This is a genomic window from Hymenobacter busanensis, from assembly GCF_008727865.1.
GTDB classification, from domain to species: domain Bacteria; phylum Bacteroidota; class Bacteroidia; order Cytophagales; family Hymenobacteraceae; genus Solirubrum; species Solirubrum busanense.
On the sequence record NZ_VTWU01000004.1, the window covers coordinates 57,175 to 114,845 of the forward strand.

The window sequence follows — 57,671 nt, forward strand, 5'->3', positions numbered from 1 at the left end:
CGGTTTCGTGGTGGGCGCCCCCGGCGAAGTAGCCACCTTCCGCTACGACCCCGCCCGCAAGCAGATGCGCCTCCGCGTGCTGCCCATGCAGTAAAGTTTCGTGCCTTAGACCGTCATGCTGAGCTTGTCGAAGCATTTCTACCGCTTTGCTAGAACGTCATGCAGAGCGCAGCGAAGCATCTCGCGTGTTTACCAGGATAGTAAAATCACTCTCTGGAGTCAGCACGCGAGATGCTTCGCTGCGCTCTGCATGACGTTCTAGCGGCATGACGGTCTGATTGTTTTTGCGCGAAGCATCAGTCACCAATGTGCTTTAAGTTCTGAAGCCTCGCCAGTAGCGTCTTGCTAGCGGCGGGGCTTCAACTTGTAGCAGCGTTTCCAGTTATGCTCCCATGACTCCTGCCCCTGCTTCCTCTTCTGACAAGCACCTGAACGCCCCGCTGCCCGAAGTATGGCTGCGCGGCCCCCTCCCCGAGGTGCCGCCGCTGCTGCAACCCGTAGCCCACGCCCTGCTGCAGGCCCGCGAAGAGCTCGGCGCCGCCCTCCACGACTTCCCCGCCGACCTGCTCTGGCAGCGCCCCGCCGGTGTGGCATCAGTGGGGTTTCACCTGCAGCACCTCACCGGCGTGCTCGACCGCCTGCTGACCTACGCCCGCGCCGAAACCCTGACGCCCGCGCAGCTAGCCTACCTGGCCGCCGAAGGAAAACCCACCGCGCCGCCCACCAGCACCGCCGCCCTCGTGCGGGCTTTCGAGACGCAGGTGGAGCAGGCCCTGGCGCAGCTACGCGCTACCGACGAAGCCACGCTACCCAACTGGCGCGGCGTGGGCCGGGCGCAGCTGCCCTCCACCGTGCTGGGCCTGCTCACGCACGCCGCCGAGCACACCATGCGGCACCTGGGACAGCTGCTGGTAACGGCGCGGGTGGTGCAGACTGCGCCGCCAATGCCCTGAAATACCCGGAAGTAGGTATTGACACCTGTCGGTTTAGTGCGTCACTTTGCATTATCCTTGGCCGGTGCGCAATGGCGCCGCTGGCCGGGGAATTGACCTCTTCCACCGGCAGCCTGCCCCGCTGCTTTGCCTCCTCCACTCATGAAACACGCGTACTCCTTTGGCTTGGCCTTTCTCGGCCTGGCTTTGTCCGTCAGTCTGACCTCCTGCCTCACCGACGGCAAAGAAGACGACCCCACGCCCACCGACAACGGCGTAACCGAAAGCCTGCACTTCGCCTTCAAAACGCCTGACTGGCAGCGCCAGATCGACTGCACGCACCTCGACTTGAACGCCTACGGCGGCTTCGGCACAACCACCTACTATACCTCGGCTACCTCGGCGTCTACCAATTCCACCTTCTACCTGTCGTACCCCAAGGACAGCTCGGCCATTGTGGCGGCCACCAACCTGAAAAAGTACCCCATTGCCGATTACGGCCAGAGCACCGAGCTGCCCTTCCGCTTTTCGCTGAAGCTGCCCACCACCGAGGGCAGCACAGGCCGCCTGGTTAGCAAGGCCGGCGAATCGGCCGATGTGTTCAACGAGATTGTGGCCGTGAAATACGCCGGCCGCGACGGCAGCGAAGCCAAGTTCGACGTGAAAGGCCGCTACCAGATGCAGGTGAGCGAGTTGAACACGACCAACGTGAAAACGGTAACCGGCACCTACCATTTCCGCATCCGGACGACCCGTCGCTAGGGCCGGGTTGCGTTTGCTGGGAAATGCAGCAGGGCACCCGTGGTGGGTGCCCTGTTTTTGTGTTAGGGTGACTATGGTTTCGTGCAGTCGCTCGGCTGTGCCGAGTGACGCCTACGCTCCAGCAGCTGTGCTGCGCGCGTTTGCGCTGGTGGCGTGGGTGTGCGCGGTACCGGGCTCGGCACAGCCGAGCGACTGCGGCAGGATGGGACCTGATGCTTTACAGTGGCAAGGTTTGCAAGGGGCCTGAGGGGCAAGCGCTGCTCCATGAATAGTGCTCGGGGGCGGTAACTAGGCCTGCTTCTACTGGATTTAGGTGAATGTAGCGCAGCTTTTGATGCAGTACAGCGGGCGTGAACAGGGCAATGGGGTGCGTGGTTTTCTGCCAAAACATGTACTGCTCGTTTTGGCGGTGGGGACGTGCATAGTAGGCAAACAGGCGCATCATCCACTCACGGCGGCTTTCGTGCTCGTTTTCGGCCACGCTTTTCAGGAGCTGGCGGGCGGTGTAGGCTTTCAGGTCGCGCAGTACGTCGCTGAGGTTGCCTTCGGTGCGGGCCGCTATCAGGTGTACGTGGCTGCTCATGATGACGTAGGCGTACAGTTCCAGGCCTTTGTGCTGCTGGCAGTAGAGAAGGCTGTCGGTCAGGATGTCGACGTAGCGCGGGCGGTTGAATACGTCGACCCAGCCGACGACGGTGAGGAAGAAGAGGCCACCGGGATAGGTTTTGCGCAGCTCGGACATGGTAGTGGATACTGTTGGGTAATTGGGCCGAGCAGGCGGGCGTGGGGTTGTGCTAGCGGTACGGACGCGCGCAGCAGAGCTGCTTGGGCGTAGGCGTCACTCGGCACAGCCGAGCGACTGCGACGAGTTGACTTTCACTGGTTGTATGCCACACTCATCACACTATCTCGCTTAACAACTACGCGCAGAGCGTCAGGTGCTGCAAAACCCATGTCGTAATGCATTATTAAAATAGAATCATTACCCGATTCCCATTTGTAAATAAAATTAGGGTTCGGGATAAAGCGGAAAGGGCCTAGGAAAAGAGAGTCGCTTGTGTACAATAGGTCAGGTGGTGAAAGAATTCTTACTACTTCTTGCTGGGTCATACCCACCTTGACTTGGTCAATTTTGGAGTATACTTGGCTGGACTTAGAGAAAAAGGCTGAATAAATAGCGGCAAGAGCGACTAAGCAACCCAACACAAGAATAGAGTAAAGGGTGGGCTTCATGGCATCAACTTCTTTATTGTCAAATAAAAACCCCGCGCCGGCTGATGCCAACGCGGGGTTTTTTGGGCCTGAGCCAAGGTATTACATGTTCTTCACAATCTCCTCGCCGAACTCGGAGGTTTTGAGGAGGGTAGCGCCGTCCATGAGGCGTTCGAAGTCGTAGGTGACGCGCTTGTTGGCAATGGCGGCTTCGAGGCCTTTGTAGATGAGGTCGGCGGCTTCCTGCCAGCCCATGTACTCCAGCATGAGGGCGCCGGAGAGGATGACGGAGCCGGGGTTCACCTTGTCTTGGCCGGCGTACTTGGGCGCGGTGCCGTGGGTGGCCTCGAAGATGGCGTGGCCGGTGAGGTAGTTGATGTTGGCGCCCGGCGCAATGCCGATGCCGCCCACGATGGCAGCCAGGGCGTCGGAGATGTAGTCACCGTTGAGGTTGAGGGTGGCTACCACGTCGTAGTCGGCGGGGCGGAGCAGTATCTGCTGCAGGAAGGCGTCGGCGATGCTGTCCTTGATGAGGATTTTGCCCGAGGCCAGCTCGTTCTTCATGTGGGCGTTGGCGGCATCCTGCCCGTGCTTGGCGGCCAGCTTATCGAACTGGGCCCAGGTGAACACCTTGTCGCCAAATTCCTTCTCGGCCAACTCGTAGCCCCAGGTTTTGAAGGCGCCCTCGGTGAACTTCATGATGTTGCCCTTGTGCACGATGGTCACCGACTCGCGCTTGTTTTCCAGGGCGTAGTTGATGGCGGCACGCACGAGGCGCTCGGTGCCTTCTTTCGAAACGGGCTTGATGCCGAAGGAGGAGGTTTCGGGGAAGCGGATTTTCTTCACGCCCATCTCGTCCTGCAGGAATTCCAGCATTTTCTGGGCCTGCGGGGTGCCGTTCATGTACTCGATGCCGGCGTAGATGTCTTCGGTGTTTTCGCGGAAGATGACCATGTCGGTCAGCTCGGGCTGCTTCACCGGGGAGGGCACACCCTCGAACCAGCGCACGGGGCGCACGCAGGCGTAGAGGTCCAGCTCCTGGCGCAGGGCCACGTTGAGCGAGCGGATGCCGCCGCCCACGGGCGTGGTGAGCGGACCTTTGATGCCCACGAGGTATTCGCGGAAGGCCTCGAGGGTTTCGTTGGGCAACCAGTTGTTGACCTGCTTGAACGACTTCTCGCCGGCCAGCACTTCCTTCCATACCAACTGACGCTGACCACCATAGGCCTTCTCGACAGCCGCATTGAAGACGCGCACGGAAGCGGCCCAAATGTCGGGACCGGTACCGTCGCCTTCGATAAAAGGAATGGTGGGACGGTCGGGAACGTTGAGCTTGCCGTTCTTAATGGTAATCTTCTGGTCTGCCATATGAAACTGTGTCGGTTAAGACGGAGGGTTATGGGAGGGTTGGGAATTAGGGGATGAGCAAGAGGGCAAAGCAGAGCCTACGCCGGGTAGGGCGGGGGCAGTTCTCGGCAGGTCGCTCAAAACAGAGTGCAAAGCACCGACTAAAATTGGGGGGAAACAAGTGTTTGGGAAAAATGTCGTATGGGAAGCCTCGGCCCCGGCCCGTCTCATCGGGGCGAAAAGAAGCCACGGCGGCCCTTGAAAAAGCAAGAGCGGCCCGCACCTCAGGTGCGGGCCGCTCTTGCTGGGCGTTGAACGTCATTCCGAGCGAAGTCGAGGAATGACGTTCGATTGGTGGTGCTAGTACCCGAAGATTTCCTTGAGCGTGAGCTGCTGCACCTGGCCGTATTTGGCCAGCTCCTTGAAGTTCAGGCGGTCTTTGGAGCCGATGACGAGGATGGTCTGGGGCTGGCCTTTGACTTTGGCCTGCTGGAACTTGCGCAGGTCGTCGAGGCTCATGCTGGCGGTTTTCTCGTACACGTCGCGGCGCAGGTCGTAGTCGAGGCCGAGGCGTTTGGCGCGCTCGTAGGCGAAGAGGATGTCCGACTTGGTGATGCGCTCGGTGGCAATGCTGTTGCGGATGCTCTGGCGGGCAATGTCGAGGTTGGCCTCGGCGGCGGGCATGTCGGTGAGCAGGGCTTCCATGCCGGCCATGGCCTCGGGGAGCTTGTCGGCCTGGGTGCCGATGTAGGAGAGTTGGTAGTTGGAGCGGCCGGCTTTGTCGGCGTTGGCGTAGCGTGAGGTGGCGGAGTAGGCCAGGGCCTTTGATTCGCGCAGCTCCTGGAACACGATGCTGCCCATGCTGCCGCCGAAGTACTCGTTGTAGAGGCTCACGGTGGGCACAATGTCTTTGTTGTAGACCTCGCCCTTGGTCAGGAACAGGATTTCGGCCTGCACCATGTTGTAGTCGACCCAGTAGACTTTGCGGTCCTTGAGGGGGAGTTCGGCGAAGTCTTTAGCGGGCGGGGTGGGAGTGAGCTTGGCGGGTGTCTTGTGAAACTTGCTGAGTGTCTCTTTTACGCCCGTAGATTCGACAACAGCTCCACCTGCACTTGGAGGGAGAAATTTATCTGAAAGCATCGGGCTCGGCCCGTAATACAGCACGCGGTGCTCGTAAGTGGGCAGCTTTTTGATAAGGGCCGTAAGGTCGGCAGGCTTCAGGGCCTTTAGCTCTTTCTCACTCAGTTGGCTGGTGAAGGGGTTTTTGGGGCCATACTTCACGTAGTTGACCATGCCTTGCTGCAGAATCACGCTCTTGTTCAGCTTGGCATCCTGGCGCGACTTGAGCACGCCGGCCACCATGTCTTTCAGGGCCTGGGCGTCGGGCGTGGGGTTGTTGAGGAGCTGCTCGAAGAGGTTGAGGGCGGGCTCCAGGTTTTTGTCGAGGCCGGAGAGGCTCACGAACACGCGGTCGGTGCCGCTTTGCACGCCGAACGAGCAGCCGAGCTTGTAGAACTCCTGCTGGAGCTGGGCGGCCGAGAGCTTGCCGGTGCCCAGGTATTGGAGGTAGTTGGCCGCGAGGCCCAGCTTGGGGTCGTTGTTGGTGCCGATGTCGAGCACGTAGTAGAGGTCGAACAGGCCGTTTTCCTTATTCTGCGTGTAGTAGAGCGGCAGGCCGGGCTTCAGCTGCACCTGCTGAATGTCCTTCTGGTAGTCCACAAACACGGGCTGCAGCTCGGGCGCTTTCAGGGCCACCACTTGCTTGTAGTAGTCGGAGGCCACCTCGCGGTTGACGGGCACGGGCGTAATGGCGGGCTTGATGACCTTGGGCGTGCTGGTGTCTTTGCCGGTGCGCTTGTATACGAGGGCGTAGCCGGGGCCATAATACTGGCCTGCCACGCGCATCACGTCCTGCTTGGTGAGCTTGCCGAAGTCGTCGAACTGCTGGAGGTAGTCTTTCCAGTCTTGCTGGGCCACAAATGCGGCCACGAAGGCCCCAGCGCGGGCCTCGTTGCTCTCGTAGCTCTTGGTGCGCTGCAGCTGCTCGTTGTTGATGATGGCCGGAATGAGCCAGTCGGGGAAGTCGCCCTTCTTCACCTTATCGAGCTGGGCCAGCAGCAAGTCGCGCACCTGCTCCAGCGTCTGGCCCTGGCGCGGCGTGCCGTAGAGCACGTGGGTGCTGTAGTCGTTGTTGATTTCGGTGAACGAGGCGGCTTCCAACACAGCCTGCTTCTGGTTCAGGTTCAGGTCGATGAGGCCGGCCTGGCCATTGGTCAGGATCTTGTCGATCAGGCGCAGCGCCAAGGCATCCTTGGACGTAGTGCCAGGGAAACGGAAGCCCAGCATTACGTTTTCGGCGTTCGGGCCTTTCACTTCCGACACGCGCGGGGCCTGAATGGGCTCTTCCTGGGCCGGTGTGTAGCCGGGAACGTCTTTGCGCCGAAGCTTGCCGAAGTACTGGTCGATGGTGCGGATGGTCTGGTCGTAGTCCAGGTCGCCGCTCATGGCCACGGCCATGTTGTTGGGCACGTAGTAGCGGTCGAAATACCGCTTGATTTCGGTAATCGAGGGATTTTGCAGGTGCTCAATGGTGCCGATGGTGGTTTGAGTGCCGTACTCGTGCTTCTGAAACAACGAACGGTTCAGGGCCTCAAATTCCTTGTTGAAGTCGTTGTCGAGGCCGCGGTTTTTCTCCTCGTACACTGCCTCCAGCTCGGTGTGAAACAAGCGCGGCACCAACTCGCCAAACCGTTCGGCCTGCACCGAGGCCCATTGCTCAATGCGGTTCGACGGAATGTCTTCCTGGTACACCGTCTGCTCGTTGGAGGTGTAGGCATTCGAGCCCTTCGCTCCAATAGAGCCCATCAGCTTGTCGTACTCGTTGGCCACGGCGTACTTGGCCGCCACGCCCGAAACGGAGTCGATTTGGTGGTAGAGCTTCTTGCGCACCGCGGCGTCGCGGGTGGCGCGGTACTGCTCGTACAGCCCCTCGATTTTAGCCAGCTCGGGCTGCTCGGCGGCGAAATTCTGCGTGCCCAGGTGCGAGGTACCCTTGAACACCATGTGCTCCAGGTAGTGCGCCAAGCCGGTGGCGTCGTGTGGGTCGTTTTTGGAGCCGGCGCGCACCGCCACGTACGTCTGAATGCGCGGGGCGTCGTCGTAGTCGGAGAGGTATACCGTCAAGCCGTTGTCGAGGGTGTAGATGCGCGTTTTCAGCGGGTCGCCCTCCACGGTAGTGTACTTGTATTCCTTGGGCTTGGGGGCTTCGGCGGTCGGCGCCTGGGCCGTTGGCGCGGTAGCGGTAGCAGCGGTTTTGCTCGACTGGCACTCGGTGAGGGCCAACGCCGCCACGGCTGGCAGCAGGAGCAGGAAGGGTTTTTTCACGGGAATCAGCGTTTCAGCGGGAATGCACCAAAGGTAGCAGAGCAGCCAGAACAGCAGGACGCAGCCAAAAGCTCCCCTGCTTTGCCAAGGAGGGGACGCGGCAGTTTACTGCCGCTGGGGTGGTTCCGTCGTTGCCGACATTGAACGACTAACGACAGGCCCTCATGCTTCGACAAGCTCAGCATGAAGGCCTTATACACAACGACCGAACCATTCCCTCCTTGGATAAGAAGGGGATAGTTCTTATGCCAGCAGGCTCGTGACTTCGCCTAAAAATCCGTGTCGAGGCCCAGGCGTTGCTTCATTTCCATGAGCACCGGGTACTTATCGGCCAGGAAGGCAAACTTGTCGGTGGAGGTGTAGAGGCGCTTCACCGTGGGCGCCGATTCCACCACATCGGCGGCCAAGCGCAGAGTGCGGTAGCCGGTGCGGCGCTTCAGCTCCAGCAGCAGCTCGGGGCGGAAGGCGTTGAACTGGTCCATCTGCACGCCGTTGTCGAGGTGCAGCTGAATGGTGTGCTGCTCGTCGGCGTGCACGGGGCGGTTGAGCACGAGGTACTCGCTCATGCTGTTGACCTTCCGCTCCTCGGCAATTTCGGCCCACACCCGCTGTAGCACGGCATTGTCGATGTGCCCGGTTACGGGGCCATCGGCTTCTTCCTCCACCACTACCGCCGCTGCTTCCTGCTTCTGCGTGGCCTGTGCTTTCACGGCCTGCAGGTTCATCTTCGGAATGGCAATGGGCTTGGGCGCAGGCCGCGCCGCACCGGGAATCGGGCTGTGAGCTTCGGCTACCAGGGTCGGGGCACCGGGCTCGTGGCCGGCCACGCTGGGCCGACCGGCGGCCACGTGCGGCAGCGTGTCCACCAGCTGCGCTTTGGTCGAGGGCCGTTCCTCCTGCTCGGTTTCGATGCTGGGCGTGGGGTGCATTTCCGCCACGCCGCTTTGCACGGGCACAATGGGCTCGGGCGCGGCCGGCGCGTGGGCCTGGGTGCCGTTGCCGTTCGGCTGCGGATAGGCCGAGGCCGAATCGTGGGCTACGGCTCCATTTAAGCCAGTTCCGTTAGCGGGATAGGCTGCCGAGCCGTTGGCCTGGCGAGGGCCCGCCGAAGCCGGCGCGGCCAGTGGCGCAACGGCTGCCGGGGCAGCGTGCGCTACGCCGTTAGTTTTTTTTTTAGCCTCGCCGTTGTCCGACGAGGCGACGAGGCTGCCGGCCGAGGCTACCAGGTCCTGGGTCAGCTGCACGGCGTTGCGCAGGTAGGCCAGCTTCATGAGCACCAGCTCCACATGCAGGCGCTGGTTTTTGGCCGCTTTGAAGTCCCGGTCGCACTGGCTGAGCAGGTTCAGGCCGGTAACGAGGAAACTCAGCGGTGCCTGCCGGGCCTGGTCGACGTAGCGCTGGCGCAGGCCCTCCGACACTTCCAGCAGCTGCACCGTTTGCGGGTCTTTGCTCACCAGCAGGCCGCGCAGGTGCTCGGCGGCGCCCACCACAAACTGGTGCAAATCGAAGCCGTTCTGCACCACTTCGTCCAGCAGCAGCAGCGTGGCGGTGAGGTTTTGTGTGAGGCAGGCTTCGGTGAGGCGGAAATAGTACTCGTAGTCGAGCACGTGCAGGTTCTGCACTACCGCCCGGTAGCTCAGCTGATGGCCCGAGAAGGTCACCATCTGGTCGAAAATACTGAGCGCGTCGCGCAGGCCGCCGTCGGCTTTCTGCGCAATCAGGTGCAGCGCGTCTTCCTCGGCCGTCACCTCTTCCTTGGCCGAAACATAGGCCAAGTGCCCCACGATGTCGTCGAGCTTGATGCGGTTGAAGTCGAAAATCTGGCATCGCGACAGAATCGTGGGAATGATCTTGTGGCGCTCCGTGGTGGCCAGAATGAAAATGGCGTAGCCCGGCGGCTCTTCCAGCGTCTTCAGAAAGGCGTTGAAGGCCGCGTTCGAGAGCATGTGCACCTCGTCGATGATGTACACCTTGTAGCGGCCGGCCTGCGGGGCGTAGCGCACCTGCTCCACCAAGCTGCGGATGTCTTCGACGCTGTTGTTGGAGGCCGCGTCCAGCTCGTGCACGTTGAACGAGGCGCTCTGGTTGAAGGCCCGGCAGGAGTCGCACTGGTCGCAGGCCTCGGCCTCGGGCGTGAGGTTGGTGCAGTTGATGGTTTTGGCCAGAATGCGGGCGCAGGTGGTTTTGCCCACCCCGCGCGGGCCGCAAAACAGGAACGCCTGGGCCAAATGGCCGGTCACGATGGCGTTTTGCAGCGTGGTGGTCACGTGCTGCTGCCCTACCACGCTGCGGAACGTGGCGGGACGGTACTTACGGGCCGAAACGACGAAATTTTCCATGCTCACTCCCTGCAAAGATACCCTGAAAAGGTCGGGTTTGGAAGGAAAGTTCGGCGCCCGGCAGCCTTGTTTACCCCGCGAACCGCGCCTGCGCCCAGCCTGGGTCCGACTTGGGGTGCGGCTGGCCCGGCCGCTTATTCGAGCCCATGTAAACCGATTTCTTGATCAAATGCTATTGCCATTAATTATTGACAATCACATTATTGTGTGATTGTGCCGTCGAGGTTGTTTGGCTTCCTTGGGTGCTTTCCAGTTCTCATTCCACAACCACCAACCTGTTGCCGTACCTTATGAAATCAGCCGTACTTCTTCTTGCCTTGTGCGCGCCCGTCGCCGCGCTGGCGCAAGCCGGGCCGCCCGCCGCGCCCTCGGTAACTGCCACCGATACCTACTTCGGCGCGACGGTAACCGACCCCTACCGCAACCTGGAAAACCTGGCCGACCCGGCCGTGGCCGCCTGGATGAAAACGCAGAGCGAATACGCCCGCCGCACGCTCGACGCCATTCCCGGTCGGCAGCAGCTAATCAAGCAGATGCTGGACTTTGATGCGCGCAAAAGCGCCCAGGTCACGAAACCGCACATTGCCCACAACGACCGGTACTTCTACCTCAAAACCCGGCCGCAGGACCAGCAGCCCAAACTCTACTGCCGCGACGGCTACAAGGGCACGGAGGTGCTGCTCTTCGATCCGGAGAATTTCGAGCAGGGCAAAGTATACACCATCAACTCCTTTTCGCCGTCCTTCGATGGCTCGAAGGTGGCTTTTGCGCTGAGTGAGAAGGGCGCCGAGGTAGGCCAAGGGCTGATAATGGACGTGAAGACCCGGAAAATCTACCCCGAACGCCTGCGGCCGCTGTCGATGGGCGGGGCCGGCGAATGGCTGCCCGACAACGCCAGTTTTACCTACACGCCGCTCAACAGCGCCGACGTGAAAGACAACAACGCCCGCCTCAACACGCAGTCGTTTGTGCACCGCGTGGGCACGCCGCAAAGCCAGGACCGCGCGGTTTTCTCTGCCCAAACCTACCCCGCACTGGGCATCAAGCCCGAGGAATACCCCTACGCTTTCTACGAGCAAGACAGCAAAATGCTGTTCGGCCTGCTCTACACCGTAGACCGTTACCTGAAGGCCTATTATGCCCCCGCAACCGACCTGAGCAAGCCCAAGATTAACTGGCAGCCGCTGTTTCGTTCGGAGCAGGAGGTGACCAACGTGGCCGGCGACGGGGAGTACCTGTACTTCGTAACGTCGAAGAACACGCCGCGCCAGAAGATCATGCGCATGCCTGCCGCCAAGCCTGAGGTGGCCACGGCCGAGGTGCTGGTGCCGGAAAGCACCGACGAAGCCATCAACGATGACCACTTCAAGGTAACCAAAGACGGCCTGTACTTTGTACGCACCCGCAATGGCGTGGAAGCCAAGCTCTACTTCGTGGCCAAAGGCAGCAAAACCGCGCAGCTCATCAAACTACCGCGGCCCGCTGGTTCCATTGAACTGCACACCAAAAACGCCCAGTCGCCGGACCTGTGGGTGACGACGGTGGGCTGGACCGCCGACCGCACCCGCTACCATTACGCGGCCGCTACCGGGCAGTTTCGCCCCGAGCCGCTGTCGTCGGAAGCGCAGTACCCCGAATTCAAAGACTTGGTGGTGGAAGAGCTGATGGTGCCCTCGCACGACGGTGTGCAGGTGCCCCTTTCGCTGATTTACAAGAAAGGCACCCCGCGCAACGGCTCGGCTCCTACTCTGATGGTGGGCTACGGCGCCTATTCCAAGTCGACGGGGCCGTTTTTCTACCCGCCGTATTTGCTCTGGGCGCAGCAGGGCGGCGTGCTGGCCGTGCCCCACGTGCGCGGCGGCGGCGAACTGGGCGAAGAATGGCACAAAGCCGGGCAGAAAACCACCAAGCCCAATACCTGGAAAGACCTCATTGCCTCGGCCGAGTACATGGTGAAAAACCAGTACACCGCACCGGGTAAAATTGCCATGAACGGCGGCAGCGCGGGCGGCATCCTCATCGGGCGGGCCATGACGGAGCGCCCCGACCTGTTTGCCGTGGCCATGCCGGAAGTAGGCTGCCTGAACGCGGTGCGCATGGAAAACTCGCCCAACGGCCCCGTCAACGTGCCCGAGTTCGGCACGGTGCAGAAGGAAGACGAGTGCAAGGCCCTGCTGGAAATGGATGCCTACCTGCACCTGAAAAAAGGCGTCAAATACCCCGCAACGCTGGTCACGGCCGGGTTCAACGACCCGCGCGTTATTGCCTGGCAGCCCGCCAAGTTTGCCGCCCGCCTGCAGGCCAGCAACGCCTCGGGCAAGCCCATACTCTTCTTCACCGATTACGAAGCCGGCCACGGCATTGGCGACTCCAAGCAAAAGCAGTTTGAAACGATGGCCGATCTGCTGAGCTTCGGGCTGTGGCAAACAGGCGTGGCTGCATTCCAGCCGGCCGCCACCGCTTCAAAATAACACAGCTGTCAAAAGGCACCAGAACCGCAGCCTTTGGACGGCCCCGCTACCCCCTGGCGAGGCTTTCCGAAGGCTGCGGTTCCGGGGCGCCCGGCGGAACAATTTCGGCCTTGGCAAACGTTTTACCCTCGATGTGCGTACCTTCGCACCCCGCCTTTCGAGGCGGTACGTTCTTTTACAATTGGGGCTGACCGGAATTGACAGCTCGTGCAAGTCGCGAGTAAGCGTGTCGAGAGTTGAATGAATCTCTCGCCAACAAATCATTCGACCAACAACTGGCGACTACTCGTACGCCATGGCTGCCTAGTCTAGGTACTAAGCACTAGCCATCATCCCGCATCCGTCTTCCTTTTCACGGGTGAGTTCGGGGTGTCGAAAGCATTAGGATAGTTTGGGTGGCGCTGCGACGCCCAAGCGAAACTCAAGCAGATAAGGGTAACCTATAGGCCTGATGTGCGCCTCGGTTGCTTCGAACAAAGCAAGCATAGCTACACACGTAGAAAGCTCGTCGTCTTCCTTGTCTGGACCAGGGTTCGACTCCCTGCAGCTCCACTTTAAACCCTCTTCACAATGCGTGGGGAGGGTTTTTTGTTGTATGGGGTACAGATAGGGGTACAAGCAGGACGTTTCAAATTACTTCATCTAATCCCTGCCTTACCAAAATCAAGCTAACCTTTCTATCCAATAAGGAGCGAAGGCTGGTAAGAGAGGGTGCGGACTTAAAGACACGGGCAACCGGAATCAACGAAGCCGTAATCGAGGAAGATGTAATAGGACTTGTGAGGACAGAACAGGCGCAATGGTGTTATGAATCACGTAGCGCATTTTGAATCCAGGGGTAGGTGATGCTCTATGCCTGTCTCATTCCGCTCTTCTACGATGTGACATGTACCAAAGGGGCATGTAATGCATCATAAAATACCCGTGTTCTTCAATTACAAAAGGCTGATATTCTAGCAGAAGAGCGCAAATTAACAAGTTTTGTGAAATGGGGTACCCGGTCAGATAAACTCGTTTCAATCTTGACTTACCCCCCCCGCTGCCACATGGCTTACCCCGTATACCGATGTGAGCCATAATTTTTCGTTGTCAGAGGCGTGCTAATGATGATGATGCTGACATTTATCAACAGGGCCAATATTTGTATTTTTTTAAGTTTGGTTACTTCAATACGCCTTGCCTCGATATGCCTGTAAGAACCCTATTGACTGTTAGTAGGTAAAGTGAGAGCCAGTAATCATATTGCCTACCTTTGCACTTCATGCGATTACTCGTTCTGTTTTTTGCTTTCTACTTTGCCTGCCTCTCCTGCCTGAGCTGCGCGGACGAGGCAGACGTGTGCAAATACCAGACGCAAACCACCGTGGCAGCCACTGCCCACTCTGACTGCAGCAACGGGGCACTAGGTGACTGGTGCTCCCCTTTCTGCCAATGCCATTGCTGTGGTGGGGCAGTAGTACCACAAGCGCCGCTGCCTGAACTAGCGGCTGCGGCTCCAGCCACATGGGGCAGCGCAGTGCATCACGGCGAGTTAGTGGTGTACGCATTGACGCGTGCAACCGGGTCTGTATGGCAACCGCCACAGGTCTAACCTTCCTTTCTCTTCCTGCTGAATTCCCCTATGAGTAGCTGATTCCCGCATGGAATTAGCTCGCTCGTGCTGACTGACGCCTGGCGTCGGCTTGAATGGGGCATCGTAACCTCGCCGTTCTAGCGCTAAGACGCCGGAACCACGTGGACGCAGGCTTTTCAGTGAAGTGTTAAACCTTACCCCAAAGCAGCGGATGTTCGACCGGCTGATTCATTTTTCCATTCACAACAAACTCATCATCGGGCTGCTGACCCTGGCGCTGATTGCATGGGGCGCCTACTCACTAAGTCGGCTGCCGATTGATGCAGTCCCCGACATCACCACCAACCAAGTCGTCGTGTACACGGTGGCTCCTTCGCTGGCCGCCAGCGACATCGAGCGGCTCGTCTCGTTCCCCGTCGAGCAGAGCTTGGCCACCATCCCCGGCCGCGAAGAAGTGCGGTCGTTTTCGCGCTTCGGCCTCTCGGTGGTGACTATCGTCTTCGAAGACAAGATTGACATCTATTGGGCCCGCCAGCAGGTGACCGAACGCCTGCGCGAAGCGGAAAGCCAGATACCCGAAAGCATCGGCCGGCCGGAGATGGCCCCGGTGAGCACCGGCTTGGGCGAGGTGTACCAGTACCTGGTGCGCGCTAAACAGGGCTTTGAGAAGAAGTACGACGCCCGCGAGCTGCGCACCATTCAAGACTGGATTGTGCGGCGCCAGCTGCTGGGCACACCCGGCGTGGCCGACGTGGCCAGCTTCGGCGGCCAGCTCAAGCAGTTTGAAATCCGGCTCGACCCCACACGACTACGCTCGTTGAACGTCACCACCGAGCAGGTCTACCAAGCCGTGTCCCGCAATAACCAGAACGCTGGCGGCGCCTACCTTGACCAGAAGCCCACGGCGTACTTTATTCGCACCGAAGGGCTGGCCGAGAACGCCGCCGACCTAGGCAACATCGTCGTACGGAACACCCAGGGCGGCCTGCCCGTGTTGGTGCGCGACGTGGCCGATGTGCGCCTGGGCTCAGCTGTGCGCTACGGGGCCATGACCCGCAACGGGGAAGGCGAAGTGACCGGCGGCATCGTGCTCATGCTCAAAGGCGCCAACGCCAACGACGTTATCAAGGACGTGAAAACGCGCATGGAAACCGTGCGTAAGTCCTTGCCCGAAGGCGTGACCATCGACGTGTTTCTGGACCGCTCCGAGCTAGTGGGCCGCGCCATCGGCACGGTAAAGACCAACCTGATTGAGGGGGCCCTGATTGTGCTCTTCGTGCTGGTGCTCTTCCTAGGCAATTGGCGGGCTGGTTTGGTGGTGGCCTCGGTGATTCCGCTGGCCATGCTCTTTGCCATCAGCATGATGCGCTTGTTTGGCGTCTCGGGCAACCTGCTCTCGCTCGGCGCCATTGACTTTGGCCTGGTGGTGGACGGCGCCGTCATCATCGTTGAGGCCATCGTGCACCGCCTGCACGGCGGACAACTGCAGGTGCCTGGCAACCGGCTCACCAGCGTGCAGATGAACGAGGAAACCTACCACGCGTCTTCCAAAATCCGCTCCTCGGCTGCCTTCGGTGAAATCATCATCCTCATCGTGTACCTGCCCCTGCTGGCCTTGGTCGGTATTGAAGGCAAGATGTTCCGGCCCATGGCCCAAACCGTGGCTTTCGCCATCGTCGGGGCCTTTATTCTCTCCCTGACCTATGTGCCGATGATGTCGGCGCTGGCCTTGAGTCGCTCGACGGAAGTAAAGCGCAATTTTTCCGACCGGATGATGAACTGGCTCGAAGCACGCTACCGGCCGGTGCTGGAGTGGACCCTGCGCCGCAAGGCCGTGGTGCTCACCTCGGCGGTGGCGCTGTTTGCGGGCGCGCTGCTCTTGTTCCGCACGCTGGGCGGGGAGTTTATTCCCCAGCTTTCCGAAGGGGACTTTGCCGTGGAGATGCGCACGCTCACGGGCTCGTCACTGAGCTATACCGTGGACAGGAGCCTGCAGGCGGGCGGCATTCTCAAAGAGCAGTTTCCCGAAGTGCAGGAAGTAGTGGCCAAAATCGGCGCGGCCGAGATTCCCACCGACCCCATGCCGGTCGAAGCCGGGGACTTGATGGTGATTCTGGAAAAAGACAAAAGCAAATGGACCTCCGCTAGTACCACTGAGGAATTGACCGAGAAGATGTCCGAAGCGCTGAGCGTGATTCCGGGCGTCACCTTCGGCTTCCAGCAGCCCATCCAGATGCGCTTCAACGAGCTGATTTCCGGCGCCAAACAGGACGTGGTGCTCAAAATCTACGGGGAAGACCTGCAGCAACTAGCTTCCTCCGCCCAGCGGGCTGCCCGACTGGTGCGGCAGGTGGAAGGCGCCGAGGACGTGTACGTGGAGCAAGTTACCGGGCTGCCGCAAATCGTGGTGAAGCTGGACCGCAACCGCATGGCCCGCTTTGGCCTGAACGCTGACGACGTGAACCGCACGGTACAAACGGCCTTCGCCGGCCAGGCCGCTGGGCAACTCTTCGAGCAGGAGCGCCGATTCGACGTGGTGCTGCGCTTGACCCCGGAACTGCGCCAGAACATCAACAACGTACGCCAGCTGCTGGTGGCCACGCCCCACGGCGAGCAGATTCCGCTGGAGCAGGTGGCCACAGTGGACCTGCAAGAAGGCCCTAACCAGATTCAGCGCGACGACGCCAAGCGCCGCATCACCGTCGCCTTCAACGTGCGGGGCCGCGACGTGGAAAGCGTCGTACAGGAGCTGCAGGGCAAAGTCGATGAGCAACTCCAACTCGCCCCCGGCTACTACACCACCTACGGCGGGCAGTTCGAGAACCTGCGCCAGGCCACCGAGCGGCTAAGCATCGCCGTACCCGTGGCCCTGGGGCTTATTTTCGCCCTCCTGTTCTTTACCTTCCGCTCGCTCAAGCAGTCGGTGATGATTTTCACGGCCATTCCGCTCTCAGCCATCGGCGGGGTGCTGGCCCTCTGGCTGCGGGACATGCCGTTTAGTATCTCGGCCGGGGTGGGCTTCATTGCTCTGTTTGGCGTAGCCGTGCTCAACGGCATCGTGCTCATCGGCTACTTTAACCAACTCAAGGCAGAAGGCCATCAAGACCTCTACCAGCGCATCCTGGTAGGCACGCAGGTACGTTTGCGCCCGGTGCTGATGACGGCCACCGTGGCCTCGTTGGGCTTCCTGCCCATGGCCCTGTCGCAGTCGGCCGGCGCGGAAGTGCAGCGCCCCTTGGCCACCGTCGTGATTGGTGGTTTGGTGACGGCCACGCTGCTGACCTTGCTGGTGCTGCCGGTGCTCTACGCCCTCTCGGAGCGCAACGCCAAGCCCCGGCCGGAGTTGGAACCCCAGCCCCGCCCGGCCGTGCCCACAGCCTTGCTGCTCGTGCTGGTGCTCGGCGGACTGCTCAGCAGCCCCGTGGCCTGGGCACAAGGGCCACTGACCGCCAAGCAGGCTGTCGGACAGGCCCTGCAGGCCAATGGCACAGTGCAAGCCGCACAACGCTCGCTGGAAGCCAAGCAAGCCCTGCGCCGCACCGCTTTCGACGTGGGCCGCACCAACGTGGTAGGCACCTACGGGCAAGTGAACTCCCCGCTTTCCGACAACGTGCTGAGCATCGGCCAGTCGCTGGCTTTGCCCGGCTACTACAAGGCCCAGGCGGGGCTGAGCCAGGCCTTGATTGCAGGCCGCGAGCAGCAGCTGGCCCAGGTGCAGGCCGAACTGCGCCGGCAGGTGCGCCTGAGCTACGAGCGGGCCGTGCACGCCCGCCACCGCCTGCGCACCTTGCGCGGGCAGGACAGCATCTACTCCGAGTTTCTGCGCTCGGCCCAGCTGCGCTTCAAGACCGGGGAAGTGGCCCGCCTGGAGCCGGCCAACGCCCTGATTCAGCAGGGCGAAACCCAGAACCTGCTCGCTCAGGCCCGCACCGACTATGCCATTGCCCAGCGCCAGCTGCAGGCCCTGCTGCAAACAACCCAGCCCGTGAGCATTGCCGACAGCACCCTGCGCCTGTTGCCGGACGCTACGACTCCCGCGGATACGGCGGTCCTGGCCGCAACGCCGCAGGCCCGGGTGCTGCAGCAGCAGATTGCCGAGCGCCGGGCCGAAACCCGGGTAGAGCAGGCGCAGGGCTTGCCCCAGGTGACGGTGGGCTACACCAATCAGTCGCTGCGCGGCACTTACGAGATAGACGGGCAATCCACGACCTACGGCACCGGCGACCGGTTCCAAAGCGTGCAGGCCGGCGTGGCCATACCGCTGCTGCGCGGTCCGCAGAAGGCCCGCGTGCAGGCGGCTAAGCTGCAGGAGCAGGCCGCCACAACGGCCTACCAGCGCTACCATGCCGAAGCCGTGGCCCAGCTGGATGAGCTGCGCCTGCGCCTGCAGGAGCAACGCCGGCGGGTGCAGTTCTATGAGCAGACCGGCCTTCCCCAGGCGGCCGTCATCGTGCGCCTGAGCCAGCGGGCTTACAAGGCCGGCGAAACCACCTATTCCGAGCTGTTGCTCAACCTGGAGCGCGCCTTGAGCGTGCGCACGGCCTACCTCGACGCCCTGCTCCAGCACAACCAAACCGCCATCGACCTGGATTACCTGCTCGGCACTGCGGCCCAGTAAGGTTCTCCTTCTCTCCCTGACTTACACCTTGATGAATAAGATTGCATCCCTGGCGCTGCTGCTGGCCCTGACCCTGGCCGGCTGCGGTGCGGATAAGAAAGAAAACGCGGAGGCCGGACCTACTGCCGAAAGCAAAGCAGCCGGTGCCGAAGCGGTAAGCGGAGAAGCCGCCGACGTGGTCACCCTTTCGCCCGCTGAGCAGCAGGCAGCGGGTCTGAAAACCGCCCGCCTGGCCGACCGGCCCATGGGCGCGGGGTTGGCTGTGACCGGCACGCTGGACGTACCGCCGGAAAGTGCCGTGCGCATAACGGCCCCGCTGGGCGGGTTCGTGGAGAATACGGAGCTGCTGCAGGGTTCCCGCGTGCGCAAGGGCGAAGTGCTGGCCATCATCCGCAACCCCGAATTTGTGACCCTGCAGCAGGACTACCTCGAAACCCGCGCCCGCCTCGACTACGCCCGTACCGAGCTGGCCCGCCAAAAGGAGCTCTACGAGCAGGAGGTAGCCCCCCAGAAAAACTACCAGCGCGCCCAGGCCGACTACCAGGCCCTGCAGGTGCAGACCAACGCACAGGCGGCCCGGCTGCGGCTGGCCGGCCTGCCGGTAGGCGGCAGAATAGTCACCACGGCTACGCTGCGGGCCCCGCGGGCCGGCTTCGTGCGCACCGTCAACGTGACGGTGGGGCAAGCCGTGACGGCGACGGATGCGCTGTTTGAAATCGTAGACCCCGAGCACCTGCACGTGGAGCTCACGGTGTTTGAGCGCGACGTGGCCCGGGTGCAGCACGGCCAGCTCATTCGCTTCACGCTGGCCAGCGATTCCACCAGCTCCCGCCGTGAGCGCACGGCCCGGGTGTACTTGGTGGGCAAGGCCATCGGGGAGGACCGCACCGTGCGCGTGCACGGCCACTTAGACCAGGAAAACGACCCGGCCCTGCTGCCGGGACTGTATGTGCGGGCCATGATTGAAACCGGCCGCACCCAGGCGCATACTCTGCCCGACGCCGCGCTGGTGCGCTTCGAGGGTAAGAACTACGCCTTTGCCGTGGAAGCCCCCGGCCGTTACCGCTTGGTGCCCGTGACGCTGGGCCGCAGCGAGGACAACTTCACCGAAGTCACCCTGCCGGAGGGGGTGCCGGTCACCACCACTTTCGTTACAGACGGGGCCTACTCGCTGCTGGCCAAGATGAAAAACGCCGAGGAAGAAGAATAGCCATGGCCCATCCTCTCGAAGACACGCTGATTGCCAAGCAGATTACGCCCACAGCCATGCGCTTATTGGTGCTCGACGTGCTGATGAAGCAGCCGGCGGCGCTGAGCCTAACCGACGTGGAAGAGTTGCTCCAGCACGCCGACCGCATCACCGTGCACCGCACCCTGAAAACCTTTACCGACAAGGGCCTGGTACACCGCATCGAGGACGGCAGCGGTGCCGTGAAGTTTGCCCTGTGCGAGCCCAGCTGCACGCCCGAGCACCACCAGGACCTGCACGTGCACTTCTTTTGCACCCGCTGCCGGGAGACTTCCTGCCTGCCCGCGGTGCCCGTCCCAGCCGTGGCCCTTCCCGGCGCCTACCAGGTACAGGAAACCAGCCTGGTCATGAAGGGCCTGTGCCCGCGCTGCGCGGGCGACACTTCCACCCCGGCCCCAACAATGCAATAGCATTGCATCGCCCGGCGCCCGAGGTTTGTCCTCGTAACCGGCGGTGCCTTTCCCTAGCCCCCGCTTCCCATGCTTGAACTTCTCACCGGAGCCCTTGTGCTGAGCTTGCTGCACGCCGCCATTCCCAACCACTGGGCCCCGGTGCTGGCCGTGGCGCGGGCGGAAGGCTGGCCCCTGCGGCGGGCGGTGGGGGTGACCATGGTAGCCGGGCTCGCTCACGTACTGAGCACCGTGGGCATCGGGCTGGCCCTGGGCCTGCTGGGCTGGCGCCTCTCGGCCCGCTTCGAGCAATTTGCCGGCTGGGTCGCGCCCCTGCTGCTCATCGTTATTGGCCTGCTGTACGCCTTTTCCGGCCCCGGCCACACCCACCCTGACCCACGACCCGTGCGCCGACGCACGACCCGCCGGCGCGTGGTGCTGGGACTGGCGGCGACCATGTTTCTGGCGCCCTGCCTGGAAATCCAGTCGTTTTTCCTGGCCGCTGGCACCCACGGTCCAGCGGCCCTGGCCTTATTAACGAGCTTATACCTGCTGACTTCTGTATCGGCCATGTGTGCGCTGGTGAGCCTGGCCCACCGGAGCTTGGGCCGCCTCAACCTGGACGGATTTGCCCACCACGAGCGACGCCTGACTGGCGCGGTGCTCGTGCTGGTGGGCATGGCCGGCTTTTTAGTGGACTGGTAAGCGCCTGACCGCTCCGGTATTCCCTTTTCCTGACTTAACCTGCCTGACTCATGCCTGACCCCTCCTTAGATAAAACCAACGAAGAGCTGAATACTGCCAAGCAGGTAAAGCTGGAAAACGTGGGCGCGGTGACCCGCGACCAGCTCACCCCGGAAGCCGCAACCAGCCGGCAGGGCCACGACGTGCCCGGCCACGACCACGCACCGGCGGCCGATACCACACCCGATGCGCACGCGGGCCACGACCAAGGCAGCGGCGACGACCACGACCACGGTCCGGCGGGCACCAATCCCTACCTCTGGCCCGGCGTAAGCCTGGCGCTGCTGCTGGGCGGCATCGCGCTGGACTACTACGACGTGGCCTTTTTCACCGGGTACGTGCGCCTGACTTGGTACGGCGTGGCGTTTCTGCTGGTGGGCTGGAAGGTGATGAAAGCCGCCGTGCTCAGCATCCCCTCGGGCAACGTGTTCAACGAGTTTCTGCTCATGAGCATCGCCACGCTCGGGGCCTTTGCCATCGGCGAGTACCCGGAAGGCGTGGCCGTGATGTTGTTCTACACCGTGGGCGAGCTGTTTCAGGACGCGGCCGTGAACCGCGCCAAGCGCAGCATCCGGGCCCTGTTGGAAATTCAAGCCACCGAGGTCACGGTGCTTCGAGGTGGTCAGTCCATGGTGCTGGACCCCAAACAGGTGCAGCGGGGCGACACCATCGAGGTGAAGCCGGGCGAGAAAGTGGCCCTGGACGGCACGCTGACCAAGGGCCCGGCCTCCTTCAACACAGCCGCGCTCACCGGCGAATCGGCCCCGCAAACCAAGCAGACCGGCGAAGTAGTACTGGCCGGCATGATAAACCAGGAGTCCCTGGCGCAGGTGCTAGTGACGGCCACCTACCAGGACACCAAGCTGGCCAAGATTCTGGCCATGGTGCAGGACGCGGTGGGCCGCAAGGCCAAGACCCAGCAGTTCATCACCAAGTTTGCCAAGGTGTACACCCCCATCGTGGTGGCCCTCGCGGTGCTGCTGGTGCTGGTGCCCTACTTTGTGGTGGACGACTACGTGTTTCGCACCTGGCTCTACCGGGCGCTGGTGTTCCTGGTCATTTCCTGCCCCTGCGCGTTGGTCATCAGTATCCCGCTGGGCTACTTCGGCGGCATCGGCGCCGCCTCGAAAGCGGGCATCCTGTTCAAGGGCTCCAACTTCCTGGACGTGCTGCGTGAAATTGATACCGTTGTAATGGACAAGACGGGCACCCTGACCCAAGGCGTGTTTGCCGTGCAGCAGGTGCAGCCGACCCCGGGCGTGGACCCGGCCCAGCTGTTGCGTCTGGTAGGCGCGCTGGAAACCAAATCCACGCACCCCATTGCCAAGGCCGTGGTGCAGCACGTGGGCGCGGCCGCGGCGGGAGTCGCCGTGGAGAACGTCGAAGAGATTTCCGGACACGGGCTGCGCGGCCGCGTGGACGGCCGGGACGTACTAGCCGGCAACACCAAGCTGCTTACCAAATTCAGCGTGACCTACCCGCCGGAAGTAGACCAGGTGTTCGACAGCATCGTGGTGGCCGCAATCGACGGCAAATATGCTGGCTACCTGACCGTGGCCGATGCCCCGAAAGATGACGCCCAGCAGACCGTGCAGGAGTTGCGGGCCGACGGCATCACCAAAATCGTGATGCTTTCGGGCGACAAGGACAGCATCACGCAGCGCGTGGCCAATGACCTAGGCATTGACGAGGCCCACGGCGGGCTGCTGCCCGAAGACAAAGCGCGGTATGTGCAGCAGTACCTCGACGCGGGGCGCAAGCTGGCCTTTGTGGGCGACGGCGTGAACGATGCCCCGGTGGTGGCCCTAGCCGACGTGGGCATTGCCATGGGCGGCCTGGGCTCCGATGCCACCATTGAAACCGCCGACGTGGTGATTCAAACCGACCACCCCAGCAAGATTGCCACGGCCCGCCGTATTGCCCGCGCTACCCACTCGGTGGTGTGGCAGAACATCTGGCTCGCCTTCATAGTCAAAGGCGTAGTGCTGGCCTTGGGCGCCGGTGGCCTGGCCACTATGTGGGAGGCGGTGTTTGCCGACGTGGGAGTGGCACTGCTGGCTATATTGAATGCGGTACGAATTCAGCGCATGAAGTTTTAACGTATCCTAGTGGAAGCAGAATACATTTGATTGTTTGCTTTGATTAAGCACTTGCTTGTTCCTGTTTGCTTCTTATATGTCTTCTTTTAACATTCAATCAGCGGGTGAACTCGGGGATTATTTGGATAGTTGCTGGGCCACATGGAACTCTAGTTTTTCAAAACTCGAAGTACTCCGGACTATTTCGGCAAGCATTAGTCCGGAATACACCGAATTGAAAGACATAGTGGGCCTAGAGCATTTGCTGCTAGGTCTATATTTCGATGGTAGTGAAGTCCGCTCCGGGGTTGTCGCCACCACTACCGAAGGGGAAACGGTATCCTCGCCAGGTCTTGAGAATCTTAACCCGCGTGCGTTTGAATACATTGAATTCCGTGCGGCGTCCTCGACCAATCACTTTTTAAAAGCGCGGTACGCCTTGCTTTTGTGGAATGCACCGAAGCCATACAAAAATGGGCGCTTCGGGAAGTTCGCATTTGATGAGCTTCTAGCTGCTTTATCTATTGCTGATTGCGTTGGAGAAGCACAGCATGATTGTGTTGAGGCGCTAGATACATTGTGTGCCCTCTCTGAGCTTTTTCGGCACCGGCCTGGTGAAATTGTGCATGAACTCATTTCTAGAATAGATGCGAGGTCCCCGTTTTGGCTAGGTGGTCGCGTCTTTCTGGCGCAAATGGTTGTTAAATACAACAAACTGTTTAACAAGAATGTCGCCGACGAAACTTGGCTGCAAGCCTGCGCAAACCTTTTCGAGGAGTGTCTTGCATCGAATGAATTCCACCTTTGCGACGAATTAGGCAATGCGGCAATAGCGCTTGCGCAACGAAACAATATCTCCCCCAAAGACTGGTATCAGCGGCTAGGTCAATCGCACGAAGCACAGGCTGCATCGCGTCTTGATGACGAATCAGGTCTCGCACCACTAGAACTCTATCGGCTTGCTCTGGAGCACTATCGCCATACGGACGATGATGATGCAATTGAAAGAGTCTCGCAACGGCTTATGGAGCTAAAACCTAAAATCAGACTAAACACCGTGACAACCAAATTAAGTAATGAGCATGCACAGCAATTGCATGCGGACATTCAACAAAACACCTCTCAAGTGCTGTCTATGAACAGCGACGAGATTTACTACTACCTCACCGCTAGTAAAGCAGTAATACCGTCATTGACTCAATTGCGAGAACAAACAGCCAATGAGAAAGACAGCCTGTCGGCCATTTTAGGTACCACCTTTATGGACGGGAACAAAAACACGCAAAGGGGCGCGTCCGAACCGGGTGCTGCATTTCACCAGCGTGTTATGCGTAATTACGGCATGAACATGTCGTTTCGCCTACTATACCTGCGTCCAATCTTCATCGAAGGCACCGCGAGCGGCAAACTCTCCTACGAGTCATTGCGGGGGTACCTAGAAAGCTCGTGGGTTTCAAGTTCGCTGCGTGAAATCGATACAGCCGGCGTGCCCCTAGATTACTCATGGGCTGACCTTGTATACCCGAGCCTACGCGAGTTCTTCCTACAACTCGGGTCATCCCTCAAGGAAGGCATAGAGCCCTCCTTTGTGATGTGTTTGGACTCCCTTACCGTAAAGTTTGAGGGCCTTTTGCGCGACTTTGCGCGACATGCAGGAATCAATACAACGGTTGTAGGACGCCATGATGACTTGCGCGAGATGTACGTTGACGAGATACTGGAGCAACCTAAAATCCAAAGCTTGTTCGATGAAGATTGCTTGGTCTTCTTCAAGTACGTTTTCTTATCGAGTGGAAAAAACATTCGGAACGACGTAGCTCATTGCTTTTATCGGCATCTTAACCAATATAGTTTGGACAAAATGATATTGGTTATCTGTGCGTTCCTGAGGCTCGCGGGGTTTGAGTTTAACAGTGAGGCTGTCACCACGGCGTAGGGTGCAAGCAAATTAATGGATTGATTTAATGACCTGATTTTTAAGAGGTTAATATGTGCAAATTCCAACTGTATTGGAATTGCTAAATTTTTTGCTGGCGTTTGGAACTATTCGATGAATACTTGTCTTGGCATATATAAGACATTTACTGTTCAGCTATGGGAAACGGTTCCAAACAACACCGGCCAAAACCGAAGGCAATGCCTAGCAATGCGATGGTTAGCGGCGAAATTAGCGATATGCCCTCCAGTGGCGGTGGGTCAGGTCAACTCCAAGGAGAGTTGGACATTCCGCTTATAAAGCTAGTCGAGGAGGTCGTTCTTGCTTCTGACTTGGGAGACACAGTCTATTTGGAGCTCCGGAACGGGGAGTACGAAGCCACCATAGATGGAAGGCGGCTGGGGATGGTCTCAAGTCATTATGCTGTTGACCTAGCCCCTAAGAGCACCTACCGAGGGCACCTCGTCAAGAAAAGTGCTGCCCCGCTTGCAGCTGTCGTGCGCGTTCGAATTAGTGCTTAAGAACGGTCGGCATGGCACAGGCAGCTTTAGCTTATTCGCCCTCTCTGTTCAATGATTGTGCAACAAGCTGCGAAGCTTACCTTGCTTGCGGCGGTGGGTACGGTACTGCACCATGCGGGTGTGCATGGAAATGGAGGGATGAGCGACGGCACGCGTGCGAGAGTTGCTACCTAGTTTGTCGTGAGCGGAAAGCTGGTGCACAGCCCAAAGGCCACTTGAATACTTTCGCTCAGCACATCGCAACTGGGCTCCCCTTGGAGCGTTTACGACTGACTCAAGACCAGCCGTTGCCGTTCCCGTTATTCATTCCCACTAAAACCGCTGATTTAGCTGGGCTTCAAGTTCGGTTACCACTCCAGTGGGCTGCAGTGGATGCCAAAGGGTTGTTGAACTGGCGCAAGCAACGCGGTGCCGATTTGAAGCCGGTTTTCGACGGTGCCGATTCTCTCGCAGTGCGGGATTACCTTCACGTGAATGCAGAATGCGAACTACTGGCAGTGCTTAATGCCCAAGACAAAATATTAGAAAGTTTCTGGGCAATGCCCCGCCGTAAGGCGTTAAGCGCTTTGAGAGCCAGTGGCTTCGTTGCAAGTACCGGACCTACCTTCTCGGTAAGCACCTTGACCACTGGGGGGACTCTGGTGCCACGAGCACACAATCTGGTCATGCAGATGCGACACCACCGTGTTCTGCATGAGATCCAGGAAGCTGATTTGGTGTCCATACCGAATTTGTATTGGGAAGACCAAAGAGACCAGCAGGAGTGGATTACATGGCTTAAGGAGTCTCCGTCAGTGTCCGTCATTTCGCGTGATTTCACGCGCACGAGAAGCCAGCGCGCGTTTATGGACAAACTGAATGGGCTAATGGAGTTGTTGGCGGCTGTAGGCAGGCCATTCCATGTCCTGGTTGTGGGCGCTGGGCCAGCTCACGCGCCGAGCGCCTTGGCTCGTTTGGCAGAACTTGGGTTCACTGGTTCCATCATCACATCAGACCCTTTGCTTAAAGCCAGTCACGGTAGGCAGTATGTGCGGAATGCGCGAGGGCGGTTGATTTATGCTCCCTGCCCTGACTCTGACATCGAGGAGTTGTGCCTGTACAATATGCGGGTGTTGGAAGATGCCCTGTTTGAAGCGGTCAGCAATACGTCCATGGCAGCGCGAGCGGTACGAAATCTTTTGCCAATTGATGTCGCTGCAACCACACGACCTTTGGATGTGCACTGGCTTTCTGCAACGGGACGGGCGGCTTAGGCCATGGGCCATGCGGCCTGCGTTTAGGCTCTTGGTATATTCTTTCCTACTCGAAGGGCACGTCTACTAGGTCCCGCAACGAAAGCTCAAGCGCACGGGCCAGCGAGATAAGCACATCGAGGGTGGCCGCGGCCTGGGCATGCTCGATGCGCTGAACCGTTGGTTTTGAAATGTCCGCGTGGTCAGCCAGTGCTTGTTGGCTCATGCCGCGGTCCTCGCGCAGCTTGCGCAAATGACGCCCAAATGCATGGATACCGGCTGGATTTTTCACGAAGGCAAGCTCCGTCACCTACCCAAATCTGCTGGCATCATATAAGATGTCATTATATATCTTTGCCGCCGTTCCACAAGTGCAGCTCGCTTATGACCACTGAACGGTTTTACCTCGCTCCCAGGACTACGTTAGAAGTTATGTGGGCCAGTCGCCTCACCAATTTGTTAGATGAGTATACCAGAAGGTGCGCGGTAAGCAAAGGCGTTAGCTGGGAGGAATACGACGATGCAAATCTGGAAGAGGCCCGAAAGGAGATGACGGCCACTATGGACAATGTGCGTCCGTTCATCAAGCGCATCAAGGAAAGCACGAAACAGTTACCCGTCATAGGCGACCGAATCATGTGTGCACCTGGTACAGTAGATGCCGATGCCCGCGTCGCAGAACGCATATTTTATGCCCCTCGCCACGAGCCAAGCATTTTGGGAGTGGTTTATTTTCTAGACACTGACCAGTACGACCATCTGGCCGAATACGAGCGATAAGCTGTATGAATCGCAAAGCGCCCTGCGGGTTTACCTCGTAAATCAGGCAAACTCGCAGGGCGCGTAATTCAGTGAATCTGACGAATGCTCAGCCTCCAGCCAGATGCCGAGATGGTTAAGCAATAGCTGCCATGGGACGCTCTTGTTGGGCTTGTGTCAAATCCCACGTCCCATCTCCTATAGGCGCGGGACGTTGGGATTTGGGAATGATGGTTTTCAGCTCGCGATGCAGGGTGCTTTTTGAAAGTCCTGATACGCCCGAGGAAGCCGCTTCTGACGCCAACACCTTTTCGATTTGGACGAGTGTGGAACCCCCTTCTCGCAATTCGCGGGCTTTCTGTAGCAGCTCATCACGGCGTGATGGTAGCACAGGCTTACCAAGACCGTCCTCTGGCCGTTTCACCAAGGTGCTCAACTCAGCTCGTTCTCCAGTGTATTGGAAACACAGGTCTTTGAAGGACAAGGCATAGCTTCTCTGCTTTACGTCTGTCGGCAAGTAGTTGCCCTTCAACACACAAAGGTGGCGCACGTTGGGGTCGTGAGAGTCTACGCGTAACTCGCAAACCACTCGCATTTTTGCTTCCAGGCCTTGGCTGCCCAACAAATTGTTCTTGGACGGCTCACGCTCTTCCGCCCGCTTGCCGGTGTGGTGCATAAAGAGGACCAGGCAATCGTGTTTTACGGCCAGATGGTGGTAGCTATTGACAAAGCTCCGTACCTCGTTGGAGGAGTTCATGTTGCCTTGGTACAGGTCGCCGAGCGCGTCAACTACTACTAAATCGGCCGGTTCGTTCGTTAGCATCGCGTCCAGCTTCGCCACCAGATTTGGTGTGTCGAAAACAAACCGAAGATTCGTTTTGGCTGCGGGGGGGACATTACGGCCTGCAAGTTGTATTTGCAGTTGAGCTGCCACGGCCTCATCACCGTCCTCAGTACTCACGTAAATGGCCCGCTGGTGTATCGTATGGAGTTTAAACCCAAGGAACTCTTCCTCGTTCATGGCGACAGCCAAGCTCAACTGGCGCAAGAAGGACGACTTGCCCGTATCGCTGCTACCAGCTAAGCACGCTACTCCTTGGCGCTGAAAAATTGGGCTGACCAACTTCGGTACTTCCACTGTGGAGCGCCCCAATAGGTCACCTAGACTGAACACACCCGACCACGTGGGATACTCCGTCGTTGCTGGTATCGGCAAGGGGGCTTCTAGTTGACGTGCTGAGTTCAGAGCTTGGGTGAAAAGGTCTACCTGCAAACGCCCTTGCCCTACGGCGCGGAAGAAATCGGACACATCCTTGCCATAGGGCTCAAGCGCGGCAGGCAATTCAAGCACGCCCCAACCGTATGCGCGACTGAGCTTTGCACTTTGTTCGCGTCCTGTTTTGTCAGTATCGTAACAGACCAAGACCTTCGAAAACCGCTGCAGACGTTCCAGCAAGCCGTCAGGTGGAAGAGCCGTTTCACTGCTTAGACTAATAGCGGGATACCCGTGCGCCTGCAAGCACATTGCATCCTTTTCACCCGCTGCCAGAATTACCAAGTCGCCGGTGGTGGGCAAGCAGTTTAATCCGAAGACATAGCCCTGGGGTTGCCCGCCTACCCAACAAAACGATTTTGGCTTAGGTCGGTAAATTTTCCATTGGCCCGCCGCCGCTTGGTAGCTAAAAATGGGCTGCTCAGTGGACCCACGTACGGTGTAAGTCGTTCCGTCGCGCTTTGTTGCGCAGTAGCTCTCCACGGCAGCCACGCCGTTTTTCTCCAGCACTTCGACGGGTATACCGTATTGCGCCCAAAAAGCCACGTCTTCCGAATCGAAGTTAGGCTTTGAACAAACGGTATGTTCGGCGTACTTATCGACGTTATAAGCCCCGGGAGGTTCGTGCTGATGGATGATATACGAAGGCTCCGCTTCTCCCACCAAATTAAGGTCATTGCCGATGCGCTGCATGGCCTCGTTTGCATCACAATTGTGGAGGCGCATTACCAAGTCGATGCAGCTGCCATTGTCACCGTCAACAGCAAAGTCCTTGTAACGCCACTCGCCGTGCCGGTCTTGGTAGACGTTGAATGACGGCGTTTCCTGCTTACTGTCAACAAAAGGGTTCTGGAAGTTGAGACCAGGCTTTGGCTTGAACCCCAAATAGCGCTCAAACACATCCAGCCCGCTTTCGGTCAGGGCGAGAATTTGCTGCCGATTCAGCATGACACACCTCCCTTCTTGCTGAATTCTGGAAGGGCGTACTTACGCTCTTCTTGCAGCTCCGTTTGTTGGTGAACAGGTAATACTCTACCCCCGCGGTGATGGACATACGATGTCCAAAAAAGGGTAATGCCTGCGCTGGAAAACTCGGAGTCATTGGAATAACTCGTGGTGCCAAACGCACACAAGTAAACCTCCTGACAGGCCCACACCATTAGTTGGGCTTGGCATGTGTTGTGGAGTATGGGCACACGTAACTGCAGCGCCAAAGCTCCGGAATGAGTGAATAGGTGTGCCTGCATTAAATGCTAACGGCTACCTGTTGGGGCTGGAACTGACGACGTGCGTGCTTGCGCGTACCATCGGAACGCGTTTGCTTCTGCAAAGCCTGGTTCAGTTCATTGCGGTCAAAGAATGTAATTCCACGCTCGTCCAGTTTGAAGCGGGAAATCAGACCCTTCTTGGCCCAGCGGTGAATAGTTTGCCGACATACCCCAAAGAGGACAGCGGCTTCCTTAACACTTAACCACTCATGAGAGGGTTGGTCGGCAGTAGCTTGCAGCGATATTGCCGCTAGACGTGCCGTAAGCTTCTCCTCGACGATGTGCTCGACTAAGGAAGCGAGGGCCTCGAAGAGGCCGGTTGGCATGCTGGCCCCACTCAAAGGAGGAGCAAACATACCTTCACGGGTCGAAAGACCAGCGTGATGGAAGTGGGTTGATAAGTTCATTAGCCCGATGGGGCAACGAAGAAAAGAATGCCTTATGCATTCTCACTTTACAAAAGTATGCACCGGTGTGTTATCCCCAACGCAGGGGGGGGTGAATTTTCGTGTGCCGGAGCTATGTATTTGATTTTTAGGCGAAAAATTACTGACCGTATACTGCAGCAAAGGCTTCTGCAGCCGAGTCATCAGTTACGTTCACATACCGTTTGAAGGCTGCCCAGGTGCTGTGTCCGCTCAACTTCATCACGCGGCTCATCTCTATACCATCCTCCAAAGCCAAGGTTACGAACGTTCTCCGGGCAGTATGGGTAGTGACATAAGCGTATTTGGGCCCCCGCTCGGATAGGCGTTGCCCGCCGCGGTAGCGCACGCGTTCTACCTCTCGGTCTATTCCAGCCAGCTTAGCCAGTTCCTTGACGTACAGATTTAGCTTTGGATTGCTGATTGGGCGAAGACTACCTACCCGAATGCGGGCAACGATGTCGCGGGCTTCGGGTCGTAAGGGAATGACTTGGTCCTCCGCCGTTTTTTGGGTAGTGATGCGCAGCGATGTTTCAAAAATATGTTCCGGGCGTAAGGCGCTAATGTCGGAGTAGCGCAGACCGGTGTAGCAACCCAACAAGAAGAGGGCGCGCGAATTGTCGAGGTAACTGCCACAGGGAAGGACAAGGTCAGCGATGGCGCACACTTCTCTGGTAGTGAGAGTTAAAATAGAGGGCTCACGGCGGCGCCAAGCGAAGCGCTTAAAAGCCGCGTTTGTATGCAAGCCGCGGTCCTGTGCGTACCCCAAGAAATTTTTTAGGGTCGTCAGGTTCTTGTGAATGGCCGAGTCCGCCAACTGGCGTTGTTGCATGAGGTAGGTCGTGAACTTATCCGCAAAGGCTAGTGTGAAGTCATTGAACCCCATCGGATGCTTTGCATGAAGAGCAAACTCGCGCAGGTGGCGTAGTGCCGTGCGGTACACTTTTATGGTATTGGGGCGCTTGCTCCGACTACAGTAATTAATCCAGTCTGCGAAAGCGTTCAGGGCATCGGGCTCTTCGTGAACTGCTGCAATTGTTTTTGGCTCAATCGCAGCTCGTAAAGCAGTCGCATCTGGTATTAAGCCCTTCACACGCTGTTCCGCATAGAACTCAAGTAATTGTTCTCGAAACAAATCAAGCGTGTCGTTGAGTACATAGGGCGCATTCCCTTGGCGATACGTTTTCGCACGCTGCTCCTCGGTATCCCATTTCGCGGGAAGAATCTTGAGGTCAGTATAAATTTTGGTTCGGTGCCCATTTGCGTTGAACCAGATGAAAATTGATGTCGGTTTGTCTGACTGTGGTCGCTTTAGATGGAAGGAGATGCTGGGCATTTGAGGCGATTTTGGTTGTTTTCCACAAAGCTACATACTCAATCATGGGGTACAACATGGGGTACAGAACATGCGTCAACACGCTACTTGTTGCACCTAATTTGTGAAAATAATTATTGAATATACCCGTATGGGGCATATGGCGCTATTTCTTTCGTCGCATAAACGCGCATTCAAAATCAAGGTTCGACTCCCTGCAGCTCCACTTCAAACCCTCTTCGCCGCGTGTGGAGAGGGTTTTTTGTTTTTAGGGCCGGCCGCACACGGTTGGCGGATTGGGAACTGTAACTAGCCTTGTACCGCGCCGGCTTGCGGCCTTCTCCGGGCTGGTACGGAGGCGGGGCTACCCGCTGCACGGGAGAAGAAAATGCACTACGGTACGGATTGATGCGGGCTAAGCGGCAGGGTTTCTTTGTCGGAGTTCAACGGCCTTGCTCCCAAGGCTTTAATTCCGCCGCTATGCGCCCCACTTTTTACTTACTACCGGCCCTGTTGCTGGCCGCCGTGCCGGCCTCGGCCCAAAAGCTGGCCCTCGAAAAAACCCACAACGTCAGCGGCAAAGCCAAGCGCGGCTTTCTCGACGATGTGCAGGTGAACGAGGCCGCCGACAAGCTCGACCTCACGTTCGTGACCAAGTCCACGAACCGCAAGGTGAAGTTCGAGACGTATCACTTCGATACCAAGTTTAACTTCCAGAGCATGGAGGAGAGCGAGCAGCCGGTGGAGCGGGTAAAGCGCTACAAGGGCGACCAGTACGACGTACCGGGGGTGACGGTGGAGCCCAACATGATGGGCACGCTGGTGCTGCGCCGCAAGCAGGCGCACTATACCTGGGACTGGTTTTGGGGCGGCTACAACAAGAAAATCGGGATTCTGGAAAAGGTGAAGCCCCGTGGCGACAACGGCTCGTACTACCAGTACGCGGCCCACACGGAGTACGACCAGACGGGCAACGTGGTGGTCATCACCTCGGCCAAGGACAAGCTGGGCAAGGGCGCCGACATGCTGCGCATGTACAAGGAATACCACGTGCTCAAGTTCAACAAAGACCTCGACCTCGTGTCCGATACCCCGTTGCGTTTTGACACGCCCCAGTTCGTGGTGGAAGCCGCCAAGCTCGACCCGCGCGGCGACCGGGACGAAGACGCCGACGATTCGGCCGACCCCGAGTACGACCTGGGCATTGTGTTTGCGCCGGTGAACGTGGGTGGCAAGAAATTCGCCGACCCCAAGGCCACCAACTACACCTACATCCGGGTGGGGGCCGACACCAAGCAGAAGGAGCGGGTGAGCTTCCAGTCGCCCAACAGTGTGTGGCTGGTCAACGGCATGGCCACGTTTGCCGACGGCTCGGTAGCCGTGTTCGGGCCCGCCAACGACAAGCAGGACGACTACTTCAACGAGGCCATTCCCAACCAGATTGCCAGCTCCTCCATTCGGGAGCCGCTGGCCGAGAAGTTCAAGGCCAAAAACTTCGAGCTGCTCAAAATCAAGGACGGCGCCGTGAGCTTCATCAACAACACTCCCGTCGACGACTTCGAGAAGAAGCTCCAGACGCCGCCCACTCAAAAACGCACGCCCGAATACACCGGCAAACGCTTTAAAGTAACCAGCAGCGCGGTGCTGCCGAACGGCGACCTGCTCATTGGCGGGCAGAGCTTCACGTTTCAGCGCGGCGGCGCGCTGGGCATCGGCAAGCCCCAAACGGTGTCGTCGGGCGGCGGGCTGGTGGGGGGACTCACGGGGCTGGCCGGCAAAGGCGGCACCAGCATGGGCACCACCGAGAACCTGAAGGATTACAAGGACGTGATGATGTTTCACTTCGACGCCACCGGCAACCTGCGGGCTCAGTACGGCGTGCGGCGCCAGGAAAACAACAAGTACAGCGAGCAGAACCCCAACACCCAGAAAACCTACCTCAGCCAGGACGGCCGCCACGTGTACTGGATGATTGGCGAAATCAGCGGGCTGCGCGAGCAGGGCGGCATGGAATCGGGCACGCTGAAGGTGCTTTACTACCCGGCCGTCACCAAAATTGACCTGGCCTCAGCCAAGCTCACCAGCTTCGTGAAGTTCGGCAACGAGCAGTTTTTCCTCAACAACTCCCTGCCCGAGCTGCCGATGGGCAACCACAACACCATCGTGTACTTCGGCGAAAACAAGTCGGGCAAAACCATGTGGTTTGGCCAGATGCCGCTGGAATAGCCCCGCATTGCAGCTTCTTTCCTGCGGGCGGCACCGGTAGCCGCCCGCTTTTTTGCCCCGCCAATGCTAGCCCGCCACATCCGTACCTTATTCGACATGTGCTATATTGTTCGACCCTTCCGCGGGCCGAGCCCCGGTGCGTTGCTTGCTTCTGTCCCCACGCCCTTGCCCATGTCTGCTGCCCACTCACCTTCCGCCGCCATTCCCTTGTTGCTCGTCGATGACCACCAACTGGTGCTGGAGGGCGTGCAGGTGCTGTTGCGCCACGAAGCCGACCTGCGCGTGGTGGCCACGGCCAACTCCGGCGCCGATGCGCTGCAGAAGCTCGCCGCGCACCCCGACGTGCAGGTAGCCGTGGTCGATTTGAACATGCCTCAGATGTCGGGCGTGGAGCTGACGCGCGCCATCCGTGAAGCGTACCCGTACGTGCGGGTGCTGGCCCTGAGCATGTTTCACGACCACGCCTCGGTGCAGGAAGTGCTGGCCGCCGGCGGCTCGGGCTACCTGCTGAAAAACACCACGGCCGAGGAGCTGAGCACCGCCATTCGGCGCGTAGCAGCCGGGCGCACGTATTTCAACGCCGAAGTGGGCCGCACCCTGCTCGAACACCTCGACGTGCCCGCCACCCGCGACCAGGCCGACCGGCCCGTGCCGCTGACCACGCGCGAGCGGGAAATCCTGCAGCTGATTGCGGGCGAATACTCCAACGCCGACATTGCCGACAAGCTTTTCATCAGCGAGCGGACGGTGGAAACGCACCGCAAAAACATCTTCACCAAAACCAAGTCCAAGTCCATCGTGGGCCTGATTCAGTACGCGCTGCGCCACAAGCTGGTGGTGCTTTAACAGCGCCGCTGAATGCGTGCAGAAACACGTCGGCCGGCTTTCCATCAAAGGAAACCGGCCGACGTGTTTCTGCGCGTAAGTGGAATGCGTGGCTTAACCTGCCGTCACGGCCGCGGCCAGCGGCACTTCCAGCGTAACGGTGGTGCCGCGGCCGGGCACGCCATCGAAGTGGGCGCGGCCGCCGAGGTAAGCCATGCGCGTAGCCACGTTGCGCAGGCCGATGCCGGCGTCGGGTCCCAGCGCCTGCGGGTCGAAGCCCACGCCGTTGTCTTCCACCACTACCGTCAGCTCGTCGTCGCTTTTCACCAGCTGCAGCGTCACGTCGGTGGCGTGGGCGTGCTTGACGATGTTCTGCACCAGCTCCTGAATAACGCGGAACAGCACGCTTTCCACCGTGGGGTCCAGACGCATGTCGTCGAGGCCGAAGGCTTCCACCTCCACCCGCAGGCCGTTGCCGGAGGGCAGCTTGTCGAGGAAGTCGCGCACGGCGGCGGCCAGCCCGCGCTTGAGCAGGGCGTTGGGCATCAGATTGTGCGAAATGCTGCGTACCTCCCGAAACGACTCGTCCACTACTTCCACCGCGTTGTCGAGCAAAAGCTGGCGACTGGCCTGGGCGCCGTCGGATGCGGGCCCGAGCTGCTGGCCCAGGGCGTGGAGGTTGAGCTTGGCGGCAGTCAGCAGCTGGCCGATGCCGTCGTGCAGGTCGGAGCCGATGCGGCGCCGCTCGTTTTCTTCGGCCTCCAGCACCGCTGCGGCCCGCTGCCGCTCCAGCCCCTGCCGCTGCTGTTCCAGCTCCAATTGCTGGCGTAGGGCCCGGCGTTTGTAGAGGCTCCAGCCGGCCACCACCACCAGCAGCAGGGCTGCGCCGGCCGCCAGCAGCTGGGCGTTGCGCTGGCGCAGCACCAGCCGCTGGCGGCCGATTTCCAGCTGCTGAATGCGGTTGCGGGCGTCTTTCTGTTCGGTTTCGTACCGGGCTTGCATCTCCGTCACGCTGCGGGCAGCGGCATCGGAGCGAAGCGTGTCTTTCAGGAACGACAGGTCGTGCTGATAGGTGTAGGCCGCCCGAAAATCCCCTTGCTTGGCGGCCAGCGTGGCCAAGCCTTCCAAGGCATCAATTTCTTCCTCGCGGGCCCCCACCGCCTTGCTAAGCGCCAGCGCCCGGCGCAGGTAGGCGCCGGCTTGGCTGGTTTGACCCAGCTGCACGTAGGTTTCGCCAATGATGCTCTGCAAATCGGAATCGGCCTGCTGGCTGTGGTACGGGGCCAGGGCGCTGAGGCGCTCGGCGCGCAACAACGGGCGCAGGGCTGCCTCCCACTGCCCTTGTTTCTGGTAAATGACGCCCAACGTTATCAGAAACGGCAGAGCATCCAAACTGTCGCCGCCCTGTTTCACCTGCGCCAGCCCCTGCCGAATGTAGTCCAGGGCCCGCGGGTAGCGGCCGGCGTCGCGGTGAATGATGCTGAGGTGGTTGAGCGCGTTCAGAATATACGGCGGCACGTTCAGCGCCTGCCAGCGCCGCAACGACTGTTCGTAGGCGGCCTGGGCGGCCGGGTAGTTGTGCTGGTTCACGTACACCTGCCCAATGCGGGTGTAGGAATCGGCAATGCCGCCGGAGTCGTGGGCAGCCTCGCGCAGGCGCAGACCGTGCAGTAGGTAGCGCATGGCGGTTTCGTACTCGCCCAAATCGGTGTAGCGGATGCCGATGTTGCTGTAGTTGTGACCCTCCCAGAGCTTGTTGCCGATGGCCGCGTTGTACTTGGCCGACAGCAGGTGGTGGGCAATGGACAGCCGGGCGCGTTCGGCCGCGCCATTCATGGTGCCGAAGTTGTAGTGAATGCGCGCCAGCCGCACGGTGTCGTGCAGCCGGGTGGCCAGCCGCAGCGCCTGGCGGGCATATTGGCCGGCCAGGGCCGTGTCGTTGTAGGCAAAGTTGTAAACCAGGCTCACCAGGGCCTTGGTGCCGTTGGTGTCGGCCGGGTGCTGGGCCACCACCCGGCGCAGGCTGTCGACCGTCCGGTTGTTGCGTTGCGGAATGAGTTGGGCCTGCGCCGTGCCGGCCAGCAGCAGAAGCAGGCAAAAAAGGCGTAATGGTGTGGGCATGCGGGGAAAATGAGCGGGCGAAACAGTAGGTAACCAAGCAGCCGAAACAGGCAAAATGCGTCAGGCAGCCACCGGCTGAAGCGGTACTTCCAGCGTAACGGTGGTACCACGGCCGGGCGCCGCATCGAAGTGGGCGTGGCCGCCGAGGTAATCCATGCGCGTTTGAATGTTGCGCAGGCCGATGCCGGCGTCGGGGCCCAGGGCCTGCGGGTCGAAGCCCACGCCGTTGTCTTCCACCATCACCGTCAGTTCGTCGTCGTTGCGGATAACCTGCAGGCTGATTTGGCTGGCCTGCGCGTGCTTGACGATGTTTTGGACCAATTCCTGAATGACCCGAAACAGCACGCTTTCCACCGTCGGGTCCAGGCGCATGTCGTCGAGGCCGAAGGCTTCCACCTCCACCCGCAGACCGTTTTCGTTGGGCAGTTTGCTGAGAAAGTCGCGCACGGCTTGCACCAGCCCGCGGCGAATGAGGGCGTTGGGCATCAGGTTGTGCGAGATACCGCGCACCTCCCGAAACGACTCGTCCACCACCGACAGCGCGTTGTCGAGCAGCTCCTGCGGCCCTTGCGGCTGCGGCCCGAGCTGCCGCTCTAAGGCGTGGAGGTTGAGCTTGGCGGCGGTCAGCAGCTGGCCGATGCCGTCGTGCAGGTCGGAACCGATGCGGCGCCGCTCGTTTTCTTCTGCCTCCAGCACGGCCGCCGCCCGCTGCCGCTCCAGCCCCTGCCGCTGCTGCTCCAGCTCCAGCTGCTGGCGCAGGCGGTTGCGGTTGTAAAGCAGCCAGCCCACGGCCCCCAGCAGCAAGGCCACGGCCAACCCGGCCAGCAATTGGGTATTGCGCCGCCGAATTACCTGCTGCTGCGTCCGCAGCTGGGCCTGCTGTACCAGCTGCTGCTTGCGCAGGAGTTGGTTCTGGGCTTCCTTTTTCTCGGTTTCGTAGCGCGTCTGCATTTCCTGCACCTTGGCTATGGTCTCCTCGTTCAGCACGGTGTCGCGGTAGAGGGCGCCCAAGCGCTGGGCCTGAAAGGCATCTTCCATCAAATCCAGGTTGTAAGCGGCCGCCGCAATGCCGTCGTAGGCCATCTGAATGCCTTGTTTGTCGCCGATGTGCTGCATGGCCTGCAGGGCCTGGCGGTAGCTGCGCAACGCGCCCTTGGGGTCCTGCATGCGGTTCTGCACATTGCCGAGTACGAAGAGGTTGCGGCCCGATTCGGCCCGGTTGCCCAGCCGGTCGGTGATGTCGATGCTGCGCTGCAGGTAGTCGCGCGCGGCCTGGTAGCGGCCCTGCATAAACTCGATTTTGCCCAAGGACTTCAGCGCCGAGGCTTCGTCGGCGTCGCGGCCCTGCTGCCGTGCGGCCTGGAGGGCGGCCTGGCCGTAGCGCGTGGCTTCGGGAAACTGATTCAGCGAGGAGTACGCACTGGACAGCGTGCGGTAAATCGACGGCAGCTGCCCAACGTTGCCGCTGCGCTGGCTGAACGTTTTGGCCTGCTGCAGGTACTCAATGGCCTCCGGATAGCGCGACACCATCACCATCAACTGGCCCAGGCTGTTGTTGGCGGTGGCCCGCTGTGCGTCGTCGCGGTGTCGGTCGGCCAAGCGCAATTGGGCCAGAAACGTGCGCGCAGCAGCTTCCGGCTCGCCCAGCATGGCATACACCGAACCCTGGCGGCCGTACGCCCGCCCCGTCCCAACGGAGTCGCCGGCCTGGCGGTAGAGGCGCAGGCTCTGGTTGGCCAACGCGAGAGCCTGCTGGTATTCGCCCTGCTTCTGCACCGTCAACGACTGCAGGCCCAGCGTGGCCGCCTCGCCCGCTCGGTAGCGCAACCGGCGGCTCAGTTGCAGGGCTTCCTGCAGCGGTTTTTGGGCCTGGTCGACGTTGGTCTGCAGCAAGGCATCGGCCCAGTTGTGGAGCAAGCGGATGCGGCCGGTATCGGCGGCCGGGTGGGCACGCACCACGGCCGCCAGCGAATCGGCTTTCAGCCGACCCGCCGCCGATTGGGCCGGGGCAAGATGCGGCATCAGGCAGGCCAGCAGCCCAGCCAGGGAGAAGAAACGAAACGGAAAAGACATCGGAAGGAGAGTTGCGGCGGAGTTCTAAACATAAGTATTAGAAAACCAGGATTTATGATTTCGGGGCCGGAACACCAATAAAAGCGGGCGACTGGCGTGCATCGACTGCTCAGCGGCCAGCTCGCCGGTCAGCAAATCCAGACCGGGCCGGCTTTCACTAAAACACCCCGACGGAAGCTCCGCCGGGGTGAGTGCAATGAAAAAAACAGCTGTCGTTAGTTTTTCACCAGTCGTTTGACCACCGTGCCCTCGGCGGCGCGCACGCGCACCGAGTACACGCCGGCCGGCAGCTGGCCCAGGTTCAGCTCCTGCTCGATGGCGCCCTGGCGGACGCGCAGCGAGAGGCGCTGCACCACTTGCCCGATGGCATTGACCACCTCGGCCGGCACGGGGCCCTGCTCCCGCAGGCCAGCCACCACCAGCGTGGCGTGGCCGGTGGCCGTGGGGTTGGGGTAGAGGTTGGCCGTGGCTTGCAGCGCGGCGGACGTGGTGGCCGTTACGCGCGGCTGGAACCACAGGTAGAAGCGCTGCCGTACCGAGTCGGGGTGCGACACGAACTGGTAGACCGAATCGACGGCTAGGTTCTGCCGACGGCCGAGCAACCGGTCTTCCAGCGTTACCTGGGTGCCGGCGGGCAGGTTCAGCTGCGAGGTCAGCACCAGCGTGTGCTGGCCGGGCTGGCTCACGCGCACCGCCAGCGGCACCACGCCGGCCGTAGCCAGGTCGGGCAGGCCGTTGATGGACAACGCGCTGGTACCGGCCACGCTCCACAGCGACGGACGACCGTTGCCGTTGAGCTGCACCTTGTAGGCATCGAAACGGGGCTGGTAGCCCTGGCCGGCGCCTTGTTCAAAGTACAGCACGGCTTCGTCGGCCTGGCCCTGGGCATTGCGGGCTTCGAGGCGCAGCTCGGGCACCGCGGAGGTGCTGCGGGCGGGGCGCTCGAAGGCCGGGCTCAGGTAGCTGGTGTGGCGGGCCAAGTTGCCGAAGCTGAGCGTGGTGGTGGGCGCGGTGGAGCGCACGAAGAAGCCCTGCATGGCGGCAATGTCCTTGCTGCCGCCGTTCTGGCCGTGGCCGTTCACGTAGCTGCGGTAGGCGCCGGTGTAGCGGCCCGAGGGCACAAACACGTACATGGCATCGTCGGCTCCGGCCGGCAACATGCCGTTGGCCGGGTTGCGCACCACGTCCCAGTCGATGGGAGCAGGGTAGGGGTTGCCTACCAGGTTCCAGCCCGACCCGCCCTGCACGCCGCGGCTCAGGGTGTAGCTCACCGCGCCGTTTTGCAGCACGCCGCTGATATCAACGGTCGTCGTCGGGTCGGTCATGGCCGAGTAGCCGCGGCCGGGAATCAGGTTGTCCGAAGCCGTGGGCACCATCCAGCCCTGGTCGAAGAAATTGGCCGAAGAAGACAGGCGCGTTTCGTCGTATTGGAACAGGGTGGGGAACGGCGACACCGTGTTGCCCTGGGTGTTGTAGGCCGGGTTCAGCTCGAAGACCGGCAGGTCGTCGGCAAACTCGCTGACCGTGGCTGAGCCCAGCTGCATCGGCGAGGAGTAGTGGCGGTAGCCGGTGGTGGCTACGCCCGTAATGAACCGCTCCATCGTGCTGCGGCCCGTCACCACGCCGCCGCCCACGGGGTTGACCACCATGGCGGTGCCCGCGGCGTTGGAGTGCAGGGTCAGGAAGCCAGCCGAGGCCAAGTTGCCCGAGGTCAGCGTCAGCATGTGGGTTACGCCGCAGGCGCTGCCCAGCGTTACGCCCGCCGGGTTCTGAATCAGCAGGTCGTAGAAGCGGATGGGCGTGGTGGTGCTGCCGCTCAGCGTCTGCGCCGCGGTGCCCACGCAGTACCAGGGGTAGCTGCCCACGTTCACCAGACCGCCGTTCGTGAGGTTGCCGTAGAGGTACACCGGACCGTTGCAGGTCAGGCCCACGGTGTTCTGCACGTTCAGGCCGTAGAAGCGGATCTGCGCGGTGCCGCCGATGGTCTGCGCCAGGGTGCCGGTGAAGTACACCGTCCAGGTGGCCGGGTTGAAAGGGCCGTTGCAGAGCCAGTTGCCGGTCACGTAGATGTCGCCGCCCAGCACGCAGCCCACGGCGTTAGCCCAGGTGACGTGGTGGAAGGTGGTCTTGGCGGTCGAGCCGGTGGTGGTAATGGTTTGCTGGGCCGCGCCGTTGAAGGTCACCAGGTAGCCGTTGCCCGAGAAGAGGCCCGAGTTCAGCCAGTAGCCGCCCACCACGATGTCGCGGAGCAGCTGCACGTTCACGGCGTTGGTGATTTGCAGGTTGTAGAACGTGCTCAGCGCCGTACCGCCGATGGTTTGCAGCGCCGTGCCGCTGAAGAGCACCAGCTGCCCGCCGTGCAGGAAACTGGCGTTGTTCACCCAGTTGCCCGTCACGCCGATGGCGTCGAGCAGGGTCACGCCGGCCGCGTTGTCGAAGGTGACATCGTGGAAGCGGGTGTTGCCCGAGGTGCAGGTAATCGTCTGCGCCGTGGTGCCCACGAAGCGGGTTTTCTTGCCGCAGCCGCAGAAGATGCCCGTATTCACGAAGTTGCCGGTCAGGTCCACGTCGTAGTCCAGACTCACGCCCACCAGGTTGCCCAGCGTCAGGTGGTGGAACACCGTCAGGGCCGTGCCGCCGATAATCTGGTTGACGGTACCGGCGAAGGTCACCACGTAGCCGTTGGCCAGGAAGGCGCCGTTGGTGGTCCAGTCGCCCAGCACCGTAATGGCGCGGTTGATGCGCACGTTGGCGCCCGTGCCGATGGTTACGTGGTGGAACTGCGTCAGCGCCGAGCCGGCAATGGTTTGCAGCGCCGAGCCTACGAAGTACACCCCGTAGCCGCCCGCCACGAAACCGCCGTCGTTTACCCAGCTACCGGTCAGGTACAGGTGCGCGAGCAGCGTCACCGAAGCCGGGTTCTGGAAGCGGATGTTGTAGAAGCGGGTATCGGCCGAGGCGCTGATGGTCTGGGCCGCCGTGCCGTTGAAGTACACCAGGTGGGTGCCGGCCAGGAACGTGCCCAGGCCCGACCAGTTGCCCAGCACCGTAACCGGCTGCAGCAAGCTCACCGATACCAGGTTGCCCACGCTCACGTGGTGGAACACCGTGTTGACGAGGCCGCCGATGGTCTGCGCCACCGTGCCGTTGAAGAACACCGTGTAGCCGCCGTGCACGAAGCCGCCGTTGTTCAGCCAGTTGCCGAGCACGTACACGTTCTGCTGCAGGGTCACCGACACCAGGTTGTTCCAGGTCACGTGCCAGAAGTTGTAGCTGCCCGAGCCGCCGATGACCTGCGCCACCGAGCCGCCGAACACGCAGGTGTAGCCCGTGTACACGCCGCCCACCAGGTTGTAGCCGTAGAAGGTGCCGTTGTTCACGAACGAGCCCAGCCAGCTTACGTTCTGCAGGATGCGCACCTCCGTGCCGCTCAGGATGTTCCAGCCGTAGAACGAGAGGCTGGTGTAGCCGCCCACCGTCTGCACGTAGCCACCCAGGCCGTTGAAGTACACCGTGTAGGTGCTCGGCGCGAAGCTGCCCGAATACAGGTAGTAGTTGCCCGCCACGTAGATGTTCGAGGCCAGGCTCACGCCCGCCGCGTTATCCACGTAGAAGTGCCAGAAGTAAGTCGTGGCGTTGGTAGTAATGACCTGGGCCGCCGTGCCGCCGAAGCGCACGAAGTGGCCCGTGGGCACCCCGCTGGTCAGGTAGTAGCCGTAGAACACGCCGGTATTCACGAAGCCGCCCAGCACGTAGATGTTCTGGTACAGCGTCACCGACACCGGGTTCTGGAAGGTCACGTCGTAGAAGTTCGTGACCTGCGTGCCGCCGATAATCTGCGCCGCCGTGCCGTTGAACACCACCGTGTAATTACCGGCCGCGAACTGCCCGTTGTTGATCCAGTTGCCGAGCACGTAGATGTTCGACCCCAGGCTGACGCCCACCGTGTTGTTGATGGTCACGTGGTAGAAGGTCGTCTGCGTCGAGCCGCCGATGGTCTGGGCCGCCGTGCCGTTGAAGGCCACCGACTGCACGCCCACCACGAACGAGCCGTTGTTGACAAACGCCCCGCCCAGCCCGATGCCGGTATTCAGCGTCACGCCGCCCGCCGTGTTCAGGATGGTCAGCCCGCCGAAGTTCGTGACCTGCGTACCGCCGATAACCTGGTTGACGGTGCCGCCGAAGGTCGTCACGTAGGTGCCACCTACGAATGAGTTGCTCGTGGCCCCGTTGTTGGTCCAGTTGCCCAGCACGTAGATGTTCTGGTTGAGCGTCAGCCCGCCCAGGGTGTTCGACACCACGACCGAGTAGAAGTTCGTGACGGCCGAGCCGCCGATGAACTGCGCCACCGAGCCGTTGAAGTTCACGAAGTACGAGCCGCCGATGAAGCCGTTGCTGGTGGTGCCGTTGTTCACCCAGCTGCCCGACACGTAGATGTTGGTACCCAGGCTCACCACCGCGTTGGCGTTAATCGTCACGCCGCCGAAGTACACCGCCGTCGAGCCGCCCACCGTCTGCGTGCCGTTGCCGGCAAACACGTACGAGCCGCCCGTCACCCAGTTGCCGTTGCTCACCACGTTGCCGTAGATGGTAAACGTGCTGGAAACCTGGAACGAGGCGCCGTTGATGACGGTGATGTTGTTGACCACCGCGCCGGTGCCCGTCACAATCGGGTAGTAGGTGCCCGTGCTGATGATGACGTTGCTCGTGGCCGTCGGTACCTGCCCGCACGACCAGTTGCGCCCGTCAAACCAGTTGGTGTTGTAGCCGCCCGTCCAGGTGTAGCTCACGGCTTGCACCGCCAGGTTGGTCCCGTTGTCGTTCGAGCTGCTGGTAGCCGGAGCCGAAGCATCCACCCGAATCCGGTAGCCAGTGCCCACGGCCGCGCCGGCCGGAATCGTGGCCGAAATGATACCGCTGACGCTGGTGCCGCTCAGGCTGATCGAACCGATGCTGGTGGCTGAGGCAAACGAGCCGCTGGCGTCCGAGAGCAAAGCCGTAAACACGTTGCCGGCGCCGAATACGCCCTGGGTCGTGAACGGCACGCTCAGCGCCGAGCCGGGGCAGTACGAGCCGCTGAACTGGCCCGTCGTGACCGAGGCCACCGGCTGGCCGATGCTCACCGTGATGGTGCGCTCCACGGTGCAACCGTTCTGCGTCACGTTCAGCGTGTAGCTGCCCGCGTTGCTTTGCGTCGCGTTCTGAATCTGCGGGTTCAGCTGCAAGGAGCTGAAGCCCGGGCCGGTCCACTGCAGCGTGGCGCCGTTCGGCACGCCGGCCGAGGTCAGCTGGATGGTGCTGCCCGCCGCTACCGGCGAGTTCGACGAAGCCACAACGCTGCCCAGGTTGGTGATGCTCCACAGACCGCTTTCGGCCGAAGTCAGCGCCGGGTTGGTGCTGACGAGGCGCACCCGGTACAGGCTGCCCGTCACGGCCGAGGCCGGCACGGTCACGCCCACTGTGCTGGTGCCCGTGCCCGTGAAGCTGCGCGTGCCGATAACCGTCGGGGCCGCAAACGAGCCGTTTTCATCCGACAGCTCGGCCGAAACCGTGCCGCCGGCCGTCAGGCCGCTGCCGTCCACCGTAAAGCTCAGGTTCAGGAAGTTGCCGGCGCAGGTCTGCCGGGCCGCGCCGGAGTTCAGCGCCAGCGTGGGGGCGCCGGGCTGCACCGTCACCTGGATGGTCTGGCTGGCCTGGCAGTTTCCCAGCACCGTTATCAGCGTGTAGGTGCCCGAGTTGGCCACCGTCGCGTTCTGAATCTGCGGGTTCTGCTGCGCGGAGCTGAAGCCTGGGCCGCTCCACTGGTACGTGGCACCGGCCACCGGCTGAGCCGTCAACAGGATAGTGCCGCCCGTGGCCACCGGCGAGTTCGAGGAAGCCATGGCCACCGGGGCCGGGTTGATGGTCAGGTTATTTCCGTTGTCGTTGATGCTGAGCACCGCTGGGCTGCTGCCCACCACCCGCACGCGGTAGCCCGCGCCGGGCGTGGTGTTCAGCGGGAAGGTCACTGGAATCGAGCCGGAGCCCTGGCCCGTAAAGCCCACCGTGCCAATGCTGACCGGCGCAGCGAAGGAGCCCGTGGCGTCCGAGAGCTGGGCCGTCAGCACGTTGCCGGCGGCGAAGTTGTTGCCCGTCACCGCGAAGCCGATGTTGCGGGTGCTGCCCGCGCAGAACGCGCCGCTAAACTGCGTCACGCTCAGAATCGGGTCCGTAGAGGGCTGCACCGTCACCTGCGTGGTCGAGACCGGGCTCTGGCAGCCGCCCACCGTCACGTACAGCGAGTACGTGCCCTGGTTGACGTTCTGCGTGGCGTTGGTGATAATCGGGTTTTGCTGGGTGGAGGCGAAGTTCGGGCCGAACCACTGGTACGAGGCCCCGGCCACCGGCTGGGCCATCAGCTGAATGGTGCCGCCGTACGGCACCGGCGAGTTCGACGAGGCCACCGCCACCGGCTGCTGGGTCAGGCTGAGGTTCGAGCCGTTGTCGGTCTGGCTGGTCACGTTCGGGTTCGAGCCCACTAGGCGCACCCGGTAGCCGTTGCCCGTGGGCGTACCAGCCGGGAAGGTCGAGAAAATCGAGCCCGAGCCCTGCCCCGTGAAGCCCACCGAGCCAATGGTCGTGGGGGCGGCAAACGAGCCCGTGGCGTCCGAGAGCTGGGCCGTCAGCACGTTGCCGGCGCCGAACACGTTGCCCTGCACCGCGAAGCCGATGTTCAGCGAGTTGCCGGCGCAGCCGGTGTAGCTGAACTGGCTCATCGTCAGGATGGGCTGGGCCGAGGGCTGCACCGTTACGCGCACCGAGGCCGAGTCCTGGCAGCCGCCGCTGTTCAGCACGTACACGAAGTACCGGCCGCTCTGGCTGGGCTGGGCATTGGTCAGGTTCAGCGTCGCGCCGTTGCCCACGTAGCTGGTGCCGCCGGCCGTGTAGGCCACGTACCACTGGTAGCTGCTCTGCCCGGCCGGACCGGCCGACAGCTGAATCGTCCCGTTGTAGGGCACCGTGGTTTGCACCGCCGCAGCCGTAGCTACCGGCGTCGGGCGCACCGTCAGATTCACGCCGTTGTCGGTGCCCGTCACGGCCGGGTTCGTGGCCACCACGCGGATGCGGTAGCCCGAGCCGGCCGGGGTGCGGAAGGCAATGCTGTCGGTCAGTACGCCGCCGCTGGCCGAAATCGAGCCGCCGCTGCCGTACAGGCGGCTGGTCGGGCTGAATACCCCGTTGGCGTCCGACAGCTGGAACTTAAACTGGTTGCCGGCCAGGTAGGCCGTGGTGTTCGTGGTGAACGGCACCGAAATAAAGGTGGTCGAGCAGAACGAAGCGGGCGAAACCGTGCCGGTGGCAATGGTGGGCGGGTAGGCGTAGCTGGCCGCCGAGCAGGCCGTGCCGCCCGGCGTGGTCACGCAGATTTGGCCCGTGGTACCGCCGGCCGGGGCCGTCACCGTAATCTGGGTGCCGGAATTGACCACGAAGCCCGGGGCCGCGGTGCCGTTGAAGGTCACCGCGGTGGCGCCCGTCAGGTTGGTGCCCGTAATGACCACGCTGGTGCCCGGCGCCCCGCCCGCGGGCGTAAAGCTGGTAATGGTGGGCCCGGCGCAGTTGAAGTAGTAGCTGCCCACGCCCGACACGACCACGTAGTTGGGCGCGGTGCTCAGCACCAGGCGCAGCACGCGGCCGTTGGCCGGCGTGGCCAGGGTGCGGGCAATGCTGGTGGTGGTGCCCGCCACCAGGCTGGCCGAGTAGGTATCCACGGTCGTGAAGCTGCCGCCGATGCTGGCGCCCACCTGAATCTGCACCGTGTGGTTGCCGCTGGAGCCCGGCGTGAGCTTGTAGCGCACTTCGCTGATGGTCTGCGTCGTGCCCATATCGGCCTGCAGCAGGCTGCCGTTGTAGCCGTAGAACGAGTTGCTGGTGTTGGGCGAAGCCGGGTCCGCGTTGAAGGCGGTTTCGGCCAGGCCGTTGGTGCTGCCGCCGTAGTTGTAGTTGACGGCCGGCAGGACAGCCGCGAAGTTGGCGGAGGAGGCGCAGCCGTTTTTCAGGAAGCTACGCGAAGTCACCAGGCTCCACTTGCCGTTGGCGTCGCGGGTCCGCACGAAAAAGCGGTGCGCGCCGTCCGCCAGGGCCGAGGCGTCGGCCATAAAGCCAAAACCGGCCAGGTCCGGCGCCGGCGTGGCCACCGGTACGTCGGTTGCGCTGCCAAAGCCGGGGTCGGTGTCGAAGTAGTACTCAATCTTGGTGATGTTGGGCGCGGCGGCCGTCAGCGGCTCGTAGTAGAAGGGCCGCTCCGTGGTCAGGCTCCACTTGCCATTGGCGTCTTTGGAGCGGACGCTGATGGTGTGGAAGCCCGTGCTCAGGCTGCTCACGGGGATGGAAATAGCCACGCCCGCCACGTCCAGACCGGCCGTGATGGGCACATCGGTAGCGCTGCCGAAGCCGGGGTCGGCATCGAGGAAATACTCCACCTTGGTCACGTTCACCGCCGTGGCGGCCGCCGGCTCGTAGTAGAACGAGCGGCGCGTGGTCAGGCTCCACTGCCCGTTGGCGTCCTTGGTGCGCACGCCCAGCGCGTGGAAGCCCGCGCTCAGCCCGCTCACGTCGTAGCTGAAGGCCAGCCCGCTCACGTCGGCGGCCGGCGCGGCTACCGGAATGTCGGTGGCGCTGCCGAAGCCGGGGTCGGTGTCAATAAAGTATTCGGCCTTGCTGATGTTGGCCGCCGTGCTGGCCGCCGGTTCGTAGTAAAAGGAGCGGCGCGTGGTGAGGCTCCACTGCCCGTTGGCATCCTTGGCGCGTATGCCAACCACGTGAAAGCCGGCGCTTAGGCTGCCAACATTCAGCGAAAACGCCACGCCCGCTACGTCGGGGCTGGCCGTTACGGGCACGTCGGTGGCCAGGCCGAAGCCGGGGTCGGTATCGACGAAGTATTCCACCTTGGTCACGTTGCTGGCGGTGGCGGCCAGTGGCTCGTAGTAAAACGTGCGGCGCGTGGCCAGGCTCCAGGCGCCGTTGGCGTCTTTGGTGCGCACGGCGAGGCGGTGGAAGCCGGCACTCAGGCCGCTCACGTCGGTCGAGAACGAGAGGCCGGCCACGTCGGCGGCCGGGGAGCTGATGGTGATGGGCGTTGCGGCGCCATACCCGGGGTCAGGACTGTCCAGGTAGTACTCCGCTTGGCTGATGGTCTGCGCCGAGGCCGGCAATACGCTGCCCGGAATACTGCTTGCCAGCAGCATCAGCAGCGCCAACGGGCGCAGCAGCCATTCGCCCCACCCCGAGCGGTTTCGGGAAGGGTGTCGCATGGCCGGTTAGTTGTTCGAGCGGGTGCTCAGGTTCACGTTCAGTGTGTTGCCGCTCAGCGTCTGGTTGAACTGGTAGATGCTCGGAATGGCCGGCAGGCCCGAGAGCTTGTAGGGCGTGTTGCCGCCGAAAGCGCCGATGTCGGTGCCGCCCTGGCCGGTGCCGCGGGCCGGGTTGGTGCCGGCTTTCAGCTGGTACCAGGCATCAAACTGCGTGCTGCCGGGCGCCAGAGCAAAGACCGAGGCCTGGGGCACGTTGTTCTGGTTGTTGTTGGCCGTGCTGAAGCCCGCCTGCGCGCTGATGTTGTAGGAGTAGATGTTGTTGCTGGGCGTGAAAGTGTTGGCGAAGTAGTTGTTGCGCACGTTGAAGTTGTCGAGCGACACGGTGCCCAGCCCTACGTTGTTGGTGAATTCGCCGCTGCAGCCCTGCAGGTTCACCGAGTTGCCGTAGATGATGTTGTTGGTCACCAACACGTTGTTGGCGGTGTAGTTGTAGTAGCTCATGCCGTACAGGTAATTCTGCCGGATGTTCAGGTTGCTCTGGCCGGTGGTGGCGTAGCCCACGTACAGCCAGCTGGTGGTGTAGTTGCGCTGCACAGTGATGTTGCTGGTGCCGATGTACACGTCGCTCAGCGTGAGGCCCGAAATGGACGCGCCCGCGCTGCCGGTGGTGAAGTACACGCTGCCCAGCGTGGCCGAGGTGGGGTTGGCCTGCAGGCCGGGATTCTGGCTGGAACCCAGGAAGTAGCCCGGGCCCACGATGGTTACGTTCTTGCTGCAGCTCAACGTGCCGTAGCTGGTGCTGGAAGGCTCCACCTGAATAATGTCGCCCGTCACGGCCGCGTCGTGGGCCAGCTGAACGGTGGCGTAGATGTTGGTGCCCGTAATGCCGGAGTTGTTTACGCGGCGAATGGTCTGGGCCTGGGCGGCCAGCGTGGCGGCGGCCAGTAGCAGGCCGGTCAGCAAAGAAGCGTACAGCTTTTTCATGGTTGGCGGAAAAAAAGAGTGAGTTGTTGTAGCAGGGAAGGAGAGCTAGCGGCGGCGCAGGCGCTTGAGGCCATAAGCCGCGCCCGATGCCAGCAGCAGCGCGGCGCCGCCGTCGAGGGGCACCGCCGTGGGGGTGCCGGGTTGGGGGCCGCCCGAGCCCGGGTCCTGGGCCTGAGCAGCCGTGGCGGTCAGCACCAGTAAAGCCACCACACTACCCGCCGCCCAGCGGAGAAAAGCATTCTTTGCCATGGGAAAAGCCGAAAAGCAGCCCGCCGCCAACCACGTGACAGTGAGCTTGTATTCAGAAGTCTGTATTGACTTTTGCAGGGGTAAAATTGGCTTGTGCGGCCTCCTGCACGCAATCCGTAGCGCCGGGCATTTTGCCCTCCACACCATCCCGGAGCAGCTCCTCCGTACCACTACGGAGGAGCACCCGGCTGTCAGTTGCTGCAGGTCCCGCCGCTGCATCTCGAGCCGGAGTGTGCCTCGGCAACTTTCCCTCCCCCGTGCTGCCCGCTCACCTCTTTCACCGCTGGGAAAGCTTCTCTCCGAGAACTTAAGTCGATTTGTTGCCCCGGCCGCTGCCGGGCCGGGCCGGGGTGGTTGCGTGCGGGGCCGCAAGGAGTTTCTTCGTTTGGCTGTACCTTCCGAAAATTTCCTACTCGACGCCTATCTGCATGACGTCTTTTATTCCCGGGTTGCCGCAACTCCCCAAAGCCCCCACCGGCATCGAGGGCTTGGATGAAATTACCGAAGGCGGCTTCCCGCTGGGCCGCCCCACGCTGGTGTGCGGCAGCGCCGGCTGCGGCAAAACCCTTCTGGCCATCGAATTTCTGGTGCGTGGCATCCAGGAATTCCACGAGCCGGGCGTGCTGATGACCTTCGAGGAAACCGCCGACGAGCTGGCCGCCAACGTGGCTTCGCTGGGCTTCGACCTGCCCGCCCTGCAGGCGCAAAAGCTGCTCAAGCTCGACCACGTGCACGTCGACCGCTCCGAAATCGAGGAAACCGGCGAATACGACCTCGAAGGCCTGTTTATCCGCCTCGGCCACGCCATCGACTCCATTGGGGCCAAGCGCGTGGTACTCGACACCATCGAAGCGCTGTTTTCGGGCTTCCCGAACGAAGGCGTGCTGCGCTCCGAAATCCGGCGCCTGTTCCGTTGGCTCAAAGACAAAGGCGTCACGACCATCATCACGGCCGAGCGCGGCGAAGGCTCGCTCACCCGGCAGGGACTGGAAGAGTACGTGTCGGATTGCGTGATTTTGCTCGACAACCGCGTCATCGACCAGATTACCACCCGCCGCCTGCGCATTGTGAAGTACCGCGGCAGCACCCACGGCACCAACGAATACCCGTACCTGATCAGCGAGGAGGGCATTTCGGTGCTACCCGTTACGTCGTTGCAGCTCCGGCACGACGTGTCCGACGAGGTGGTTTCGTCGGGTATTCCGGCCCTCGACGACATGTTTGGCCGCCGCGGCTGGTACGTGGGCAGCAGCATCCTGATTACGGGCACGGCCGGCACGGCCAAAACCACGCTGGCCACCGCCTTCGCCCACGAAATGTGCCGCCAGAACAAGCGCTGTTTGTTTTTTGCCTTTGAGGAGTCGCCGCAGCAGCTGGTGCGCAACATGCGCTCGGTGGGCATGGACCTGCAGCCCTGCGTCGACAGTGGGCTGCTGCACATTGAGGCGGCCCGGCCCACGCTCAATGGCCTGGAGCGGCACTTGGTCACCATTCACCGGCTGGTCAAGCAGCTCAAGCCCGAAGCCGTGGTTATCGACCCCATCAGCAACTTGGTGTCGGTGGGCAACATTGCCGAGGTGCGCAGCATGCTCACCCGCCTCATCGATTACCTGAAAGTGAACGGCATCACGGCGCTGTTCACATCGTTGGTCAGCGGGCGCAACATTCAGCAGGAAATGACCGAGGAAGGCGTTTCGTCGCTCGTCGATACCTGGATAAGCGTGCGCGACCTGGAAGGCGTGGGCGAGCGAAACCGCGGCCTGAGCATTCTGAAGTCCCGCGGCATGGCGCATTCCAACCAGGTGCGCGAGTTTCTCGTCACCGAACAGGGCATCCGTCTGCTCGACGTAGTAATTGGGCCGTCGGGCATTGTAACCGGCGCCAGCCGCCTGACGCAGCAAATACAAGAGCAGGCCCTGGCCGCCGCGCATCAGCAAGAGCTGGACCGCCGCGACCGGGAGCTGGAGCGCAAACGCCGCGTGCTGGAAGCCACCATTGCCAACCTGCGCACCGAATTTGAGTCGGTGGAAGACGAGCTGCGCAAGATCAACGACGAAGAGCTGACGCGCGAACAGGCGCTGGCCCTGGGGCGGCAGCAGGTAGCCCGCGCTTTCCCCACCGAAAAGAACCCCAACCCGGCCGGCGACGGCAACCACGCGTAGTACCGAGATGAACAACGTAGCGGCGGCAGACGCCCCCCTTGCCATGGATGAGGAAACCTGGGAGTTGCGCTTGTATGTAGCCGGCCAAACCGCGAAGTCGGTGACGGCGCTGGCCAACCTGAAACGATACTGCGAGCGGTACCTGAAAGGCCGGTACCAGCTGGAGGTGATTGACTTGCTGCAGCACCCGCACTTGGCCGAGGGCGACCAGGTGCTGGCCATTCCCACGCTGGTGCGCAAAGTGCCCAAGCCCATTCGCAAAATCATCGGCGACCTGTCGAACCAGGAAAAGGTATTGGTGGGCCTCGACATCCGCACCGTCGAGAGCCCCGACCACCGCTAGCATGGAGGCCGAAGAAAGCCCGGGCAAACCGCCCGAATACGTGCTTCACCTCTACATTACCGGCGTTACGCCCAACTCTACCCGGGCCGTGCGCAACATCAAAGACATCTGCGAGCAGTACCTGCCGGGACGCTACGAGCTGCTGATTGTGGACATTTACCAGCAGCCCGAGAAAGCCCAGGACGAAGACCTCATTGGTATGCCCGTACTCATCAAAAGAAGCCCGGGGCTGGTACGCCGGTTGGTAGGCGACTTGTCGGACCGCCAGCGGGTGCTGGCCGCGCTGGGCCTGCCGCCCGAGGCCACTACTTCCCGCTAACGTGAGCCAGGCTGCTGCTGACAGCGCCGACGAGCTGGCGCGCGAAAACGACGAGCTGCGCCTGCGCCTGCAGGAAGCCGAAGAGTTGATTCATGCCATTCGGACCGGCGCCGTAGACGCGCTGGCCGTGCAGGGGCCCGAAGGACCGCGCATTTTTACGCTCGAAGGCGCCGACCAGGGCTACCGCACCCTCATCGAGCAGATGAACGAGGGCGCGCTGCTGCTGGGCCCCGACGGCACGCTGCTGTATTGCAACGCGGCGCTGGCGGGGTTGCTGGGCGTGGCGCTGCAGGATATCATCGGCGGCAATTTCCAGGATTTTGTGCCCAAGGGCTTCCGGCGGTACTGGGCCACCCTGATGGGCAACGGCTGGAAGGGCAAAAGCAAGGGCGAAATGCCGCTGCGCACCAAGGCCGGCACGTTGCTGCCGTTTTCGCTGTCGATGAACGTGCTGGCTTTCCACGAAACGCCGGTGCTGGCCGTCATTGTTACCAACTTGTCGGCGCAGCGCGAAATCCGCCACATTCAGGCCCTGGTGGACGAGCAAAACGTGCTGATTACCCGCAAAAACGAGGAGTTGCGCGCGCAGGAGTCGGCCCGGCAAATGATGGAGCAAGCCGCCGCCGAAGCCACACGCGTGCTGGAAGGCATTCCCCAGATTGCCTGGACGGCCAGCCCCTCAGGCCGCCTCACCTACCTCAACCGCCGCTGGTTCGACTACACCGGCAGCACCAGCGAGGTGCCCCTCCACGAGCAGTGGCAGGAGCACCTGCACCCCGACGACCGGGCTGCTGTGAGCTTGCGCTGGAAAAAGTGCCGGCGTAGCGGGCAAGCCTTCGATATTGAATACCGATTTCGGAACCACGCCGGCGACTACCGCTGGATGCTGGGCCGCGGCCTGCCCTCCCGCAACGAGCAGGGCGAAATTGTGCAGTGGGTGGGCACTAACACCGACATTCACGAACACAAGCTGGCCCTGGCCCGCATCGACCAGGCCCAGCGCCAACTGCAGGACAACAACCAGCAGCTGACGCGCGCCAACGTCGACCTCGACAACTTCATCTACACCGCTTCGCACGACCTGAAAGCGCCCATCAGCAACATCGAAGGGCTCTTGCAGGCTTTGCTGGTGGAGTTGCCGCCGGCTGGCCGCTCGGGCGAGGTGCAGCCCATCATCGATATGATGCAGGGCTCGGTGGAGCGTTTCAAGCGCACCATCGAGCACCTGACGGAGGTGACCAAGCTGCAGAAGGAAAACGACCAGCCCGCGTCCATCATCGAGCTGAAGACGGTGGTGGAGGAAGTGCTGCTGGACCTGGAGCCGCTGATTGCCGAAACCGAGGCTCGGCTGGATGTGAACGTGGCTACGTGCCCGGCGCTGTCGTTTGCCGAGAAGAACATGCGGTCGGTGGTGTACAACTTGCTCAGCAACGCGCTCAAATACCGCCACCCCGAGCGCGTGCCCCATGTGCAGCTGCGCTGCCACGAAGCCGACGAGTACCTGGTGCTGGAAGTGCAGGACAACGGCCTGGGGCTCGACGTGCAGCACGAGCACAAGCTGTTTGCCATGTTTCAGCGCTTCCATGCCCACGTCGAGGGCTCGGGCATTGGCCTATATATGGTGAAGAAAATCGTGGAAAACGCCGGCGGCCGCATTGAGGTGCAGAGCGTGCTGGGCGAGGGAACGACGTTTTCCGTCTTTTTTCGGCGGTAGTTCGTAGTGGGTACGCCACCCCAGACAAGGCCGCACTTGCCCCTGGGAGTAAGTTTTTCCCCATGCACAAGCTATCCTGCGTCCTGCTCGTCGACGACGACTCGACCACCAACTACCTCAACCAGCTGCTGCTCACGCGCCTCAACATTGCCGAAAAGCTGCTGGTGGCGCTCAACGGTCAGGAGGCCCTGGACCTGCTGGAAGTGCAGTGCCAAGGCGCCAGCGCCGATTGCCCGATGCTGGTGTTGCTCGACGTGAAAATGCCCGTAATGGACGGATTCGCGTTTCTGGAGGCCTTTGCAAACCTGCCGCTGGCCCGCCGCGAAGCCATTGTCATCGTTATGCTCACCACGTCGTTGCATCCCCTCGATGTGGAGCGTATTCAGCGGCTGAATATTGCCGGCTTTCTGAACAAGCCGCTGACCCGTGAAAAAATCGACCTTATTCTGCAAGAGCATTTCGGGCATCGGCTGCCGGCTGAATAGCAGCCGTGGGTGGGGAAAGGACCGCATCAGGCCAATAGAGTCCGGACTTGGGAGGCGGTGGTAGCAGGCGGAAAACGCGCGCGTGGCATAGCTCGGCTATAACAAATGCCCCGGCGCGGCGCGTACAACCAGGAGCTTCGTGCATTACAGCCATACTGGTTCTCATTCCACAAACCACAACCAAACCCATGAAAAAGCACCTTGTCCTCCTCGCCTTGCTATGCGCGGGCTTTGCCGCCCACGCCCAAACTACTTCCGGTACCACGAGTGGCACTACGAGCGGCACCACCACTTCCGGCACCACAACATCGGGTACCACCTCGGGCTCGACTACCTACGGCACCACCAGCGGTACTACCAGCGGCTCGACCACAATGAGCACCACCTCGGGCACTACCAGCGGCTCAACTACATACGGGACGACTGCCGGCTCCGGCTCCACCTCGGGCTCTATGGGCACTACCAGCGGCTCGGGCACGATGGGTAGCACCAGTGGCACCAGCACCTCGGGCACCGGTACCGGTACTACCACCAGCAGCGGCTCGATGGGCAGCGGCTCAACCACCAACGGTACTGTGCGCGGCAAAGGCAAAATGAACAGCTCCGACAAAGGCACCCGCACCAAATCGAAAAACACCCGCACCCGTACTTCTACCACGTCGGGTTCGCGCATGTAAGTCCGGCGTAGTTAGCCGGGTCGCTTTGCAAGACCTCAAAACCGCCCCGCACCTTTTCGGTGCGGGGCGGTTTTGTATGGTGGCAGGCCCGAAACGGGCTTTCGGAAACAAAAGGGGCGCCTCAGTATTATCCCGTGAAAAGTTTTTTGCTTGATTATCAATAAGTATATATCCGGATAATGCCGTGCCGAACTTGTAGCTCGACAGTTATGTATGGCACTTGGTAGTGTACCAACTGCATTTGTGCCGATCTGCTTCTAATTTTGCGGCGGCCCTCCCATTTCTCCGGCCCACTTTAGCCTTTATGTCCGACGCTTTTCTGCTCGATATCAACCTACAGCAGTTGCCGGATGATTACCTGACGGGCGAGTGGCGCGTAGCCGACCGCGTGCTGAACCAGACCGACCCCAGCAGCCACCTGGCCCAAGCCACGTCGTTGCGGTTGGAGCCCGGGGCACTGCACGTGCAAACCGGCGCCAGCCAGGAGCACGGTCAGTGGTCGGTGCAGCGCGATGCCCTGCTCAGCCGGCCGTATCTGGAGCTGCAGCTGCCCGAGGAAGAAACCCGCGCCCTCATCACGCGGCTGCGCCGCTCGGCCGACGGGCTGATCAGCCAGCTCAGCTTGTATTTTCTGTCGGGTATGGAAGTGCAGCTCACCCGCCCCTAATTTCTGTCGCCTTACGATGTTGAACCCCGAAGACATTTTAAGATACGAGCTCCTGCAAACCGCAGTAGAAGCGGCCGGCATCGGCACCTGGGATTTGAATCCCCTTACCGGCCAACTGCTGTGGTCGGAGCGCTGCAAGGAATTGTTTGGCTTGCCCGCCACCGCCGAGGTCGACTACGAGCTGTTTCTGCAAGGCCTGCACCCCGACGACCGCGCCCGTACCGATGAGGTGGTGCGCCAGGCGCTGGACCCGACCGGTTCGGGGGCCTACGACATCGAGTACCGCACCGTGGGCCTGCAAGACCAGCAGTTGCGCTGGGTGCGGGCCACCGGCAAAGCGTTTTTCGATGCCGAGCGTACCCAGGCCGTGCGGTTTGTGGGTACCGTGAGCGACATTACAACGGCCAAAACCCGCGAGCTGGAAGCCGTACGCCTGGCGGCCATCGTCGAGCAGTCGAGCGACTTTGTGGGGCTGGCCACTGCCGATGGAAAAGTGCTGTACCTGAACCCTGCCGCGGCCGATCTGGTCGGGCTGGCGGGCGAAGAGCAAATTCGGCAAACCACCATCGGCGAGTTTTTCATGCCCGAGGCCCTGCCCGCCATTCAGCAACAGGTGCTGCCCGCCGTGATGCAGCAGGGCACATGGACGGGCGAGCTGCCCATGCGCCGTTTCGACACCGGGCAGTCGGTGCCGGTGCGCTACCACGTGTTTCGCCTCGACGACCCCGTGACGGGGCAGGTGACGCTGGCCACCGCCAGCCAGGACCTCACCCAGCACAAAAAGGCCGAAGAGCGGTTCAGCTTCTTGGCCGAAATGATTCCGCAGCTGGTGTGGACCACCGACCCCGAAGGCTTCCACGACTACTTCAACCAGCGCTGGATCGACTACACCGGCTACACCGTGGCCGACAGCCAGGGCACCGAAATGTGGAACAACCTGCTGCACCCCGACGACCGGGAGCGGGCCCGCATCCGCTGGACGCACTCCCTGCAAACCGGCGAATTCTACGAAATCGAGTACCGATTCCTGTCCAAGCAAGGCACCTACCGCTGGTTCCTGGGCCAGGCCCTGCCGCTGCGCAACGCCGAAGGCCAGATTGTGAAGTGGTTTGGCACCTGCACCGATATTGAACACCAGAAACAGCTGCAGGAGCGCCTCGAGCAAGCCTACGCCGACCTGGAGCTGAAAGTAACGTTCCGCACCCTGGAACTGGAGCGGCAAGTGCAGGAGCTTCGTAAGCAGCTCGACAACGCCTGATTCCGGCAAAGCTCCAACGCAGCAAGGCCCGGCTACCACGTGGTAGCTGGGCCTTGCTGCGTTGGGCCGAAACGCTATTTCCGGCCGTTGTTGTCGGCTTCCAGTTCGCCGCCAATGCGTAGCAGAAGCGTGCTGAGCTGGTTGAGGCCCATTTTTCGCTCTTCGGGGGCGGTGCGCATCAGCTCACTGGTTTGGGCACCCAGCATGCTGAGCGAACGGCCAATGATGGGGCCGTCGAGTATGCCGCTGCTGAGCAGTTCCTGCAGGTTGCCAAACTCGCGGGCAATGTTTTGCAGCTCCGGCTGGCCGCTTTGCAGGAATTGCTGCTGCCAGATTTCGGTGGTTTCCATCGCGTCGCTGAGCGGAATGGACGTCAGGCCGCCTTGCAGGGCGTGAATGGTTTTGGCCAGCAGATCGGCCGAGGCGGTGTCGGTAGGGGAGGGGTGTTGCA

The 57,671-nt window shown here is 61.3% G+C and carries 38 protein-coding genes and 1 other RNA gene (2 of these 39 only partly in view); 24 read left to right on the forward strand and 15 right to left on the reverse strand.

The features are described 5' to 3' along the window. The 3 genes from F0P96_RS11280 to F0P96_RS11290 form a co-directional block, all read left to right on the forward strand. Positions 1-94, forward strand: partial view of a hypothetical protein gene (locus tag F0P96_RS11280; protein WP_151078992.1) — the 3' end only. Its footprint begins 1,502 nt before the window's first position; 94 of the gene's 1,596 nt are visible here — the last part of the coding sequence; its start codon lies off the left edge, out of view; its stop codon occupies positions 92-94. Between the two features lie 298 nt (positions 95-392). Further along, positions 393-953, forward strand: a complete 561-nt coding sequence (locus tag F0P96_RS11285; RefSeq protein ID WP_151078993.1) for a DinB family protein — start codon at positions 393-395, stop codon at positions 951-953. A 141-nt stretch (positions 954-1,094) separates the two neighbouring features. Continuing rightward, complete coding sequence (locus F0P96_RS11290) at positions 1,095-1,694, forward strand: hypothetical protein (protein ID WP_151078994.1); 600 nt, start codon at positions 1,095-1,097, stop codon at positions 1,692-1,694. Between the two features lie 217 nt (positions 1,695-1,911). Here the strand turns inward: F0P96_RS11290 and F0P96_RS11295 are convergent, their stop codons facing one another. The 5 genes from F0P96_RS11295 to F0P96_RS11315 form a co-directional block, all read right to left on the reverse strand. Further along, a complete protein-coding gene (locus F0P96_RS11295) occupies positions 1,912-2,436 on the reverse strand; it encodes an REP-associated tyrosine transposase (protein ID WP_151078995.1) in 525 nt (174 codons plus the stop codon). Between the two features lie 134 nt (positions 2,437-2,570). Beyond that, entirely contained in the window at positions 2,571-2,927 is a 357-nt protein-coding gene (locus tag F0P96_RS11300) for a hypothetical protein (RefSeq protein ID WP_151078996.1), read from the reverse strand. Positions 2,928-3,008: 81 nt separating this feature from the next. Then, complete coding sequence (gene icd, locus F0P96_RS11305) at positions 3,009-4,274, reverse strand: NADP-dependent isocitrate dehydrogenase (RefSeq protein WP_151078997.1); 1,266 nt, start codon at positions 4,272-4,274, stop codon at positions 3,009-3,011. Between the two features lie 339 nt (positions 4,275-4,613). Next, positions 4,614-7,637, reverse strand: a complete 3,024-nt coding sequence (locus tag F0P96_RS11310; protein WP_235917453.1) for a M16 family metallopeptidase — start codon at positions 7,635-7,637, stop codon at positions 4,614-4,616. 269 nt (positions 7,638-7,906) lie between these two features. Next, positions 7,907-9,976 carry a DNA polymerase III subunit gamma/tau gene (locus F0P96_RS11315; RefSeq protein ID WP_151078998.1) on the reverse strand — a complete coding sequence of 690 codons (2,070 nt, stop codon included), beginning with the start codon at positions 9,974-9,976 and terminating at the stop codon, positions 7,907-7,909. 290 nt (positions 9,977-10,266) lie between these two features. Between F0P96_RS11315 and F0P96_RS11320 the strand changes: the two genes are divergently transcribed. From F0P96_RS11320 to F0P96_RS11360, 10 genes are all read left to right on the forward strand, one after another. Beyond that, entirely contained in the window at positions 10,267-12,447 is a 2,181-nt protein-coding gene (locus tag F0P96_RS11320) for a prolyl oligopeptidase family serine peptidase (RefSeq protein WP_151078999.1), read from the forward strand. Positions 12,448-12,630: 183 nt separating this feature from the next. After that, positions 12,631-13,002, forward strand: a transfer-messenger RNA (tmRNA) gene (gene ssrA / locus F0P96_RS11325). Between the two features lie 706 nt (positions 13,003-13,708). Further along, the gene (locus tag F0P96_RS21435; protein ID WP_420840957.1) at positions 13,709-14,038 is read left to right on the forward strand and encodes a DUF6660 family protein; all 330 of its coding nucleotides are present in this window, start codon (positions 13,709-13,711) and stop codon (positions 14,036-14,038) included. A 193-nt stretch (positions 14,039-14,231) separates the two neighbouring features. Further along, the gene (locus tag F0P96_RS11330) at positions 14,232-18,638 is read left to right on the forward strand and encodes a CusA/CzcA family heavy metal efflux RND transporter (RefSeq protein ID WP_151079425.1); all 4,407 of its coding nucleotides are present in this window, start codon (positions 14,232-14,234) and stop codon (positions 18,636-18,638) included. A 31-nt stretch (positions 18,639-18,669) separates the two neighbouring features. Beyond that, complete coding sequence (locus F0P96_RS11335) at positions 18,670-19,848, forward strand: efflux RND transporter periplasmic adaptor subunit (protein WP_151079000.1); 1,179 nt, start codon at positions 18,670-18,672, stop codon at positions 19,846-19,848. A 2-nt stretch (positions 19,849-19,850) separates the two neighbouring features. Continuing rightward, the gene (locus tag F0P96_RS11340) at positions 19,851-20,297 is read left to right on the forward strand and encodes a Fur family transcriptional regulator (RefSeq protein WP_151079001.1); all 447 of its coding nucleotides are present in this window, start codon (positions 19,851-19,853) and stop codon (positions 20,295-20,297) included. A gap of 69 nt (positions 20,298-20,366) precedes the next feature. Next, complete coding sequence (locus F0P96_RS11345) at positions 20,367-20,981, forward strand: hypothetical protein (protein WP_151079002.1); 615 nt, start codon at positions 20,367-20,369, stop codon at positions 20,979-20,981. Positions 20,982-21,031: 50 nt separating this feature from the next. After that, positions 21,032-23,119 (forward strand): heavy metal translocating P-type ATPase, encoded by a 2,088-nt coding sequence (locus F0P96_RS11350; RefSeq protein ID WP_151079003.1) that lies wholly within the window; start codon positions 21,032-21,034, stop codon positions 23,117-23,119. 76 nt (positions 23,120-23,195) lie between these two features. Next, positions 23,196-25,034: a DUF4209 domain-containing protein gene (locus F0P96_RS11355; RefSeq protein WP_151079004.1), complete on the forward strand. Its 1,839-nt coding sequence runs from the start codon at positions 23,196-23,198 to the stop codon at positions 25,032-25,034. Between the two features lie 775 nt (positions 25,035-25,809). Beyond that, entirely contained in the window at positions 25,810-26,808 is a 999-nt protein-coding gene (locus F0P96_RS11360; protein WP_167291200.1) for a DUF4417 domain-containing protein, read from the forward strand. Between the two features lie 46 nt (positions 26,809-26,854). Here F0P96_RS11360 and F0P96_RS11365 read toward each other — a convergent pair whose 3' ends face one another. Continuing rightward, a complete protein-coding gene (locus tag F0P96_RS11365) occupies positions 26,855-27,079 on the reverse strand; it encodes a helix-turn-helix domain-containing protein (protein ID WP_167291201.1) in 225 nt (74 codons plus the stop codon). A gap of 140 nt (positions 27,080-27,219) precedes the next feature. On the opposite strand from F0P96_RS11365, the gene F0P96_RS11370 reads away from it, so the two are divergent. Further along, positions 27,220-27,567 (forward strand): hypothetical protein, encoded by a 348-nt coding sequence (locus F0P96_RS11370; protein ID WP_151079007.1) that lies wholly within the window; start codon positions 27,220-27,222, stop codon positions 27,565-27,567. 115 nt (positions 27,568-27,682) lie between these two features. On the opposite strand, the gene F0P96_RS11375 is transcribed toward F0P96_RS11370, so the two are convergent. The 3 genes from F0P96_RS11375 to F0P96_RS11385 all read right to left on the reverse strand — a co-directional run bounded on the left by F0P96_RS11375 (position 27,683) and on the right by F0P96_RS11385 (position 31,848). Continuing rightward, the gene (locus F0P96_RS11375; protein ID WP_151079008.1) at positions 27,683-29,767 is read right to left on the reverse strand and encodes a bifunctional DNA primase/helicase; all 2,085 of its coding nucleotides are present in this window, start codon (positions 29,765-29,767) and stop codon (positions 27,683-27,685) included. Positions 29,768-30,065: 298 nt separating this feature from the next. Next, positions 30,066-30,443, reverse strand: a complete 378-nt coding sequence (locus tag F0P96_RS11380) for a helix-turn-helix domain-containing protein (RefSeq protein WP_160620125.1) — start codon at positions 30,441-30,443, stop codon at positions 30,066-30,068. Between the two features lie 190 nt (positions 30,444-30,633). Continuing rightward, positions 30,634-31,848, reverse strand: a complete 1,215-nt coding sequence (locus F0P96_RS11385) for a site-specific integrase (RefSeq protein WP_151079010.1) — start codon at positions 31,846-31,848, stop codon at positions 30,634-30,636. 459 nt (positions 31,849-32,307) lie between these two features. On the opposite strand from F0P96_RS11385, the gene F0P96_RS11390 reads away from it, so the two are divergent. Together F0P96_RS11390 and F0P96_RS11395 are read left to right on the forward strand one after the other, a co-directional pair. Next, positions 32,308-34,053 carry a hypothetical protein gene (locus F0P96_RS11390; RefSeq protein ID WP_151079011.1) on the forward strand — a complete coding sequence of 582 codons (1,746 nt, stop codon included), beginning with the start codon at positions 32,308-32,310 and terminating at the stop codon, positions 34,051-34,053. Between the two features lie 171 nt (positions 34,054-34,224). Beyond that, positions 34,225-34,899 carry a response regulator transcription factor gene (locus tag F0P96_RS11395; protein WP_160620119.1) on the forward strand — a complete coding sequence of 225 codons (675 nt, stop codon included), beginning with the start codon at positions 34,225-34,227 and terminating at the stop codon, positions 34,897-34,899. Positions 34,900-34,992: 93 nt separating this feature from the next. On the opposite strand, the gene F0P96_RS11400 is transcribed toward F0P96_RS11395, so the two are convergent. The 5 genes from F0P96_RS11400 to F0P96_RS11420 form a co-directional block, all read right to left on the reverse strand. After that, positions 34,993-36,999 (reverse strand): tetratricopeptide repeat-containing sensor histidine kinase, encoded by a 2,007-nt coding sequence (locus F0P96_RS11400; RefSeq protein ID WP_151079013.1) that lies wholly within the window; start codon positions 36,997-36,999, stop codon positions 34,993-34,995. 60 nt (positions 37,000-37,059) lie between these two features. Further along, positions 37,060-39,072, reverse strand: a complete 2,013-nt coding sequence (locus tag F0P96_RS11405; protein WP_151079014.1) for an ATP-binding protein — start codon at positions 39,070-39,072, stop codon at positions 37,060-37,062. A gap of 215 nt (positions 39,073-39,287) precedes the next feature. Further along, positions 39,288-48,362 carry a T9SS type A sorting domain-containing protein gene (locus F0P96_RS11410; RefSeq protein WP_151079015.1) on the reverse strand — a complete coding sequence of 3,025 codons (9,075 nt, stop codon included), beginning with the start codon at positions 48,360-48,362 and terminating at the stop codon, positions 39,288-39,290. A gap of 6 nt (positions 48,363-48,368) precedes the next feature. Further along, positions 48,369-49,346: a hypothetical protein gene (locus F0P96_RS11415; protein WP_151079016.1), complete on the reverse strand. Its 978-nt coding sequence runs from the start codon at positions 49,344-49,346 to the stop codon at positions 48,369-48,371. Positions 49,347-49,391: 45 nt separating this feature from the next. Further along, positions 49,392-49,595, reverse strand: a complete 204-nt coding sequence (locus F0P96_RS11420; protein WP_151079017.1) for a PID-CTERM protein-sorting domain-containing protein — start codon at positions 49,593-49,595, stop codon at positions 49,392-49,394. A gap of 428 nt (positions 49,596-50,023) precedes the next feature. On the opposite strand from F0P96_RS11420, the gene kaiC reads away from it, so the two are divergent. The 8 genes from kaiC to F0P96_RS11460 all read left to right on the forward strand — a co-directional run bounded on the left by kaiC (position 50,024) and on the right by F0P96_RS11460 (position 57,220). Beyond that, entirely contained in the window at positions 50,024-51,757 is a 1,734-nt protein-coding gene (gene kaiC, locus F0P96_RS11425) for a circadian clock protein KaiC (protein ID WP_151079018.1), read from the forward strand. A gap of 43 nt (positions 51,758-51,800) precedes the next feature. Beyond that, positions 51,801-52,100, forward strand: coding sequence for a circadian clock KaiB family protein (locus tag F0P96_RS11430; RefSeq protein WP_201743905.1), 300 nt, complete (start codon positions 51,801-51,803; stop codon positions 52,098-52,100). A 1-nt stretch (position 52,101) separates the two neighbouring features. After that, a complete protein-coding gene (locus tag F0P96_RS11435) occupies positions 52,102-52,419 on the forward strand; it encodes a circadian clock KaiB family protein (protein ID WP_151079020.1) in 318 nt (105 codons plus the stop codon). Position 52,420: 1 nt separating this feature from the next. Continuing rightward, positions 52,421-54,133, forward strand: a complete 1,713-nt coding sequence (locus tag F0P96_RS11440; protein WP_151079021.1) for an ATP-binding protein — start codon at positions 52,421-52,423, stop codon at positions 54,131-54,133. Between the two features lie 62 nt (positions 54,134-54,195). Continuing rightward, positions 54,196-54,618, forward strand: a complete 423-nt coding sequence (locus F0P96_RS11445) for a response regulator (protein ID WP_151079022.1) — start codon at positions 54,196-54,198, stop codon at positions 54,616-54,618. A 188-nt stretch (positions 54,619-54,806) separates the two neighbouring features. Beyond that, positions 54,807-55,295: a hypothetical protein gene (locus F0P96_RS21155; protein WP_151079023.1), complete on the forward strand. Its 489-nt coding sequence runs from the start codon at positions 54,807-54,809 to the stop codon at positions 55,293-55,295. A 304-nt stretch (positions 55,296-55,599) separates the two neighbouring features. After that, positions 55,600-55,962: a hypothetical protein gene (locus F0P96_RS11455; RefSeq protein ID WP_151079024.1), complete on the forward strand. Its 363-nt coding sequence runs from the start codon at positions 55,600-55,602 to the stop codon at positions 55,960-55,962. A gap of 16 nt (positions 55,963-55,978) precedes the next feature. Further along, entirely contained in the window at positions 55,979-57,220 is a 1,242-nt protein-coding gene (locus F0P96_RS11460) for a PAS domain-containing protein (protein ID WP_151079025.1), read from the forward strand. Positions 57,221-57,294: 74 nt separating this feature from the next. On the opposite strand, the gene F0P96_RS11465 is transcribed toward F0P96_RS11460, so the two are convergent. After that, positions 57,295-57,671: the 3' portion of a hypothetical protein gene (locus tag F0P96_RS11465; RefSeq protein WP_151079027.1), read on the reverse strand. It continues 1 nt past the right edge of the window; only the last 377 of its 378 coding nucleotides appear in the window; the start codon is cut by the window's right edge — 2 of its three bases fall inside, at positions 57,670-57,671; it ends in the stop codon at positions 57,295-57,297.

Bases quoted from the DNA above. Each gene is read 5' to 3' on its own strand.
- kaiC (WP_151079018.1), top strand. From the start codon at position 50,024: ATGACGTCTTTTATTCCCGGGTTGCCGCAACTCCCCAAAGCCCCCACC.
- F0P96_RS11315 (WP_151078998.1), bottom strand. From the start codon at position 9,976: ATGGAAAATTTCGTCGTTTCGGCCCGTAAGTACCGTCCCGCCACGTTC.
- F0P96_RS11460 (WP_151079025.1), top strand. From the start codon at position 55,979: ATGTTGAACCCCGAAGACATTTTAAGATACGAGCTCCTGCAAACCGCA.
- F0P96_RS11415 (WP_151079016.1), bottom strand. From the start codon at position 49,346: ATGAAAAAGCTGTACGCTTCTTTGCTGACCGGCCTGCTACTGGCCGCC.
- icd (WP_151078997.1), bottom strand. From the start codon at position 4,274: ATGGCAGACCAGAAGATTACCATTAAGAACGGCAAGCTCAACGTTCCC.
- F0P96_RS11290 (WP_151078994.1), top strand. From the start codon at position 1,095: ATGAAACACGCGTACTCCTTTGGCTTGGCCTTTCTCGGCCTGGCTTTG.
- F0P96_RS11380 (WP_160620125.1), bottom strand. From the start codon at position 30,443: ATGTTTGCTCCTCCTTTGAGTGGGGCCAGCATGCCAACCGGCCTCTTC.
- F0P96_RS11390 (WP_151079011.1), top strand. From the start codon at position 32,308: ATGCGCCCCACTTTTTACTTACTACCGGCCCTGTTGCTGGCCGCCGTG.
- F0P96_RS11410 (WP_151079015.1), bottom strand. From the start codon at position 48,362: ATGCGACACCCTTCCCGAAACCGCTCGGGGTGGGGCGAATGGCTGCTG.
- F0P96_RS11295 (WP_151078995.1), bottom strand. From the start codon at position 2,436: ATGTCCGAGCTGCGCAAAACCTATCCCGGTGGCCTCTTCTTCCTCACC.
- F0P96_RS11445 (WP_151079022.1), top strand. From the start codon at position 54,196: ATGCACAAGCTATCCTGCGTCCTGCTCGTCGACGACGACTCGACCACC.
- F0P96_RS11370 (WP_151079007.1), top strand. From the start codon at position 27,220: ATGTGGGCCAGTCGCCTCACCAATTTGTTAGATGAGTATACCAGAAGG.
- F0P96_RS11420 (WP_151079017.1), bottom strand. From the start codon at position 49,595: ATGGCAAAGAATGCTTTTCTCCGCTGGGCGGCGGGTAGTGTGGTGGCT.
- F0P96_RS11285 (WP_151078993.1), top strand. From the start codon at position 393: ATGACTCCTGCCCCTGCTTCCTCTTCTGACAAGCACCTGAACGCCCCG.
- F0P96_RS11400 (WP_151079013.1), bottom strand. From the start codon at position 36,999: ATGCCCACACCATTACGCCTTTTTTGCCTGCTTCTGCTGCTGGCCGGC.
- F0P96_RS11455 (WP_151079024.1), top strand. From the start codon at position 55,600: ATGTCCGACGCTTTTCTGCTCGATATCAACCTACAGCAGTTGCCGGAT.
- F0P96_RS11345 (WP_151079002.1), top strand. From the start codon at position 20,367: ATGCTTGAACTTCTCACCGGAGCCCTTGTGCTGAGCTTGCTGCACGCC.
- F0P96_RS11395 (WP_160620119.1), top strand. From the start codon at position 34,225: ATGTCTGCTGCCCACTCACCTTCCGCCGCCATTCCCTTGTTGCTCGTC.
- F0P96_RS11385 (WP_151079010.1), bottom strand. From the start codon at position 31,848: ATGCCCAGCATCTCCTTCCATCTAAAGCGACCACAGTCAGACAAACCG.
- F0P96_RS11330 (WP_151079425.1), top strand. From the start codon at position 14,232: ATGTTCGACCGGCTGATTCATTTTTCCATTCACAACAAACTCATCATC.
- F0P96_RS11300 (WP_151078996.1), bottom strand. From the start codon at position 2,927: ATGAAGCCCACCCTTTACTCTATTCTTGTGTTGGGTTGCTTAGTCGCT.
- F0P96_RS11375 (WP_151079008.1), bottom strand. From the start codon at position 29,767: ATGCTGAATCGGCAGCAAATTCTCGCCCTGACCGAAAGCGGGCTGGAT.
- F0P96_RS11350 (WP_151079003.1), top strand. From the start codon at position 21,032: ATGCCTGACCCCTCCTTAGATAAAACCAACGAAGAGCTGAATACTGCC.
- F0P96_RS21155 (WP_151079023.1), top strand. From the start codon at position 54,807: ATGAAAAAGCACCTTGTCCTCCTCGCCTTGCTATGCGCGGGCTTTGCC.
- F0P96_RS11435 (WP_151079020.1), top strand. From the start codon at position 52,102: ATGGAGGCCGAAGAAAGCCCGGGCAAACCGCCCGAATACGTGCTTCAC.
- F0P96_RS11430 (WP_201743905.1), top strand. From the start codon at position 51,801: ATGGATGAGGAAACCTGGGAGTTGCGCTTGTATGTAGCCGGCCAAACC.
- F0P96_RS21435 (WP_420840957.1), top strand. From the start codon at position 13,709: ATGCGATTACTCGTTCTGTTTTTTGCTTTCTACTTTGCCTGCCTCTCC.
- F0P96_RS11355 (WP_151079004.1), top strand. From the start codon at position 23,196: ATGTCTTCTTTTAACATTCAATCAGCGGGTGAACTCGGGGATTATTTG.
- F0P96_RS11340 (WP_151079001.1), top strand. From the start codon at position 19,851: ATGGCCCATCCTCTCGAAGACACGCTGATTGCCAAGCAGATTACGCCC.
- F0P96_RS11320 (WP_151078999.1), top strand. From the start codon at position 10,267: ATGAAATCAGCCGTACTTCTTCTTGCCTTGTGCGCGCCCGTCGCCGCG.
- F0P96_RS11335 (WP_151079000.1), top strand. From the start codon at position 18,670: ATGAATAAGATTGCATCCCTGGCGCTGCTGCTGGCCCTGACCCTGGCC.
- F0P96_RS11405 (WP_151079014.1), bottom strand. From the start codon at position 39,072: ATGTCTTTTCCGTTTCGTTTCTTCTCCCTGGCTGGGCTGCTGGCCTGC.